The sequence below is a fragment of the Actinomadura luzonensis genome (assembly GCF_022664455.2).
Taxonomy (GTDB): Bacteria; Actinomycetota; Actinomycetes; order Streptosporangiales; family Streptosporangiaceae; genus Nonomuraea; species Nonomuraea luzonensis.
Window position 1 is genome coordinate 226,690 of sequence record NZ_JAKRKC020000001.1, and the last position, 56,516, is coordinate 283,205.

Sequence of the window (56,516 nt, forward strand, 5' to 3'; positions counted from 1 at the left end):
AAATGTGCACGCCTGGCCCGCCCCTGACCTTCCTCGGCTGCCTGGCCGAGGACCGCGGCTGAAGCTCTACGACACCGCCTCCGGCACCGTCCGGCGGACGCGGCAGGACCAGGTGGCCCGCATGTACGTGTGCGGGGTGACCCCCTACGACTCCACCCACCTGGGCCACGCGGCCACGTACCTGACGTTCGACCTGATCGCCAGAGTGCTTCAGGACGGCGGCCGCGAGGTGGACTACGTGCAGAACGTCACCGACGTGGACGACCCGCTCCTCGAACGCGCCGCGGCGACGAACGAGGACTGGCGCGCGCTGGCCGATCGGGAGATCGAGCGATTCCGGACCGACATGACGTGGTTACGGGCGATCCCGCCACGGCGCTTCGTCGGCGCGGTGGAGGCCATCGCCGAGATCGCGGCCGTCGTCGAGAAGCTACGCGATGACGGATGCGTGTACGAGCTCGGCGACGACCTGTACTACTCCGTCGACGCCGATCCGGAGTTCGGCCGGATCAGCGGCTACGACGAAGAGACGATGCTGGCCTGCGCCAGAGAGCGCGGGGGCGACCCCGATCGCCAGGGCAAGCGCAATCCGCTCGACCCGCTGCTCTGGCGGGCCGAGCGGCCGGGTGAGCCCGCGTGGGCGAGCCGCGTCGGGCGCGGACGCCCGGGCTGGCACATCGAGTGCACCACAATCGCATTGAACTCCCTAGGCCCCGACTTCGACATCCAGGGAGGCGGCAAGGACCTGGTCTTCCCGCATCACGAGTGCTCCGCCTCGCACGCCCGCCGGGTGAGCGGGCTGACGCGATTCGCCGAGCACTACGTGCATCCGGGCTCTATCGGGCTTGAGGGCGTCAAGATGAGCAAATCGCTGGGCAATCTTGTCTTCGTCCATCGGCTTCGCACCGAAGGAGCCGATGGCGCCGCGATCCGAGTCGCCCTGTTCGCCCACCATTATCGCGCGGACCGCGATTGGCGCCATGACAGCCTGGATCAGGCGCAGGCGACCGTGACCCGTTGGCGCCAGGCGCTCGGCCTGCGCGCGGGCCCGCCGGCCGCGCCGCTGCTTGCCGAGGTCCGCGATCGGTTGAGCGACGACCTGGACACCCCTGCCGTGTTGCGGGCCGTGAACCGCTGGACCGACGAGGCGTTGGACGAGGGCGGCGAAGATCGCGATGCTCCCCACCTCGTCAGGAAGACCCTGGACGCGCTGCTCGGCCTCGCCTGAGGCCGTCGCCCGACATCCCCGCAAGAGAAATCCTTCAAGAGGAGGACGCTTTGAAAGAGGAGCAGTCAGCCGCCGGCCGGAAGCTCGTCTCGTTGCCCACGGAGAACATCTTCCCCGTGCTTCGCGCGGTTCTCGACGACTACGTCGCCCGGCTGGCGGAGAAACCGGAGGTGGCCGGGGTCGTCATTCTGGGCGGCCTCGCCAGGACCGGCAGCCGCCGATTCGTCGACCGGACCTCCGATCTCGATGTCTCCTGCTTCCTGTCGTTACCGGTGCCCCCAGAACTGCTTCGCCTGCACATCCGGGACTTCCTCGTTCACGTGCAGCCGTACTTGCCCTCCTGGGTGCCCAATTTCAAATTTCTCGTCCCCGGCAGCTTCTCCGGGCTCGACTGGGACGTCCCGCTGAACAATCACCAGCACGTCCTGGAGTACGAGATCCAGGAGCACGTCCAATGGGACTGGCACGCGCTGGAGATGTACGCCAACGGGAGCGAGGTGGTGTACGACCCGACCGGTGACGTCGCCAAACTCATCGCCCAAAAGCTGGAGACCGGCCGGATCGAGCAGCGCGAGGCCGTCATCAGGCTGCTCGCCTTCGGCCGCGTGCTCGCGAAGGACACCGCCGGCCAGTGCGTGGCGCGCGGCCATCACGCCGTCGCCCATGACGTGCTCAACGAGGTGCTGCGGGAGGTGACCACCGCCTGGTACGCGCTCAGCGACCGGTTCGCGCCCTTCGTGAAATGGCGCATCGCCAACCTGCCCTCGCTCGACTGGGCGCCCCCGGACGCGGCCGACCGGTACGCGGAGGCGGTGCGGGTGTCCGCCAACGACGCCGCGGAGGTGCGCCGTCGCCAGGGGATCATCCTGGCCTTCATCGACGAGATCGAGACCCGGTGCCGGGCCACCGATCCTGACTGGCCGCAGGACATCTACTCCTACGCCGTGAACCGGGTCTTCTGGAACCGCCAGCTCCGGGCGCGCACCGTGGCCGACATGCTGCCCGAGGTCGTCGGCCTGCACCAGGACGACAAGATGCGGGTCGAGCGCTGGGACGAGTTCAACTGGCTGCTCCGGAGCGAGAAGGACCTCCGCTCATGACCGCCGGGACGCCACTGCGCATTCGCGTACTGGCGTCGTCCCCGGTGACCTGGCCGGGATCGCCCACGCCCGCCGAGCTCGCGGACCTGCTTTCGTGGCGACGCCCGCCTCCGCCGGCGATGGTCGGCCGCACGTGCTGGATTCCTTTGGCGGAGGGCGCGCTGAAGATCAAGGGAGTCGGGCTCACATCCCGCTCGTCCGCCGGTCTCCGCATCACCCCTCCCGATCCGGTCAACCAGTTCTTCCGGACGTTCGTGCACGTGGGCTTCGACGCGAACGGAGACTGGCGGCTGGTGGACAGCGGACCTGCGCCGATGGGCGGCTGCCGGGTCAGCCGGGCCATGAGCGAGTACGACGCGGCGGTGCGGCTGCGGCGGAAGGGCGTGCCCGCCGTCCTGCCGGTCGGGGCCTGGGAATATCCCGACCTCCACTTCGCCCCCACGGACGAGAACCTGGGCGTCGCCGTGACGCTCTCGCCCCACGCCAGCCCTTGGCGGTGCGACATCCTGCTCCGCCCTCCGGACGACGGTCCGCCGGGCCGGCGACGCGTCTATGACAAGCTCGTCAGGGAGGCCACCCCCAGCGAACGCCTGGCGAGTCTGGCGCTCGAGTTCGGCGCACGGTTGCGCGGTCTGCACGAGGTCGGTCTCCACCGGTACTCGGGCGGGCCGGCCAACTGGGGCTACGACCCGGAGCGCGACGACACCTACCTCGTCGATCTGGACTCCTGCCGTCCGCTGGAGCAGAGCGCGGAGCCGGCGCGGGCGCTGGAATGCCTGCGTGACCTGGCGAGTTGCGCCTTCAACATGGCCGCGCACGCGATGGGGAACCGCGCGACCTTCAGGTGGCGGCCCGAGGAGCTGGCGGCGGGCGAGCCGTTCCACAGCCTTTACCAGGGATATTTCCCGGAGTGCGCCCCGAACGAGATCGCCCGCGCCGTCCGGCCGTTCGCCGCGTACTACACGGACCTCTACCTGCGCCACGTCGAGACCGACGCGAGCATCTGGATGGACCGCCGCGTGGGCTACGTCGCCCTCATCATGGGCGCCCTCCCCCTGTACACGCGCGTCGCCGCGGGGAGCGGCGAGCTGCCGGCCCCGCTCCCCGTGGACATGGTCTGGCGGGCGGCCGAACCGTTCCTGGGCGCGGTGGGGCGGCGCAGGATCGAGGGTCTGCCCGGAATCGCCGAGACACACATCGCGTCATCCGCACTCACTATGAAGAGGTAAAGGTGCCTGTTCCCCCCAAAACCAGCAAGCCGGCCTTCGAGACGCGGCAGATCCATGTGGGCGCCGAACCCGACCCGGGAACCGGCGCCAGGCAGGTGCCGTTGTTCCAGGGCAACGCCTTCATGTTCGGCAGCTACGACCGGGCGGCGCGGCTCTTCGCGCTCGACGAACTCGGCCCGATCTACACGAGGATGGGCAATCCCACGGTCGACGTGTTCGAACGGCGGATCGCCGACCTGGAGGGTGGCGTCGCGGCCGTCGCGATGGCCAGCGGTCAGGCGGCCGAGACACTCGCGATCATGAACCTCGCGGTGGCCGGCGACCACGTCGTCTCCTCTCCCTGCCTGTACGGCGGAAGCTACAACAACCTGAACAGGACGCTGCGGGACTTCGGGATCAACGTGACGTTCGTCGAGGATCCCGATGACCTGGACCAGTGGAAGGCGGCCATCCGTCCCGAGACCAAGCTGTTGTTCGCGGAGTCGATCGGCAATCCCAAGAACAACATCCTCGACATCAGCGCCGTCGCCGAGATCGCGCACGCTCATGACGTTCCGCTCGTCGTGGACAACACCGCCGCCACACCCTACTTGATCCGGCCGTTGGAGCATGGGGCGGACATCGTGGTGCATTCCGCCTCGAAGTTCCTAGGCGGCCACGGCGTGGTCATCGGCGGCGTCGTGGTGGACGGCGGGACCTTCGACTTCGCGGCCGCCGGCGACCGTTTTCCTGGCCTCACCGAGATCGATCCGAGTTATCGGCTGAGCTATTGGCACAAGTTCGGACCCGGCGCCTACGCCGTACGCATGCGGGCGCATCTGCTACGCGATCTCGGGCCGTCCATGGCGCCGTTCACTGCGTGGCTCATTCTGCAGGGCATGGAGACGCTGAGCCTGCGCATGGAGCGGCACGTCCACAACGCGCAGCGTGTGGCCGAGTGGCTCGAGCGCCATCCGGGCGTGGAGCGCGTGAACTACCCTGGCCTGCCCTCCAGCCCATGGCACGAGGCGGCCAAGAGATACGCGCCGCTGGGCGCGGGCGCCGTGTTCTGCTTCGTGATCCACGGCGGTCTTGAGGCGGGACGGAGGTTAGTCGACGCGACGTCGATCTTCAGTCACGCCGCCAACATCGGTGACCTGCGCAGCCTCATCCTGCATCCCGCGACCACCACGCATTCGCAGCTCACCGAGGAGGAACGGCTCAGGGCCGACGTGCCACCCGGCCTGGTACGGCTGTCGATCGGGCTGGAGAACGCCGACGACCTCATCGCAGACCTGGACGAGGCGTTCGCCTCCCTGGAGCGATGACGACAGGGCGGCGCCGGATCGTTCCCGGCGCCGCCCCCAACTCCTGGACGAGGTCATTCGAAGGTGAAGGCGCATCCGTATCGCCTGATGCCCCAGTCGACGAGATCGATCCGCCTGGCGGGCTGCCCCATCACCCGGGTGCCGCCATAGCCACCGTCGTCGCAGAAGACCCCCAGGATCGCCTGCCAGTCCTCCATCGTCTTGGTATCGGGATCGACCATCTGGTGAGTCACCGGCACCACGCGTTCCTGAGCGACGTAGTCACCCGTGGCCGCCACTCGCAGGGCCTGCGCCCACTCCTTGTCGTCCATCGCGGCGCCGAGGAAGACGCCCTCGCCCCTTCGCCCTCCCGCGGGCTTCAACACCAGGTGTTCGCGGCGTTCGCGGCATTCCTCGATCGCCGCCCGCCGGTCCTGCTCCGAGACGACGGGGAAGTCGGACCCCAGCAGCCTGGTCCAGGGAACGACTCGCCGCACCAGGGATCGTTCGGCCTCGGTGAGACCCGCCCAGATCGGAGGGTGGTACATCAGGCCGAAGGTCGCCTTGCTCTCGTGCAGCGCGGAATCCATCGGGGTGAACAGCGCGGTACGCCCCTCCTGATGCGCCTGGGTGAGCATCGCCGCCTGCCACCGGTCGCGGGGGTCGGCCAGCAGGTGAGAGGGGAAGAAGTAACGCAGCACGACGTCCACCCGGGTCCGGCCGTGGATCACGATCTTGCCGTGGTCGCTGGTCAGATCGCTCAACTCGCCGATGACGACACGCAGCCCGCGATCCTCCAGCGTGCGCGTCATCACTTCGGCGGTGTATCCGGACCCCGTTTCCTCCACGACCGCGACGACCGGGTCCTCGACACCGACCACCTGCCGGGACACCTCGTGCAGACGATCGATCAGCACGTCGCGCATCTCCACGTAGCGCAGGCTGTGGTCAGTGGCGAAGGCCGCGAACTCCTCCTGCTCCAGGACCGCGCGATTGACCATTCCCGCGGAATAGCCGCCGAGCTCGCTGCCGACGTTCAGCTCGATGATGCGAAAGCCGTCGGAGCTCAGGATCGCGTCGGTCCGCCCGTAGTAATAGTGCTCGCCGACGAGATTCTCGCGGATCACGTCGATCACGGGCTGAGGCTTTCCTTGGGCGGCGAGATAGTCCGTTACATCGCCGCGGTAATGGCCATCGAGCATCGACTCACAGACCAGCAGCAGGGCCTTGGTGTCCGCGCTCACCCCGGCCACCAGCGCATGGGGATAGAACAGCGGCCTGCTCAGCACGATGTCATGCAGGCCAGGGGGGATGCGGGCCGACCTCATGCAGTTGAGCAGAGCTTCGTCCGTCTGGCTGAGCTCCAGGTAGCGCGCTACCAGCTCGATGGTGGAATCCACCCTTCCTCCGTTCGCGGTGTTCGATTCGGCTACTGGGCGATGGCCGCGGCGATGACCTCGGCCGCTTCCAGGCATCGCTCCATGGAGACGTCGCGGTGCGTGACGATGCGGATCAGATCGGGGGCCAGCCGGAAGACACCGACCCCCTGCCGCGCGCACGCACGGTGAACGGCCACCGAGTCACGTACGCGGACCAGCACGATGTTCGTCTCCACCGGCGCGTTGATCATCGGCTGCCGGCCGAGCCGCGTGGCGATGGCCGCCGCCTTGTCGTGATCCTCACGCAGTCTCGCGACGTTGTTCAGCACGGCGAACTCGGCCGCGGCGGCGAGCACACCAGCGCCTCGCCAGCCGCCGCCGAGTTGCTTGCGGACCTGGCGAGCGCGTTCCACTCGCTCGGCGTCGCCGAGCATCAGGGCCCCGACCGGGGCGCCGAGACCTTTGCTGACGGAGACGGTGAGCGTGTCGAACAACGCACCGTAAGCCTTCAGCGAGGTGCCGGTCGCCACGGCCGCGTGCCAGATCCGGGCACCGTCACAGTGCAGCCCGATCCCGTGCTCCCTGGCCAGGAGGGAGAGCTCGGCGAGCACGGGAAGGGGGACGACGGCGCCACCCGATCTGGCGTGCGTGTTCTCCACGATCAACGCGGAGGTGGGCAGCACTCCCCATCCCGCCGGGCGCAGAGCGGCCCGTACCGCGGCGGCGTCCAGCGCTCCGCGCACCGCGTGGATGGTCCTGCTCTGCAGGCCCGCCACCGTCGCGAGCCCGCCGAGGCCGCTGGCCAGGACGTAGCTCTCCTGATCGGCCAGGACCTCGCCACCACGGGGGCACAGGACGGAGACGGCCACCAAGTTGGCCATCGTCCCCGTGGGGAGGAACATCGCGCTGTCCATGCCGAAGAGCTCCGCCACGCGATCTTCCAGAGAGCGGACCGCCTCGTCCTCGCGGTAGGCGTCGTTGCCCACGGGGGCGGCGGCGAGGACCTCGCGCATCCGGTCCGTCGGGGACACGAGCGCGTCCGATCTCAAGTCGATCGCGTGCTGTTCCGCACTCGACACCTGACTCCTCTTCTCGGGGTCTCAACCTGTGGCGGAGCCACGATGGCCGCGCTCCTCCTACTCGTCTCTGCGCGAGGGAACGCCCAGGAAGACCGGGAGCGGCACCGAATCGGACTCGGTCGGCGCGGCCTCGACCTCGAGCGTGGGAAAGTGCGCCCGGTCGTACACTTCGTACGACTTCATCCCCACGCTTCGCGGGAACTCCAGCGTGACGCCGATGTCGTCAGGGTCGGCCTTGGAGCAGATGAACCTGAAGTCCGAGTTCGGCAGAACGGGGACCTCCCGGATGACCGTGCCCTCGTTGGGCCCGCCGAGGACCCTGGCCCTGACCATCCTGGGCACGCTCTCTTCGTTGCGCACCTCGACATGGACCGCCCGGACGTCACCGCGCCAGAAATGATCACGTCGCTCAAGGTCGGTCGCTGGGACTTCGGGGACCTCCAGCGGACTCTTCGACGATTCGGGGAGCATGACGAACGGCAGCTTGGCGCCACACCCCGTACAACACGCGTCGGCGGTCAGGCCGCTCGACTTCGCGATGAGCCCGTATCTGCTGACGACCATGTTCTTGCAGTTCGGGCAGTAGGAGTTGCTTGCCGGGTTGTCGTAGACGTTGCCGAGGTAGACGTACTTCATGCCCACTTCGAAAGCGACCTCGCGGGCTCGCTCCAGCCGCTCGATGGGCGTACGGCCGACGTGGGTGTACTTGTAGTCCGGGTGGAACCGCACGAAGTGCAGCGGCACCTCCGGTGACAGGTTGGTGGCCACCCATTCCGCGACCTTGCGCGCATCCTCCTCCTTGTCATTCGCCTCGGTGACCACGAGGTTGGAGATCTCGACGTGCCGGCCGCGCTGGTAGACGTACTGCGTGGCGTCGAGCACCGGCTGCAGGCGTCCCTTGGTGAATCTCTTGTAGAAGACCGGGTCCATGGACTTCAGCGAGATGCTGAAGATGTCCATCACGTCCACGAGTTCGGTCGCGCCCTCCAGTGAGATGTAGAAGGCGGACTTGTAGAGGTTGATCAGGCCGTGCTCGCGGGCCAGGGCCGCCGTGTCGAGGATGAACTCGTGCCAGACCACCGGGTCGTTGTACGTCCATGAGATGACTTTGATGCCACGCGCCAGAGCCGATTCGACGACCTGTTCCGGCGTGTACGTGTGCACCACGTCGTCCGTGACGAACCGGGCCTGTGAGGTGTTCCAGTTGTGGCAGTAGTCGCAGTTCATCATGCAACCGACGTTGCCCATGGAGAGGATCTTGGCCCCGGGGGCGTAGTGGTTGACCGCCTCGGTCTCGATGGTCTCCTCGGTCATCGCGACCGATTTTCCGTAGTTGAGGGTCTGCAGTTCGCCGCCGCGGTTGACGCGTACCCGGCAGAACCCCGCGCGGCCCTCTCGAATGACGCAGTTTCGTGGCGACAGGTGGCATTGGACGACCCCGTCGTCCCGCTTGGACCACAGCCGGGCTTCATGCCCGGTCTCTTGCCATGCGTGGGTGCGCTCGTCGAGTGGCAATGTGAACCCCTTCGTCTCTAGCGATCCGATGAGAAATCAGGGCCAGCCGTGTGTCGCGGTCGCCGTGACCGGGCCCTGGCCCTGGCCCTGGCCCGTCATGGCCGACCATCGCTCGATCGCCGGCGTGAGCACTTTGATGGGCGCGTTCGCGTCGCCGCAGCTGTCGCTGTGGATGATGGCCGCCACGGCCGGCAGCTTCTCCGAGACGACCTGGACGGGAGCGAGTAGATGGGTGACGGCCACCGTCACCCGCCCTCCGGCCTCGGCGAGGACGGCGCACAAGGGTCGCAGCGTGGATCCGGACGAGCACACGTCCTCGACGACGAGGCAGGTCCGCCTCCGCACGACAGCGGGCAGAGTTCGGTAGAAGGTACCCCGGCCGGCGTCCTTCGACTTGTCCAAGGCCACGACGGGCAGTTCCAAGAGACCGGCCACCCGGCTCGCCCGCGCGAGCCCGCCCGCGTCCGGCGCCACGACGATGTCCGGGACGATGTCGAACCCTCGGACGACGTCGGCGATGTCGGCGGCGATGTCCAGATTGACGATGCGCGGCAGGCCCGGGCCGACCGGCCGATCACTGTGCCTGTCGACGGTCATGAGCGCGTCCACGCCGAACGCGGCGAGCATGCGCGAGGGCAGCGCGGCGGACAGGGGCTCGCCGGCGCGCATGCGCCGGTCCTGTCGCTGGTAGCACAGATAGGGGACGAAGCAGGTGAGGCTGAGCGGGCCGGCGTGCGCGACGGCGTCCGCCAGCTGGCACAGGCTCACGAGCCGCTCGTCCTGCGGTTCGGCGGTCGTGTGCACGATCAGGACGTGCTGGCCATGGAGAAGTTCCGGCCTAGGCAGGGTGACGAGTTGCTCCCCGTCGGGGAAGCGCGTGCGGGTGGCGTACACGGTGGCGCACCACGAGGGGATGCCGACCGCCCGGTGAGCGTCGTCCGGGCCGAGCACCACGATGGGAGAGCTTGAGGCGTCCACCGGCTACAGCTCCGTCCTCGGCGGGATCCACAGTCCTCCGGCGGCGATCCGGCTCATCCCCGTCAGCTCGAACAACTCGTCGACCCCGGCGATGCGATCCTCCGCCTCACTGAGCGAATCGTTCTCCACCAGGCACTCCAGCATCTGCCGAGCCGCACTCACGGAGGCCCTGATGAGCTGGTTCGCATAGATCGCGGCCGACACCCCGATCTTCCGCAGGTCGGCGCCCTCAGCGCTGTGGAAGGTCGTCGGTACCGCGAAGACGGGTACAGAGCCATCCATTGTTCGCCATTCCCGACAGAACGCCTCGATCTCCCCCGCACACGACTTCTTGCTGTGGATCAGGATCGCGTCCGCGCCCGCCGCGACCGAGAGTTCGGCACGCCCCAGCGCCTGGTCCAGGCTCTCCCCCACGATGAAGGACTCGTGCCGGGCGATCACCATGAACTCCGCGTCGCGCTGAGCGGCCTTCGCCGCCGCGATCTTCTCGGCGAACGCCTCCGGCGACTCGAGTCTGTTGCCCGAGGAGAAGCTGTTGCGCTTCGGGAACTGCTTGTCCTCGATGCAGACCGCGTCGATGCCGTGCTGTTCGTAGAGCCGGACCATCCGCTGCACGACATTCACGTCGCCGAATCCCGAGTCCACGTCGGCCACCACGGGAAGGCTGCAGGACATGCGGATCTGCGTGGCGGCGGCCAGGAACTCCGTCATCGTCAGCAACCCGGCATCGGCCACTCCCTGCGCGGCCGAAACCGCGAGGCCGCTGACCCATATGCCCTCAAGGCCGCACTTCTCAACGAGTAACGCCGACAACCCGTCATGCACGCCGACGAGTCTGACCAGTCCGTCACCCGTCAATGCCGTACGCAGGCTCCCAGCAGTCATCACAGCCCTCCCTCATCGATTCGCGCCGTTGTGCCCGACACCGTTCACCGGCACGGTCGCGCGGCGAGGTGCGCCACGGCCTCGTTGATCAACCGCAGATCCGCGGCGGCCTCGGCGAGCCCTGGGAGCGGCGGCCCTTCCCGCGTCCGCAACGATTCGCCCCAATGGACAAGCTGCCGGTAGAAGCCCTGGTACCGATGGCCCGGCGCCCATGTGCGCCGCTCGCGCACCGTCGAGTCACCCGAGAACCTCGTCACGAGCAGCGTGCCCGCGGACGCCTGGTACGGAGAGGGCAACCGGAGCGTGATCCGGCTGCGATCGGTCACCATCTGAATCTCCTCGTGGTAGCTCAGGTGTTCGGACACGCGGACATAGGTCATGTGCACCGACAACGACGGCGAGGGCAGCCACGAGCAGCGCACGGCTCGTCCCTCCATCCATTCCGTGGCGTGTTCCAAGGTGCCGGCGAGGTGTACGCCGCCCGCCTCCAAGGCCATGCGCACGATGTTGATCTGGTGGACCAGTGAGCCGCCGAGCGGATGCATGAAGGCGGTGCGCACGCTGGGCGTGACGTGTGGCCCCAGAATGCTGTTCACGATCCTTTGCACCGCGTCGCCCGATGCGGTGCTCGACACGGCGAGGTCGGCCGGCACCAGATGCGCGAGCTGATGGGGTGCGTTCGGGTCGAGCACGGTGACCGTCAGAGACCGCAACGACGCCTGCTCGGCCCGTACCAGCTCCATGAACGCCCGCACCGCCGGATCGTGCCGCTTCATGTACCCGACCGCGACCTGGTGACCCGCCGCCTGCTCGCACTCCCGCATCCGGTCGATGTCGGCCGCGTCCAAGCTGACCGGCTTCTCGCACAGGACCGCCATGTCCTCCTTCAAGGCGGAGACGACGACCTCCGAGTGCGAGGGCCAGGGCGTCGCACAGATGATCGCCCGTGCTCCCGAACGCACGGCGCATTCCAGATCCGTGCCCACCGTGACGTCCGGATGGCGTTCGGCGGCAGCCGCGGCTCTGGCGGGGTCCGCCTCCACGATGGCGACCAGCCGGAAATCACGGGGCAGTTTGCAGGTGAGCGGGATGTGCGCCGCGTACGCCACACGCCCCGCTCCGACGACGGCCAAAGGAATGGGAGCGGAGGTCGAGGCCATGATGCTAGGTGACGGTCCTGAGCGATCGCTCGTACCGCGTGAAGCGCCGGATCTTGTGGTAATCCGTCTCCGACGGGCTGTCGAGCGCGTACTCGTCGGCGAAGAGCGGCAAATCCTCGCGTGGCGGACGGATGAATTCCTCACCATCCGTGTAGGGCCGCACGATGATCCGTTGTTCGCGGTTCAGGCCGTCCAGCCATTCCTTCGGATATTCATAGTATCCGTTGAGCCAGCTCGGCGCGTAGGTGATGAAGATGGTGATCCGGGTCCGGTCGCTCTCGTTGGGATCGATGCGGTGCCACACATTGGCGTGTGCGATCGACAACGTGCCCGCGCGGCCGCAGATGACGCGCTGCCGGTCGCTGACCCCGTTGCCGCTGTGCTCTTCCGCATAGTCCTCGCGATGGCTGCCCGGCACGTAGACGTAATTGCCCATCCGCGGCTCCGGCAGGTCGGTGAGCCAATATCCGAAGCGCAACTTCAGGGGCAGGTGCGGCGAGAATACGCGGTAGGGCACCGCTCTCGGACCGTCGATGTGCCAATGGTTGACGACTCCGCCGGGGGGGCGGATGAACAGGTCCGACTGCACGAGCTGCAACTGGTCTCCGTACAGGTCGTACGCGAACCCGACGTGCCGGGCGTGATCGACGAGTTCCCTGAACGCCTCGTGCTGAGGAATGATGTTCGCCATTCGGAAGGCGTGCTCAGGGTCGTAGTGGTCATAGGCGGAGGCCAGCTCTTCTGCGGCCTCCCGATACCGCTGGACGTCCGCCTGGCCGATGGCATCCGGAATGGTGACGAAGCCATCCTCGGCGAACTCCCGCCACAGGTCGGGAGTGAAGCCTGGAGGGGCCTTGCGGGTGACCGACCGGTCTGACATCTGTCCTCCTCTGAACGCGCCTGGCCACCACGTGGCCGACATGATTGAGCTAGATCGCGAGCGAACGACGACGGTCGAAATGGGCCACGAGTTCGTCCGAGGCGACGGCGCCGGCCCGATCCACGGCCGTCTGCCGCAGCCAGGTCAGGCAGGCGGCCAGATCGTCCTGGTCGTAGGTGCGGCTGCGACTTGTCAGAATCGATTCGATCAGCGCCCGGCCGGAGTGTTTCCCCAGGACGTAGCGCCGCTCTCCGCCGACCTCCTCCGGCGGGAACGGCTCGAAGGTCGACGAATCCTTGAGCATGGCGTTGACGTGTATTCCGGACTCGTGCGCGAACACGTTGGCGCCGACGATGGGCTGCCAGGGGACCGTCGGCTGTCTGCACGCGGCTGCCACGAGTCCGCTGAGGCTCGTCAGCCGCGTCGTGTCGATGCCGAGGTCGACGCCGTACAGTCGCTTGAGAGCGACCACCGCCTGCGCGAGATCGGTCATCCCCGCGCGCTCGCCCACACCGTTGACCGTGACGTGGAAGTATCGCGCGCCCGCCTTGAGACCCGCCAGCGTGTTCGCGAAGCCCAGCCCGAAGTCATTGTGCGCATGGCACTGCACGTCGATGTCGGCGTGCGTCACGACCTCATGCACCCGCCGCGCGTATTCCTCGGGCCCGAGAATGCCGATCGTGTCGGAGAGCCGCAACCGGTCCGCGCCCGCCGCGGCCACGGTCTGGGCGTACTCCACCAGGAAATCGAGCTCGGTTCGCGCGATGTCCTCCGCGCTGATGGAGACGAAGGCGCCGCGGTCCTTCGCGTACTCCACCAGTTCCTCGGCCGCGGTGAGAAGCCAGTCACGGCCCTTCCCCACGCTCTTGTCGAGGTGCAGGCTCGACGCCGGCAGACCGATGTGAACGGCGCGGTAGCCGAGATCGAGGGAGAATTCCACGTCGGCCCGGACGCCCCTGTTCCAGACGACCAGCGTGGCCTCGTCCTGCCGATGGACGGCGGCCTTGAGGAACTCGAGTTCCGCCCCTCCCATGGCCGGAATGCCCACCTCGACCCAACGCACGCCGGCCCCGATGAGCGCATCCAGAATATGTGACTTGGTTTCCTGGTCGAAGGCCACGCCGGGAGCCTGCTCCCCGTCGCGCAGCGTCGTGTCCTCGATAATGATGTCGTCGCGCATAATCCACTCTTCTAGAGTGCGGAAGGTAAACGGAAAACGCGGATCCGGTCGGCCGGGAACAGCCATTGGCATTCGACCGGCGGAGCTTGCGCAGAAAATGCCGATCTCGCCGACTCGAGGGAAGATTAGTTCCGGCGCTTACCACCGTCAAGGCACGTCGAGCACACCCGCCGAACGCCACGCGACACGATCGTTATTGCATTGCGCCGCGACTTGCTTGAACACTTTGGTATTCGACCGGCCCACGGAAAGGACATTCAGATGCGACCGGAGAACTCATCGCACGCCCCGCTGGATCTCAAGGGCTCGATAGTCGACGTGCTGGACCATCCAGCACCCGGAGTTATTTTTCGCGACATATCGCCGATGATCGGGGACGCCCAGCGCTTCGACCACGTCCTCACCCGGCTCGTCGAATGGGCGGCGCCGCTCGAACCCGACATCGTGGCCGCGGTGGACGCGCGGGGTTTCATCTTCGGCGGCGCACTGGCCGCCGCGCTGAAATGCGGCTTCGTGCCGCTGCGCAAGCAGGGCAAGCTGCCGCGGGCCCGGCTCTCGGTGGAATTCGATTCCGAGTACTCGACGGAGACGCTCGAGGTGCACACGGACGCGTTCGCGCCGGGCGCCCGGGTCCTTTTCCACGACGACGTGATAGCGGTGGGAAACTGTTCGAGCGGATCCATCGAGCTGCTCGAACGGTTGGGCGCCGAAGTCGTCGGAGCCTGCTTCCTGGTCGAGCTGAAGCGGCTCAACGGACGCCACAAACTGACCGGGCGCGAAGTTTTCTCCGTGGTGCAATATGACTAGCGGGCGCCCGCCCGGCCCGGGTCAGGTCGGCGTCAGCACGTCCTCGCTGATGTAGTCGATCGCGGCGAGTCCCGGGTAGGGCTGCATGAGGCCCCCGGCTCGAACGTCCCGATAGAGCCGGGCCAGCGGGTGGGCCGCGTTGTAGGCCGAGCCGCCGACCAGCGAGACGCAGGCGTCCACCACGGCCACCGCGGCCCTGTTGGTGACCACCCTCGCGCGCTGGAACACCCCCATCATGGCCTGCCCGGCCCCGGCTGGTTCGGCCAGGTACGCCGCGATCGCCGTCAGGGCCGCCGCGCCGACCGAGCGGAGCGCGTACAGGTCGGCCTCGACCTCCGCCACCACACTCCGGGCGGAAGGTGCCACGAGGTCGCGACGACGCAAGGCCGCGACGGCGACGTCTCGTGCCGCCACGGCGGCGCCAGCGTAGATCCCCATCATGCAGACGGTGCTCAGGGTTCTGCCGACCAGCGCGGCGTCGGAATCGCCCGCCTGGCGGACCTGGACGGCGTCGGCCGGAACACGGCAACCGTCGAAGCCCACGCTCACGCTGCCGGACGCGCGCATGCCGAGCCCGTCCCAGTCGTCGTTGACCACCAGCCCGTGACTGTCCCTAGGCACCACCGCGGCCGCCGCCACGGGGGGACGACCGGCCCTGTGCAACTGGGCGGAGACCACGAAATGCGTCGCGGCGGGCGCCAGGGTCACGAAGTGTTTGCGTCCCGACAGGCGTAGCGGGCCGTCGCCGTCCTCCGCCTGGAGAACGGTGGTGCTTCCCGGCGCCTCCGCCACCGCACCGGTGATGACGGCGTTCTTCGTGCCGATGAGCCGCAGCAGGCCGTCCATCAGCTGGGCGGTCGCGGCGGGCGCCTCGCGCAGATCGTGCGCTAGGGTCAGCCCCCGGCTGAACTGCATGTGAAGCGCGAGGGCGACCGATGGATCGGCCTTGGCGACGTGGAGAAGGGCAAGGGCCACATCATGCGGGTTGGTGACGCCCAACCCGCCGTACTCTTCGGGCACCGTGGCCTTGAGCACCCCGGCGGCCATCAGCGCGTCGAACGTCTCGGCGGGAAAGCGACCTTTCCTGTCGTTCTCCCCTGCGGCGTCCGCGATCGCGGGAAGGAGCGGGGACAGCAGGTTGAGGAGCAGCTCTCCCGTGTCCGTCATCGGCCGGCTCAACGGCTCGTGGAGAGGTACGGCTTCGGCTCTCATCAAGCTTCTCCCATTCCCGGTATCGACTTCCTGGCATTGAGGGACTAGGCGTCGCGACGCTCCGCGACCTCCCACCGTGTCCCTTCTGCCGTGTCCACCAAGACCACACCGAGCTGCCTGAGCTGGTCACGGATCTGGTCGGCGCGCGCCCAATCCTTGGCGCCGCGTGCCTCCTCGCGAGCCTGGATCATCTCCTCCACGTAGTCGGCGGGCACCGCGAGCTGGCGCGTCGACGTCGTGACCTCCTCCGGCGCCAGGTCGCCCAGGCCCAGGGCCAGGGTCTGCTCGGCGGCGGCGAGCAAGACGGCCTTGTCCTTGTCGTCGATCGCGTCATCGCGCAGCACCGCGTGCAGCTCGGCCAGGGCCCGCGGAGTGCTGAGATCGTCGCTGAGAGCGGCGTCGTAACGCTCGAGCGACTCCAGCGCCTGCTCCGAGGTGAGCTGCCGGCGCGCCTCGGCCAGCGTCTCCACGACTGGCAGTGGGCGGAACGGCACCGCCCTGAGCAGCAGCCGGCGCAACGCCGCCGCCGAGCCGCGAACGGCGTCGTCGGTCAGGTCGAGCTGGCTGCGGTAGTGGCCGGCGAGCAGGAAGTGCCGGAAGGCCAGCGGGTGCAGCCCTGCCGCCACCAGGTCGTCGAGCACCGGCATGCGTCCCGCCGACTTGGAGATCTTCTGGCCGCCCAGAATGAGGAACTCGTTGTGCAGCCAGACGTCCACCCATGGACGGCCATCGTCGAGATACGCCTCGCTCTGGGCGATCTCGTTGACGTGGTGGATCTGTCGATGGTCCACGCCGCCCGTGTGGATGTCGAAGTGCGAACCGAGAAGATGGATGCTCATCACCGAGCACTCCAGGTGCCATCCTGGCACCCCGGGGCCCCACGGCGAGTCCCAGCGCCACACCCGCCGCTCGCCCGGAGCGTCCGCTCTCCAGAGAGCGAAGTCGGCCGGCGCCCGCTTGCCGTCGATGTTGTCGATCCGCTCGCGGTAGTCCGACTCGGTGAGCAGGCCGAGGTTACCGTATCCGGGGGATTTCGCGGTGTCGAAGTAGAGGCCGGACGGCAGCCGGTAGGCGAAGCCGCGCTCTTCGAGCACGGTCGCAAATTCGATCATCTGTGGCACGTACTCCGAGGCCTTGGGGCGATGCTCCGGAGGCAGGATGCGCAGCTTCTTGTGATCTTCGAGGAAGATCTGGGTGTAGCGGTCGGTCACCTGCCGCACGGACAGGAGCTCGCGTCTGGCCGCGGCCTCCACCTTGTCCTCGCCGACGTCGCCGTCTCCGATGACGTGCCCCACATCGGTGATGTTGATGACGTGGCGGACCTGAAGGCCCTTCCATTCGAGCAACCGGCGCAGCGTGTCGCTGAACACGTAGGGACGCATGTTGCCCAGATGTTGGTGGGCGTAGACGGTGGGGCCGCAGGAGTAGATGCCGACACGGCCGGCTTCTCTCGGCTGGAATGGCACAACTCGGCGCCCCATCGAATTGAAGAGCTTAACAGGCGCCCCGATCACCATCGCATTCCCATCTCCTCTGCCAGCTTCCGGTAAGCGATTCTAGCGATATCCCCGTGTGCCATTGATCAAAGATGGAACATCCGGCTTCACCGGATCGCAGGCGATAAACCTATTTATCCCATTTTGGGCATGCTTGTGAGCTCTGGTCCCATGGCCCAACGGCCGACCGTTCAGGTGCGGAGCCTCCGCATGTGAACAACGAGGCGTCACGAAGGGAGCGCGGAAGTCGAGCGGCAGACCGTGTCCGTCAGCCTGCCCGCAGGGATTTTTCTCCGTCACCCGCCATCACCTCCACTCCGCGCGCAAGGGCGAGCCACGTGCCGGCCATCTGCTGCGCCACCTGGGCCACCGCCATCAGACAGTGCGGCGGGATCGCGCTGATGTCCGGCGCCTCAGCCGCGTCGACGACGTAGCGCGACAGCCAGCGGAGGAATCTGCGCCCCGCCTCCCGGTCACGCAGGGAAGGGTCCCGGCGCAGCTTCTCCACCAGTTCTAGCGGATCCGGCGAGTCGGCTCCGCGCCGGCGGGCGGACGGTTTCAGCAAGTCCTCGTCGGACCGGCCGGCCGGCCGGCGCGACGACTCGGCCGCCAGGTGCTTCCTGACCTTGCTGACGGTTCCAGGAGAGACACCCGCGGCGGCGGCGATGACCCGCAGAGACGCGTCCGGCCGCTCCGAGATCAGCTGGGCCACGCGCTCACGGCGTTCGGAGCTGTCGGTCGGGTAATGATGGCCGTCCCGTCCGACGCGGCCGTCCTGGGCCTCGGAGTTCACGTCGGCGCAGCGACTCCGGATCAGCGCCACCGTCTTGTCGGACAGGCCCGTCTTCGCTGCTATCGCTCGGTCCGACAGCTCGGGAAAGGCCGCGAGAATCCGGCCGGCCGCCGCCTTACGATCGGCGAGTGACAGGCAGAGACCATGTCTGACGTTGAGCTCGACCGCCTGGACGAACGCCTCCTCTTCGCTGCCTTCGAAGAAGCAGGCCGCGACGGTTTCCCGCCCGGCCCGCACGGCGGCGCACAGGCGGTGCATGCCGTCGACGACGCGCATCGTCTGGCGGTGCACGAGTATTGGCGGCAGCTCGACGAGGCGTTCGGCCAGCCGGAGAACGTGCTCCTCGTCGATCCCGGTCAGCCGGGGCGAATCGGCGAGAATCAGCGTGCCGACCGGGACATCGAATACCGCGCCATCTCGAACGAAGCCTTCGGCAGGCTCACTGCATTGTGCCGGGTCTTGCACAACCGTCCCCCTATCCTCCGCCCCCGCCCCACCGGTTCGATACGTACCGGCGAGCCCCTTCGGTAACAGCGGTCTTCTTGGCAGCGTCGAGCCCACGGCGCAGCGGCTCGCAGCGGAAGTGCCGACGGCGCGCATCTCAGGTCGCCTGGGTCCGCCGAAATCCAGCACGGCCGACGGCGTACAACACTGCTCCCCGATTTCATCGGCCAGAAGGCACCTTGAATTGGCGAATTCGGCATGTTTCACAGTCAATCGATTATGATGCCATACGTGGCAATGGCCGTCAAATGCGGCAACTCACCCAGATTTATGTAGACGAAATATAGGCGCGCGCCCTCGGTCGTACGACACACTTTAGCCCCGAACGGGCATTGATTCATTGAGAAGCCGCCGACGCAGCTTGCGGGCCTGAACGGCCGCCCAGGCGGAGGCTGATGTTCCTTTTCCCGGTTAATTACACGGGAGGTCGCACCGGCAAAATCACGGAGCGATTCCCGGGTTCTTGCAAAGTCGATGCCCCGGTCTGGAAATCGACTCGCAAGAACCCGGAGCCCGCCGACCCAGCAGGCGTTTCATTCGTCGAATCTGAGCCCGGTCAGCTCATTCGCTTCTCGACGGCGAGCACGAGCCGGGAGGCGAGGTCGGTCGCCGCGCGCACCCACTCTCCGGGTGACTCATATGCGCCGGCCATGCTGAGCAGTCGCCACGCGTCCGGCACCGTCACTTCCGCGGGGGTGTAGGCGCACAGCCGCCGGTAGAGCCATTTCGGCTGTTGCGAGAAATCGCCATAGGTGGCGAGAAGGGCGGTGAGGGAATGGATCAGTGTCTGGTGGGCGGCCAGCACCGCGGACTCGTAGTCCTCGGCCTTCAACATCCCGACGGCGTCTTCGAGCCGGTTCTCCACCGCGTTCTTGACCTCCTCCGCCAGCCACAGGCGATAGTCGGAGGTCAGGATGGCGTCGGCCCGCTCCTGCCACCACGGCTCACCGATCAGGGGCACGCCGGCGGTCAACCGGTAGAACAGCTCACGCTCGGCGAACCCGAAGGGGCCGTTGTAGCCGCGATACCGGCCGGGCGCGTCCGCGTCCCGCCCGAAGCGTTCGATCAGCTCTTCGACCTGGGCCTCGTGCCAGATCTCGATGTCGGCCCTGAAGGCGCCGAGCTCGCCCACCGCGATCCACGCGACCGGATCGGCGGTGGAGACCCTCTGCTCGATGAAGAGCAGGCTGCTCTCGGAGGTGGGGAAGGGCTCAGCGGTGATCACGAAGACGTCGATGTCGCTGCTCTCGTTCCCCCACCCCATGGTCACCGAGCCGCTCATGAACACGCAGGTGGCCCCGGCGAATTCCGGGTACGCGCCCAGCAGGTCGTCCAGCGTGGGCAGCGTCATGTCGGCTCGCGCCCGGCGGAGGTCGTTACGCGCCTGCTCGTCCGACTCGACCCCACTGCCGTGATGAAGCTCGAGAACCGGCTCTTCGAAGTTCATGGGAAGTCTCCTGCCTTGGTGATGATCTGATCGTCAGAGCGCGTCGAGAGAGGCGCCCCGGCGACTGGTCCACTCGAAGTACTTGAGCAAGGCCGCTGCCAGCGCGCCGTAGCCGAGCCCCACGGCCGTTTCCTGCGCTACGTACCCCAGGGCGACCATCAGGCCGGCGCCGTCGGAACTCGCGCGCACCGCCTCGGTGGCATGGGTGAGCGGCAGCACGGTCCCGATCCAGCCCAGCCAGGCGGGCAGGGTGTCGCGTGCCACGTTGGTGCCGGTGAGCAGAATGAGCATCGTGTACGCGATGTTCGCCACGACCATCGTGTTGCGGGCCCGCAGCCCGATCGAGCCGATGACCATGCCGAACGCGGTTCCCGACAGGCTCGCGGCCACCAGCGCGAGCAACAGCCCCGGCACGCCCGAGCTCGGCATGCGAAGCCCCACTGTGACGGAGGCGCAGACCAGGGTGAACACCATCACGAGCAGCGCGTTGCCGATGTAGGGCAGGGCCCGCCCGCCCCAGAGGGCCATCCTGCTGCGTGCGCTGAGCAGCACGGGCCCGAGGGTGCCGTAGCGGCGTTCGTTGGCGATCGCCATGGTCCCGCCGGTGACGCACGCGCCCGTGGCCGCCAGCAGGACGTTGCCCAGAACGTAGAAGTTGTCGTCGGCGACGCCGATCTCGCGCCCCAGGTACACGAAGAACAACAACTGGAACACCGGCGCGGCCAGGAGGGAGCCGATGAACAGCGAGGGGCTCGTCCAGTTGAACAACGCCCGATACGCCAGGATGCCGCCGACGCCTACCAGCCGGATTGTCCGCACCGCTCTTCAGCCTTTCGTTTGGTCAGGCGAGTGCCAGAGTCGCGCGCTCCCGGGCCAGCATCTCGACCCGGCGCAGCGCCAGCAGCGACAGGAGGACGTAGGCGAGCCCGATCACCAGCGTGCCCGCGATCTCCCCGCCCACGGCCGTTCCCCGCACCGAGCCGTGGACGGCGGCCGCGCCCCACGTGGTGGGCAACGCCCAGGTGACCGGCTGGAGCCAGGACGGCAGCGTGGTGATCGGCACGAGCATCCCTGACAGCAGCCAGATGGGGTGGTCCAGGGTGTTGGCCAGCGCGTTGGCGTTACGCATGAAGACGAACGTCGAGGCCAGCAGCAGGCCCATCATGCCCATGGACAGCACACAGACCGCGGTGGCGGCCAGGAACACCGGCAGTGAGGGGAACGCCAGGGGGATGGCGAAGAAGACGGCTCCCCAGAACACGGTCGCGACCATGGCGTACATGCCCACGACCGAGGTGGCCAGCGAGATCGACAGGAGCACGGCGGAGAACGGCGTGGGCGCGGTGATGATCGGCTCCAGCATGCCGCTCCAGCGCTTGTTCTGGATTGCGCCCCCGGCCCCGAACAGTACGGAGCTCCACACCCCCATGAGGCCCGCGCCCACACTTGCCTGAAGCAGTTTGTCCGGTTGGCCGGGACCGTAGAGGTACATCGCGATCGTGGCGTAGATGATCGGAGTGAGGACGTTGAAGATGATGAGGAGCGGCGCCCGTGACATTTGCAAGAACTGCGCCCACATGCCGACATAGAGCACGCGCACGAGGCGGAGCGGACTCGGTCTCATTCGCGCGTCACCTCGGCGCTCTCCCGCACGATGGTCACATAGGCGTCCTCAAGAGTCGTCTCCCGCCCGGTGATGCGGACGATGCGGAGATCGCTCAGCACCGACAGGACGTTCGCGTACACGTCCCCCCCGGGCTCAGACCGCACGGTGATCAGCGAGGTCTCCGCAGGTCCATGTTCGGCTTCGACCCACCGAACGCCCGGCAGCTCGCCCAGAGCCTCGTGGTGCTTGTCGCTCTGTCCTTCGACCTCCACCTCCACGACCGTCTCCGTGGCGACCGAGTCCTTCAGCGTCTCCGGCGTGCCGATCACCCTGATGACGCCGTCGGTGATCACGGCGATCCGGTCGCACAGCTCGTCGGCCTCGGCCATGTAGTGGGTCGTGAGCAGAATCGTCATCCCCTGCCGGGCCAGCGCCGCGACCGTCGCGCGGAGCTCCCGGGCGGCGACGGGGTCCACCCCGATGGAAGGCTCGTCGAGAAAGAGCACATCAGGCCGGTGCAGCAGCCCGCGCGCGATGTGCAGGCGCTGGCGCATGCCGCGCGAGTAGCCCTCGACCCGCTCACGTTCACGGCCGAGCAGTCCCACCAGCTCCAGCAGCTCGTGGATCCTGGCACGCTGTTCACGCGGCTCTACCTCGTACAGCTCGGCGAAGTAGCGCAGGTTGTCCAAGGCGGAAAGGCGGTCGTACAGGCCCTTGTCGCCGCCGAAGACATAGCCGATGCGGCGGCGTACGTCGCGCGGCTGGGTTGCCACGTCGTGCCCGAACACCCTGGCCGAGCCCTTCGTGGGCAGCAGCAGAGTGTTGAGCATCTTGATCGTCGTGGTCTTGCCGGCGCCGTTCGGGCCGAGCAGGCCGAACACCTCGCCGCGGTGGATGGCGAACGAGACGCCCTTGACCGCGTCGATGGTCTTCGTCCTGGACTTCAGCCATCCGGTCCTGGCTTCGTAGGAGCGCCAGAGGCCGTCCGCCTCGACCGCCACGCTCTCCGCGTTCATGCCTCGTTCTTGTCGGTCAGGCGGAGGAAGCCCTTGGCCCGCATGTCCCGCAGAAACCCGGTGACGGCCCCAAGTGCGCGCTCGCGGTCTATTTCGTAGCGCTCCATCAGACTCAGGACAATGTCATCCACCGTATGGCGGGCATCACAGCGAGCCACGATAAAGCCGCCGACCTCATTGGTTTGGTATCGGTCGAGGTACCGGAAGAGGATTGTCTTCCCGTCCACCCGATACGCACGGACCTCTTTCTCCCGAATCGGGAAATGCTGTAAATCCATCCGCGTTCCTCTGAACTAGAGCACCAAGCGGTGCGCGCGGAAAACAGGCGGAAGTTGACGATGGCTTGCACTGGCCGACATGCAATCACAGGCGCCAAGCAGCGTCAACAGGTTCGGCAAACGTTATCCAACCACTCGCCGGTAGGGATCTTGACATCCCCAGAACCCCGCTGTAATCTCGCGGCGGTACAGCGGCAATCGATTGCCAGAGCTACCCGTTGCCCCTTGTCCGCGGTGCTGGACCGGCGAGAGGGAGTTTCGATGAGGAAGCAGTTAAGGAAACCTGTCTCCGCCTTATTGATTGCGTTGGCGATAATTCCCGCAGGTTGTTCGCGGGACGACTTGAACCCCGCCGCGACCGCGTCCCGCAACACGTCGGACAGACCTCGCATCGGATTGGTGCAGATCAACCAGCAGGCGCTCTTCTTCACGCAGCTGAACGAGGGCGCGCAACAGGAAGCCGCCCGTATCGGCGCCGACCTGACCGTCTTCAACGCCAACGACGACGCCGCACAGCAGAGCCAGGCCGTCACCAATTTCATTCAACAGGGCTTCGACGCGGTCATCGTCGTCGCCATCGACGTCGAGGGCATCAAGCCCGCCATCAGGCAGGCGGCGGCCGCCGGGCTGAAGGTGGTCGCCGTGGACGCCGTCATCACCGACCCGGCCGTGAACTCCCAGGTCGGTGTGGACAACAAGGCGGCGAGCAAGCAGATCGGCGAGTTCGTCGGCTCCTACGCCACCCAGCACGCGCCCGAGCCGAAGATCGGCATCGTGGGCGCCCTGAACTCCTTCATCCAGAACATCCGCAAGGACTCCTTCGAGACCACCGTCAAGGCGGCCGGCGCGCGCGTTCTCCAGACGGTGGACGGCAAGAACACCCAGGAAGGCGCGGCCGCGGCGGCGGAGAATCTGCTGACCGCCCAGCCCAACCTGGACATCGTCTACGCCACCGGCGAGCCCGCCCTGCTCGGGACCGTCGCCGCCGTCGAGGCCCGAGCCGCCGCCGACCACGTCAAGGTGTTCGGCTGGGACCTCACCAAGCAGGCCATCAACGGTATCGACCGCGGATACGTGGCCGGCGTCGTCCAGCAGAATCCCCTGGCTGAAGGACAGGAGGCGGTGAAGGCGGCCGACGCGCTGATACGCGGGCTGCCCACCGAGAAGACCATCAACGTGCCGGTCACGATCGTCACCAAGGACAACGTCGACTCTTACCGGTCGGCCTTCGCATGACCCCCCACCACAGGGCAGAACTCGTCGGGGTTCACAAGCGGTATGGATCCGTCGACGCCCTGCGGGGCCTCACCCTCGGCGTACGGCCGGGCGAAGTGCTCGGGCTCGTGGGGGACAACGCGGCAGGCAAGTCCACGGCGATGAAGATCCTCGCCGGAGCCGTCCTCCCCGATTCCGGCACGACCCTGGTCGATGGCCGGCCTCGGTCCTTCACCAGCCCCCGGGCGGCCAAACAGGCCGGCATCGCGATGGTCTACCAGGATCTCGCGTTGTGCGACGACCTCGACGTCGCGGGCAATCTGTTCCTCGGCGCGGAGCCCCGCAGAGGCGGTCTATTCCTGCACAAGCGGCTGATGCACCAGCAGGCCAGGCACTGGCTCGACATGCTGCGCATCCGCATCCCCCGGACCACGGCACTTGCGCGCGGCCTGTCGGGGGGACAGAGGCAGGCGGTGGCCATAGCAAGGGCCCTGATCGTGGACCCCAAGGTGCTGATCCTCGACGAGCCGACGGCCGCCCTCGCGATCACCGAGGTCAACACCGTTCTGGAACTGATCCGCACGGTGTCCGCCCGCGGCGTGAGCGTCATCCTCATCACCCACCGCCTGCAGGACCTGTTCGTCGTCTGTGACCGGCTGGCGGTGATGGCCGAGGGCGTGGTCCGCGCGGAACTGGAGACCGCGAGCACCAGCGTCGAGGAACTGGTCTCCGAGATCGTCGGGGAGAGGGCGCGGCATGGCTGACGTCCTCGACCGGCCGGTGGCCGCTCCGGTCACCCGGCTGCACGCCTTCCTGAACGCTCACCTGCCCACCGTCTCGATCGCCGTCGTGCTCCTGGCCGTGGTCACGTTGTTCTCCTTCACCGCCGAGACCTTTCTGAGCTGGGACAACGCGCTGAATGTGCTGAGGCAGACCAGCCCGGCGCTCATCGTGGCGGTGGCCATGACGTTCGTCGTCGCCACAGCGGGGATCGACCTGTCCGTCGGCTCCGTCATGGCGTTGTCCGGGGTTCTGCTGGCCGTGCTGGTCTCTCATGGGGTCGAGCCCGGTCTCGCCCTGGTGACCGTCGTGGCGGCCGGCGCCGCCATCGGGATCGTCAACGGCTGGTGCTCCTGCTACCAGCGGATTCCCTCCTTCATCGTCACGCTGGCCACTCTGGGGATCATCCGCGGCATCGCACTGCGGGCCACGAACGGTTACTCGATCGCGCTCTCCGACGACGGATGGGTGGGATTCCTCGGCCACGGGCGCGTCGCGGGAATCCCCGTCCAGGCGCTCATCGCCGGGGTCGTCACGGTCGCAGGCTGGGTCGCCTTCCACATGACGCCCTTCGGCCGGTACGTGGTCGCCCTGGGCAGCCAGCGGGAATCCCTGCGCCGGGCCGGGGTGAACGTCCGCCTGGTCGGCGCTCTGGTCTTCGTCCTGGCGGGGTCCGCCGCCGCGCTCGCGGGCACGCTCGTGGCGCTGCGGCTGGACAGCGGGTCCGCCAACCAGGGAGTGGGATTCGAGCTCACCGTCATCACTGCCGTGGTCCTCGGCGGGACAAGTCTGTTCGGCGGGCGCGGCAGCGTCACTGGCACCGTTCTCGCCGTTCTCACGCTCGGGCTCATCGAGAACGGCCTCAGCCTGGCTCACGTCAACCCGTTCTACGTGCAGATCGTGCAAGGAGCGATACTTCTGGGAGCCGTCGTGATCAATGCCAAACTGTTCGGCCAGATCTTCCTTCAGCGGTCATGACCAGTGTGATGACGGTGACCGGCGCGATCGACGCCGGCGATCTCGGGGTCACGCTCATGCACGAGCATCTGATCAACGACTGCACGTCGTGCTGGAACCCTCCGGCTCCGGACGACCTGACCGGGCAGGAGATCGCCGCCGGTCCCGTACGCATGTCGTACCTGGGACGGTTGCGCAACGACCCCTTCCTGTCCCTCGACAACTGCCGGCTGGACGACGTCGGCCTGGTGAGTGCGGAGCTGGCTCGGTTCGCCGAGGCCGGCGGAGCCAGCGTCGTCGAGCAGACGTGCAGCGGCATCGGGCGCGACCCCGGCGCCTTGGCCCGCATAGCGCGGAACACAGGGCTCAACATCATCATGGGCTGCGGCTTCTATCTCGAGGCCAGTCATCCCGCCCAGGTCCGGGGAATGACCGCGGTGGACGTCGCCGACCATCTGGAACAGGAGATCAGCGAGGGAGTGAACGGCGTACGCCCCGGCATCATCGGCGAGATCGGGGTGTCGGCCGCCTTCACCCAAGAAGAGGAGAAGGTGCTACGGGGAGCCGCCATCGCCCAGCGGCGCACCGGCCTGCCGCTCTCGATCCACCTGCCGGGCTGGGAACGGCATGGCGGCCGCGTGCTGGACGTCGTCGCCGAGGAGGGCGCCTCGCTGGAGGCCACCGTGCTGTGCCATCTCAATCCCAGCATGCGGGACGTGGACTACCAGCACGACCTCGCGGACCGCGGCGCCTGGATCGAGTACGACATGGTCGGCCTCGAGTTCTACTTCGCCGACCAGGCCGCGCAGTCGCCGTCCGACGAGGACAACGCGCGTGCCATCGTGGAACTGGTCCGCGCCGGCTACGCCGGCAGATTACTGCTGTCCAGCGACGTCTTCCTCAAGACGATGCTGGTCCGCTACGGCGGCTACGGGTACGCGCACCTGCTCACCGCCTTCGCACAGCGGCTCACCCGGCACGGCCTCACCGCCGACGACCTCACCCGGCTTCTCATACGCAATCCCGCGGCGGTGTTCCAGGCCACGGTGAAGGAGACAACAGATGACCAGAATTCTCGTCGCTGGTGAGTCATGGGTGAGCCAGACGACCCATTACAAGGGGTTCGACTCGTTCACCTCGGTCACCTTTCACACCGGCATCGAGCCGTTCGCGAACGCGCTGACCTCTCGCGGCCTTGTCGTGGACCATCTGCCCGCCCACGAGGTCCCAGAACGATTTCCCCGCACCGCCGATGAGTTGTCGGCGTGGGACGTGGTCATCCTCTCCGACATCGGCGCCAACAGCCTGTTGCTCCACCCCGATACCTGGCAGGGCGGGCACAGGACGCCGAACCGCCTGTTCGCGCTGGCCGAGTGGGTTCGCGGGGGTGGCGGGCTGGCCATGGCGGGCGGGTACCTGAGCTTCCAGGGGTTCGAAGGCAAGGCGTTCTTCCACGGGACCCCGGTGGAGGACGTGCTGCCCTGCGTGATCTCGTCGTACGACGACCGTGTGGAGGTTCCCGACGGCGTCGAGTCGAAGACGGTCGACGACGCTCACGTCATCGTCTCGGGCGTGCGCGGGCCATGGCCCGCGCTGCTGGGATACAACCGCTTCGGGCTCAAGGACGACGCCGTCCTGCTCGCGGAGATCAACAGTGATCCCCTCCTGGCCGTGCGCCAGGTCGGCCGGGGCCGGACGCTCGCCTGGGCCTCGGACATCGCGCCGCATTGGTGCACCCAGGACTTCATGGACTGGGACGGATACCCCGTACTGTTCGCCAACGCCTGCCGCTGGCTCGCGGGGAGTGAGTGAGGAATACGAAGCATGTCAGCCATGGTCTCCATTGCCGACGTGATGAGCGATCGGCCGTGGCCGAACATCGTCGTCATCACCGTGGACTCCTGCCGGTTCGACTCAGCTGCGCTGGCCAGGACCCCCACGCTCGACTCGCTTGGTCCGCTCCGCCGGGCGGTGACGCCAGGCGTCTTCACACTGCCCGCACATATGGCGTTCTTCTCCGGTTACTTCCCGAACGTCATGGAACTGCCGCATCTCGACTATTACTCCCGGGAGATGCGGCAGCTCTGGCGGCTCAGCCGTGCCAAGCAGAAATCCCGCGACAGCTACCACCTCCAGCTTGAGGGCGACACCCTGTGGGAGGGCTTCCGCAAGGCGGGCTACCACCTCCTGGGCGCGGGAGGTGTGCGCTGGTTCCTCACCAAGACCCTCACCCAGGGCTTCGACGAATTCCTGTTCCGCGGCCCCAACGACTACTCCGACTGGTTCGCGCAGCGCGGTCCCGAGGACTTCGCGCTCGCCCACCCGGACGAACTCGTCGAACGCCTGCCGTCCGACCGGCCCTGGTTCCTGTTCGTGAACGCGCTCGAGACGCACGCGCCGTACAACAACGGGCTGACGCAGCAGTCCCCGGAGATCGCCGAGATCATCGCCAGAGGAGCTCCCATCTGGGCCGGCCGGACCCGGCGCGGCCTGCACGTCGAGCTCGGGCCTAGCGACTACAAAGCCCTACATCTGGCGCAGGTGGCGGCGGTGGAGGCCGTGGACCAACGGCTGGCCACGCTGTTCGACATGCTGCCCAAGCCCTTCATCGCCCTGGTCTGCGCTGACCACGGCGAGTCGTTCGGCGAGGGCGGGAACTGGGGCCATGGCTTCCCCGCCGAACCGGTCAACAACGTGCCCCTCTGGGTCGGAGCGGTGGGATGAGCACGCCTCTCATCCGGTCGGCCACGATGACCACCCGGTACGGCGACGTCGCCATCCACGCGATCGGCTGGCCGGGCGAGCAGCCGTACGTGGTCCTGCGTCATCCCGCCGCCGCGGACCACACCCTGCTCCGCCTCCAGGCCCAGTGCCTGACCAGCACCGCCTTCGCGGCGCTGATGTGCGACTGCGGCCCGCAGATCGAGGCCGGCGTCCGACTGGCCGCGACCCGGCCGGGCGGCACCCTCGTCTACCTGCCTCAGGAGGGCCGCGGGTACGGCCTGTTCAGCAAGGTCGAGATCCTGTCGCAGATGAACGGCGGACTTTCGCTGGCCGCCGCCCAGCAGGCCGTCGGCCGGGCGGAGAGCCGGCTCTCCTACCACCGGGTGCCACAGATCATCTCGGCTCTGGCGCTGCCGGAGCCGATCACGCTGCTCACCGAGTCCACCGCCAAGGTCAGGGCGGTCGAGGCCGCCGGTGTGCCGTTCGCCGGCGTCGGAGGTCTGAGCTGATGGCGACGGCGGACTACCTCTTCTCCTCCTTACGCGTCCGGCTGACCAGCGATCTGCCCGAGGTGATGGCCTGGGCGGAGGAGACACTCCAGCCCTACTTCCGGCGGTCGGACAGCACGAGCCCCCCGGACGACCACGTGGTGGCACGGTTCACCGGACCTCCAGAACCGGTCACGGGTCCCGGTGAGCCGCAGGCTCTCTTCCTGGGACGCCAGGGCACCCGGCACGGCAAGGGCGCCGGCACCAGGGTGCTCGACGTCGCCTCCGGCCATGTGTTCACCCTCTTCGACGACAGGGTGATCGCGCACTACACGGAGCGGAGCCCGTACGTGCTGCGCGATCCGGCGCGGCTGGTGCGCGAGTGCGCCGTCGATCGGATGTGCGCGCGCGGCGGTTCGCGCCTGCACGCCGCCGCGGTGGCCATCGGCGGGTCGGGCGTCCTCATCGTGGGCGCGCGGAACTCCGGAGGCACGGGCAAGTCGTCGACGCTGGCGCACCTGCTCGCCGAGGGCGCCGACTTCATCGCCAATGACCGGCTCCTGGCGGTCGAGAACGGTCATGGCGTCCGCCTGCTCGGCCTGCCCGTCGCCATTCGCTGGGGCGCCGACCAGCTGGACCTGTTTCAGCGGGCCCGCGCGTTCCGCGCGGACTACGGGGCCAGATCATCGCTGCGGATGACCGACGTGAAGGCGGGCCATGCCAAGTACGAGCTGACGCCGTGCGAGCTGTCGGCGCTGACCGGGCGGCCCATCCGCCCGCACGCGCCTCTGGCCGCGGTGGTCGTGGTGGACCGCACCGCCGGGGCCGCGTCCTCGCGCTGCGCGAGGACGCGGCCCAGTGGCTCGGTGTTGAGCGAGTCCCGTCTCGAACGTGACCCCGCCTTCCCCTCGTTCTTCCGGACGGCCCAAGACGAGCGGGCGCCGGGCTCCGACCGGTTCGACCGGCTCCTGGACGTGCCGTGGTACCGCATCACCGGCGGCCATCTGGACATCCGCGGCGCCGCGGAGCTCGTCGATCACATTCAGCGTCAGGGAACCTAGGAGGCCCCATGCATGTCGCGTTCGTCGCCACTCCAGACCTCAGCTATGTGAGCGGCAGCAGCCTCTCACTGCGCTACACCGTGGAAGCCCTGGGACGCCGAGGGGTCGTGTGCACGGTGCTGTGCCAGTACGCGCCGAAGGCGGCCCCGGCACCGAACGTCCGATACCTAGAACTGCCCATGCCGCTGGACTACCAGGTGATCACTGACAGCACGCCGTCCTCGTCGGATCTGTCGGCCTGCCTCACCATGCTGACCAACGAGCTGGCGGGCTTACCGGGCGTCGATGTGGTCCATGCCGTCTACGGCACGTTCACCGGGGTGGCCGCGGCCCTGGCGGGCGCCCTCGCCCGGGTCCCCGTCGCCATCACGACCTTCGGCCGTGACGTCATCCTGGGCGCCGAGGTCGACGACAGGTACCGAAGGCTCATGAAGATCGCCTACGGCTACGCCGACCTGGTGATCGCCTCGGACGACACCGTGTCAGAACTCGTCGCCCGGGACTATGCGCCGCGGGCGCGTCACCGGGTGCTGCCGCCCGGGGTGAACTTCGCCCTGCTCCGCGGGGTGGGACAGGCGGCCTCACCGCGTTCGCCGGGGAAACGCATCCTGACCGTGCACAGCTCGTTCAACCAGGCGAAGGGGCTGGGCGTCCTCGTGGATGCGTACGCCCTGCTGCGCGCGCAGATCCCGGAGGCGGAGCTGATCGTGGTCGGTCACGACGACACCCCGGAGAAGCACATCGAGGCGGCCATCCGCCGTCAGATCCGGGAGCGTGGGGTCGAGGACGGCGTGCGCTTCCTCGGCCACCTGACGCACGAGAAGGTCGCCGAGACCATGACCACCTGTGACGTGCTGGTCGATCCGCGCGTGATCAACAGCTTCAGCTCCTGCGTCTACGAGGCCATGACGCTCAACCTCCCGGTGGTCGCCTCGGACCGCGCCTGCAACAGGGACGCGCTGGCCGAAGGAGAACGCGGAGTGCTGACGCGCACCGGGGATCCCGAGGATCTGGCGCGCGGCATCGTCTCCGTGCTCCGCGACCCCGCCGAGGCCACCGAACTGCGTACGGCGGCGGCCAAGCACATCGAGAAGGCGGAGACCGAGTACGGTGCCGACGTGGTCGCGGAAGCGCTGCACGGCATGTACACGGAACTGACGGGGACGGTGTCACGATGAGTGTTGAGCGGGAGAACCTCGACGACCAGCTACGGCGCTGCCTCTGCATAGGCATCGACCTGGACATGACCCTCATCGACACCCGCGCGGCCACCGCCCACGCCCTCAGGAGGGTCAACGAACGCCACGGCTTCGGGATCGACGTGGAGGCCGTGGTCTCCAACCTCGGCCCGCCGCTCAAGCAGGAGCTGAGCCGCTGGGTCGCCGCCGAGAGCCTCGACGAGGCGGTCCGCTGCTTCCGCGAGTACTTCCTCACCGAGGGCCTGTCCCACCTCACCCCGCTGCCCGGAGCGCTCCTTCTGGCCTCGCTGCTGCGCGACGGCGATCGCCGGCTCGTGGTCATCACCTCCCGCATCCCGCCCATCGCCACGGCCTGTCTCAAGGCGTGCGGGCTGGAGGTGAGCGCCATCGCCGGCAACGTGGCCGGCCGCGAGAAGGGGCCGGCGATCAAGGCGCACAGCGCCGCCGTCTACGTCGGGGATCACACGCTCGACATGGCGGGAGCACAGGAGGCGAACGTGCCAGGAATCGGTGTGACGACCGGGTCGCACACGTCAGCGGACCTGCGAGCGGCGGGAGCGACCTGGGTTGTCGACAGTCTCGAACGGCTCGCCACCGCGTTCGCGTGAACCGTTGTGGGCAGCGGCCGCCGATCTCGTCGCCGCCGCGGCCATCAGCACGACGGGCGTGGTGTCGAAGGGCCTGCTCACCTCCTCCCTTCTGATCGCCGCGCACCGGAGCTGGCTGTGCTGGTTCGGCATCCTGGTGGTGAGCCGGGTCCTGCCACGGCCGGGCGGACCCTCCGCCCTGCGCCACGGTCTGGTGGGCGGCTCGCTGTTCGCGGTCAGCACGATCTGTTTCTTCGCCGCGATCCGGCTGGAGCCCGTGGTCGTCCCCGTCTTCATCGGGACCATGCTGCCGGTGCTGGCCGTGCCGATGGAGATGCTGCGGCGCCGTACGCTGCCACCGCTTCGTGACGCCCTCTGCGGCGTGGCGACGGTGCTCGGCGTGATGCTCCTGGTGTCCGGAGGACGCGTGGCGAGCGGTGTGCCGGGGCTGCTGCTCTCGGTGGGATCGCTCGTCGCGGGCACGCTGTACTGGCTGGTGTCCAAGCGGGCGAGGGACTCCGGGCTGACATCGCTGAACTACGTGAAGTGGACGATGGCGGTCTCGGCCGCGGTGCTGACCGTGGGCGCGTGGTCGGTTCGCGGACCGGACATCTGGCCCGTGGCCGACGAGGTGCCCGCCCTGGTCTGGCTCGCGGTGGCCTCCGGCGTGGGCCAGTCTCTGTTCGCCTGGGGACACGCGCACCTGCCGGTGAGCGTCTCGGCTGTGTTACAACTGGCCGTGCCCGTCTTCGCGGCTCCGCTGTCGTGGATCTTCCTGGGCGAGACACTGACCGCCGTCCAGATGGCCGGCGCGGCACTGGCCACGGGGGCCATCGCCGTACTCGTGAGCAAGGGGGCCTGAGTGCTGCGGGCTGGAGACGTGCGCATGATGTTCACCGACCGCCACGACGTGGTCAGCATCCCGCCGGAGGAGGTCGCACGGCTCGGCCCGAAGGCGCGGGAGGCGGTCGTGAACGGCAGGGCCGCGGTCGCCGAACGGCTGCGTCTGTCGCCTGACCGCGTCGTCTACCTGCGCCAGGTTCACGGCGCCGACGTCGGATACGTCACCGGACCGTTCGGCCAGGATCCTCCGCCGCTGGACGGGGCCTGCACGGATCAGGCAGGGCTCGGGCTCGCGGTGCTGGTGGCCGACTGCGTCCCGCTGCTGGCGGCCGACCCGGAGGCAGGCGTCATCGGTGTCGCGCACGCCGGGCGCATGGGGACCACGGCCGGCATCGTCGGATCGCTGATCACGGCGATGACAGCCCGGGGCGCGGCCGCCTCACGCACGGTCGTGCTCATAGGCCCTTCCATCTGCGGCTCGTGTTACGAGGTCTCGCCGGAGGTCCGCGCCCGGACGGCGGCCGTGGCGCCGGAGGCGATGTGCACGACGCGCTGGGGCACGCCCGGCGTGGACCTGCGTGCCGCGATCACCGGTCAGCTCCACGGCCTGGGTGTCCGGGACATACGCCATGACCGGCGTTGCACGATGGAGACCGCCTCGCTCTACTCCTATCGGAGGGAAGGACCGACCGGCGACTTCGCCGGTTACGTCTGGCGCCCTGACCGCAGCTCTCTCACCAGGTCGAGAAACGCCGTGTAGTTCGCGACCATGTCCAGCTGCCCGAGCGGCGCGAGCCTGCACGCCTCCTCCAGCGAGGAGACGATCTTGAACTCCACGTCAGCGATGTCGAGTCTGACGGCCAGGTCGTGCCGCCGCTCACCACTGATGTAGACGGCCTGGCCTCGGAGCTCGCGGAAGTCGACGTCCCAGATCCACGAGGTGTCCCTGCCATCCAGGACCCTGGCGTTGAGCACGATCAGGACGGCCGCGGATGTGCTGATCGTCTCGAACGTCTCCCCCCAGCTCGCGGGATTCTTGGCCAGGAGAAGTCGGACGCGCCGGCCCAGGAATCGCACCACCTCGTAGCGCCCGGCGATCGAGCGCACTCGCTCCAGCCTGCGGGCCATGAGCTCCGGCGCGTGGCCGAGCGAGGTGGCCGCGGCCAGGGCCATCGCGGCGTTGGCCAGGTTGGCCCGTCCCGGGAGCGCCACCTTGAGGGCGAAGGTCGTCTTCTCCGGCGTGAACGTCACGGAACGCGTCCCGAGCCGCCAATGGGGCCGGGGTCGCGCGAGGGTACAGCCTTGGCAAGACCAGTGTCCCAGGTCCGCGACCCGGCTCAGCGATGCACCGCAGGACGGGCAGCACCACGAGTCGTGCGGCCACGCCGTCCCGGCGGCTACCCAGGTCACGGCCGGAAAGGACGAGGCCGCCCAATAGATCTGCGGGTCGTCGCAATTGGCCACCACCGTCGTGCGGACCTCGTGTGACATCTCGCGCCAACTCCGTGCCACCTGGGCGGTCTCCGGGTTCCGGTCGAGTTGGTCTCGGCTGAGATTGAGCAGCACGACCACCTTGGGAGCGGTCTGGCGGCAGACGGTGCGCAGATATCGCTCGTCGACCTCCAGCACCGCGTAGTCGAAACGCCGCTCGGAGATCATCGCCGTGACCAGGCCGGCGGGCATGTTCGCGCCGGTGTCGTTGCTCGCCACGCGGCCGACCTCGGTCAGCATCTCGGCGATCAACCGAGTCGTGGTCGTCTTCCCGTTGGTGCCGCTCACGAGCACGACGTCCTTGCCCGCGGTGAGCCGTCTCAACGCGCCGGGGGCCAGGGCCAGCACAACCCGGCCCGACACGGTGCCACTCCCCAGACGGCCCCTGCGGCGCCCCCACCAGGCGCAGACCCTTCCTGCCAGGATGGCGAGTCGCAACCTGACCAGGCTGACAGACTCTCCAATGTGCACTGGTCTCCTCTGAAGAGGGAGGTTCACACGAAGGTGTCGGCAATCGTTTGCCGATCAACGTCTCCCCAAATTAGATCGGCTGTTTTCACGCGTCAAGTGCACATGGACGGTGTAGTCTGGACATCGTTTTCCAGGGGAGAGCATGACGACCATCCGTGATGTGGCGAAGCTGGCCGGAGTGTCCACCTCGACGGTCTCCCGTGTCCTGGCCCACTCTCGCGGGGTCCGCGCGGACTCCAAGCGAAAAGTGGAAGCAGCGGCAGCACAGCTCGGCTACCACCACAACGCCGTGGCGCGGGCCCTGCGCACGCGCCGTTCCAACACCATCGGCATGCTCGTCCCGCAGATCTCCAACCCGTTTTTCCCCGCCCTGGTCGAAGCCATCGAACGACGACTCCAGCGGGAGAACCTGGAACTGCTGCTGTGCGGCTCGCAGGGCGACACGGAGATCGAGGCGCGCCGACTGAACACGCTCGTCGAACGTCAGGTCGACGGGATCATCATCAGCCCGTGCGACTACCGGGCGAGCGAACCCGCCGTACGGAACGCCCTGGATCGGATCCGGCTCATCCAGGTCGACCGCCGCGTCGAGGGCGTGGTGACCGACTGGGTGGGCGTCTCCGACGAGGCCGGCTTCGCGCAGGTCGTCGATCACCTGGTGAAGCTGGGCCGCCGGAAACTGGTGTTCGTCAGCTCCGAGCTCACGAACTACTCCGCGCACACCCGCCTCGACGCCTTCACCGCCGCACTCCACAAGCACGGCCTGTCGTCGGCGCTGCCGCCCATGCTGGGCAGTTTCGAGGTCGAATGGGGCAAGGCGGCGGCGGAGCTCCTGCTCCCGCATCTCTCCGACGTGGACGGCATCGTCTGCGGCAACGACGCCATCGCGCTGGGGATGTTGCGCGGGCTCCGGGCGGCGAGCGTGCGGGTGCCGGGCGACGTCGCGGTCACCGGATTCGACGGCATCAGCTTCGCCGAGATCTCCGACCCGCCGCTCACCACCGTGCATCAGCGCTGGGAAACCATGGCGGACGAGTGCGTGCGCGTGCTGCTCGACCCGGCCGACCACGGGCCCAGGAACATCGCCATCATGCCGATCCTGCAAGTACGCGAATCCACCGTGGGGTCCTGACGCTGACCCTGCGCCTGCCGACAATTCCAGCCATGCAGGTCAAGCCGCTTGTGAGTACTCATGGAGGACGCCGCCGAGCCGGTCTCGTCGGCGGATTTTCAGGTCGATGATTCGCTCTGGGGCCGTGATCGGATCGGGGGACGGCGCGCAGCGGGGCTGCTTGGTTCAGGGCTTGATGGGCTCGGTGCTGGTTGTAGAAGTGTTCATACTCGCGCAGGGCGTGCCGCAGGTGGTGTTCGTTCCTGTGGGGCTCAATAACTCGAACCACTACCAGCGCAGAGCCCCTCGTCCGGTGGGACGGAAGGGTGAGGGCGTCGAGCAGCCGGCCCAGGTCGCCTGGGATCATGTTTCGTGATCTTGTCCACGGTGTACACCGTCGCCCGGCGCCTGCTGTCCTTGCCCGCACTTCTGCTACGCCGCGATGTCTCCAAGGAAGCGGAACTGCTGGTGCTTCGGCATCAGAACGCGGTCCTACGCCGCCAGGTCCCACGGGTGCGGTACCACCCAGCCGATCGCCTGTGGTTCGCGGCGCTCTCGCACTTGATACCCCGTCAGCGCTGGGGGAAGATCTTCCCGATAACCCCGGCCACGCTGCTGGCCTGGCACCGCAAACTCGTGACGAAGAAGTGGGACTACAGCAAACGTCGCCATCGCGGACGGCCACCCACCGCGACCGCGGTCAAGGCACTCAGCCTGCGCATGGCCGCGGAGAACCCAAGGTGGGGACACCGGCGCATCCATGGCGAACTAACCCGCCTCGGCCACCAGATCGCCGCCTCCACCGTCTGGAACATCCTCAACCGGGCCGGGATCGACCCCGCCCCGCGCCGCAACGGGCCAACGTGGAAGCAGTTCCTGACCACCCAAGCCGAGCACATCGTCGCCGTTGACTTCATGCATGTGGACACCGTCAGCCTCAATCGCCTGTATGCCCTGATCATGCTCGAACACGGCAGCCGCCGCGTCCACCTGCTCGGCGTCACCGCTAACCCCACCGGCCCATGGACCGCCCAGGCCGCCCGCAACTTCCTGATGAACACCGACACCGACATGACGAAGCTGAAGTTCCTGATCCGCGACCGTGGCGGCCAATTCACCGATGCCTTCGACGCGGTGTTGGCCGATGCCAGCCTGCGGGTCATCAAGAGCCCACCGCAGGCCCCGAAAGCGAACGCACACTGCGAAAGGATCATCGGCACCCTACGCCGCGAACTCCTGGACAGGATGCTCATCCTCAACGAGCACCATCTACGCCGAACCCTCACCCGCTACCTGCAGCACTACAACACGGCCCGACCTCACCGCAGCATCGGGCAGCTGTCCCCATCACAAGCCGAAACAAGCCCGCCAACCCCCATCGACCTGGCCGACCACCGCGTCCACCGCAGAGCTGGAGTTGGCCCGGTTTGGTGGACACCTGATCTCTGGGGAACCCTGGTTCCCGGAAGAAGGAGTCTGCTGTGCCGAACAACTATCCGCCGGAGTTTCGCCGGCAGATGGTGGAGCTGGTGCGCGCGGGACGGACACCGGAAGAGCTGGCCAAGGAGTTCCAGCCCTCCGCGCAGTCGATCCGTACCTGGGTGCGCCAGGCCGATCTGGATGACGGCCGCCGCCAAGACGGCCTGACCAGCGTCGAGAAGGACGAGCTGGCCCGGCTGCGCCGGGAGAACAAGATCCTCCGCGAGGAGAAGGAGATCTTGCGCAAGGCCGCGGCTTTCTTCGCGCGGGAGACGGATCTGCCGAGATGAAGTTCCGGCTGATCCATGCGGAGAAGGACCACCACGAGGTCTCCCTGCTGGCCCGGGTGCTGGGTGTGTCGCGCCAGGGCTACTACGCCTGGGCCGCCCGGCAGCAGCGCGGCCCGTCCGCACGAGCCCGCCGCGACGCCGAGCTGACCGAACAGATCCGCCGGCACCACCGGGCATCCGATGAGATCTACGGGGCGCCGCGCATCCACGCCGACCTGCGCGAGCTCGACGGGATCCGGGTCGGTCGCAAGCCAGTGGCCCGGCTGATGCGCACCGCCGGGCTGGCCGGGGTGAGCCGGCGCAGGGGCTGTCGCACCACCATCGCCGACCGGCAAGCGATCGCCGCGTCCGACCTGGTGAAGCGGAAGTTCACCACGGCCGAGCCGAACCGGGTCTGGACGGCCGACATCACGTACGTGCCGACCTGGCAGGGCTTCGTCTATCTGGCGGTGGTGCTGGACGTGTTCTCCCGCCGGATCGTCGGCTGGGCGATGGCCGAACACATGCGCACCGAGCTGGTGACCGACGCGCTGGCGATGGCCCTGCACCAGCGCCGCCCTGCGGCCGGGGTGATTCACCACAGCGACAAGGGCAGCCAGTACACCTCGATCGCCTTCGGCCGGCGCTGTGAGCAGGCCGGCGTCCGCCCATCGACAGGCCGCACCGGAACCTGCTTCGACAATGCGATCACCGAGAGCTTCTTCGCCTCGCTGGAGTGCGAACTGATCGACCGGCGTACCTTCCACACCAGGTCACAAGCCCAACGAGCCCTGTTCAGCTACATCGAGGGCTTCTATAACCCGCGCCGCCGCCACTCCGCCAACGGCCAGCTCAGCCCCGCCGAATACGAACGCCGACACACGCTCAATAACGCCAAAGACCTCGACTATGCTGCCGCGTAGTCGCAAGCCCTGATGTGTCTATCGAACCGGGGCAACTCCAGAGCCATCCTCGGCGGCCTCATCAACGAGTACCAGATCGCCAGCTGATCAAATAGCCGGCTGACGCCACCCGAGAACCGGCAGGTCAGACACCGCATCCTATTTTTGAGCCCCACAGGGATCGCCAGTTCGAGCAGGGCTATCGCCGCTGACAGCAGCGCTCCTGCCAGCGGGAAGCGGACACGCAGCGTCAAGGGCAGGGCTGCGGCGAGGCTGGCACCCGCCAGGAGGGGCAGCTCAGGCCACGGCGGCTCGCCGTCGAGTATGGCGAATGCGGTGAGCGCGGCCGTGGTCGCGAGCACGAAGAGTCCCTCTCTGGCGTACACAGCGGCAACGCTACTTCGCCGGTCCGCAGGAGGTGCCGCGCGGTGGCATCTGGCCCGTGGTCAGGTAGCGGTGCACGTGCTCACGTACGCACGGGTGGCCGGAGAGGTAGAGCGCATGCCCGCCGATGGCCGGCAGGAAGCGGGCCTTGGGAAGCTGGGCGGCCAGCCGGCGGCCGTCCGCAGTCGGGGTGTTGTCGTCGTGCTCGCCGCCCGCGATGAGCACGGGGGGTAGGCCAGGCGCCTTGATGGGATGAGGCGCGTACGTCCTGGTTGGCGGGAGGCCGGCGCAGTGATTGGCCATCGGCCACACGGCCCGCCACCCAATGTGGGGCGTTTCGCGACGCAGGAAGCCCTCCAGCTTCTTGACCTCCGCGTAGCCGGGGTAGGGCAGATCCGCGCAGAGAATGACGCGCGGCAGGTCGGGGTCCGGAGCCCCTTGCCCCTTGGCGAAGAACGAGGCGTCTCCGGCCTGTGCCCGCGCGAGCCCGGCGGCCAGCCTCTCCCAAGTGGCCTCGAAGGTGAAGTTGGCGCGGGAGGCGATCTGGGTGTCGCTGATGCGTACGCCGGGACCGGCTTCAGGGGCGGGGATGGGCTCGCGGCGGGCCTTGGCCATCACCTCGTCCCAGACGGCCACCGGATCCTTGTCGTGCAACGCGCAGGTGGCGGTGCTCTGGCACCAGGCGGCGAAGCGCTTGAAGTTGGCCTCCAGGGCCTTGGCGCGCGGCTGGAGCCAGGTGCGCAGGTCGGGGGTGGTGTGATCGAAGACGCTGTCGAGGTACATCCGGCCGACCTTGTCCGGGAACAACTCGGCGTAGGCCTGCCCGAGCACGGTGCCGTGCGAGTTGCCCAGGTAGGTCAGCTTGGCCTGTCCCAGGCCCTTTCTGATCGCGGGGGCTCGCCCCGAAGTGTGGACACGGGTGTTATGCGGCGAGTAGCACCCTATCGATGGTCTGCTGCTCGTAGTCGATCGGGCTCAGGTAGCCGAGGGTGGAATGTCGCCTGCGGGTGTTGTAGCGGGTGATCCACTTGAAGACGGCCAGGCGGGCCTCGCGTGCCGAGGACCACCGCTTGGCGCCCTGCAGCGTCTCGCGTTTCAACGTAGCGTTGAATGCCTCCGCGGCGGCGTTGTCGGCGCTGGACCCGACGGCTCCCATGGACTGGCGCACGCCGAGCTCTTCGCAGACGGCGGCGAACTCGGCCGAGGTGTACTGGGCCCCGTGGTCGGCGTGGAAGATCCTGCCGTGCAGACTGCCCCGGGTCGCGGCGGCGGCCCGCAGCGCGTCGCTCACCAGCTCGGTGCGCATGTGATCGGCGATCGACCAGCCCGCCAGCCGGCGTGAGGCCAGGTCCAGCACGGTCGCCAGATACAGAAACCGGCCCTCGCCGACGGGCAGATACGTGATGTCGCCGACATAGCGCCGGTTCGGCGCCGGCGCGGTGAAGTCCCGCCGGATCAGGTCCGGCACCTTCTGCTGCGAAGGTTCCGGCACCGTGGTACGCACTTTCTTGCGCAGGTGCAGCCCCACGATGCCGGAACTGCGCATCACCCGCGCGACCCGCTTGTGGTTGACCGTGTGGCCCCGGGCGCGCAGTTCGGCGGTGACACGTGGACTACCGTAGGTGCCGTCGAACTCGCCATGGATCTGCCTGATCTCTTCGGCGAGTGCCGCTTCGGCCGCCGCCCGTTCCGCTCGGGCCGGCGCTGCCTTGAGCCACCGGTAGAACCCCGAGCGGGACACCTTCAGCACCCGGCACAGCCGCTTCACGCCGAAGGCGCGGCGATGGTCGTCGACGAACTCGAAGCGGCTCAGGAGCCGTAAGACAATTACTGCTAGTTTCAGTGCGACTGCGATGAGTGGTGTGCTAAACGGCCTTCATGGGGATATCTGAGGCGGATCTGGCGGCCCTGGATGTGAAGTTCGCAGCCGTGCTGCCGCATCTGGACGAGCGGCAGCGCCGCTTATATCTGGCGGCTGAGGCCGATGCACTCGGGCATGGCGGGATCGTGGCGGTGGCCAGACTGGCAGAGGTATCGGAGTCGACCATCACGCGCGGACGTCTCGAGCTCGCGAGTAGTGCACCGGTTCTGGGCCGCGTGCGCCGTCCCGGTGGCGGACGAAAACCGGCTGCTGAGCGTGACCCGGGCCTGGTGCCGGCGCTTGAGGCGTTGATCGAGCCACGAGAGATCGGTGATCCGGTTTCTCCGCTGCGCTGGACCACGGCCTCGTTGCGCGACCTGGCCCGGGAGTTAACCGCGGCAGGGCACCCGATCAGTGCCCCGACAGTGGGCGATCTCCTGCGGGCGGCCGGGTTCAGCCTCCAGGGCATGGCCAAGCGGCGCGCCGGCAGCCAGGTCCCCGACCGCGAAGCCCAGTTCCAGCACATCAACACCACGGTCGAACAATTCCTCGCCGACGGTTCGCCGGTGGTCAGCGTGGACGCCAAGAAGAAGGAACCGATCGGTGACTTCGCCCGAGCCGGCCGCACCTACCGGCCCAAGAAGAAACCGATCACGGCCCCCGATCACGACTTCACCTTCGCTGATACCCCGGTCGCGATCCCGTATGGGGTCTATGACCTGGGACAAGACGTCGGCTGGGTGAACGTGGGCACCGACCGCAACACCGCGGCGTTCGCGGTGGAGTCCATCCGCCGCTGGTGGAACCAGCAAGGCCGAGGCCACTACCCCGGCGCGACCCGGCTGCTGATCACCGCCGATTCAGGAGGAGCGAACTCCGCCGACTCCCACCTGTTCAAGAACGACCTGGCCGCCTTCGCCGACGAGAGCGGGCTGACCGTCACCGTGCTGCACTTCCCACCGGGGACATCGAAGTGGAACAAGGTCGAGCACCGCTTGTTCTCCCGCATCACCCACAGCCTGCGCGGACGGCCCCTGACCAGCTACGAGGTGCTGCTGCAGAGCATCTCGGCCACCCGCACCAGCACCGGGCTGACCGTCAGCGCCGTCCTGGACGACAACAACTACCCCACCGGGCGCACTCTCACCAAGGAGCAGCGCCAGATGCTCCTGCAGCGCGTCCAGCGTGACGACTTCCACGGCGAATGGAACTACACCATCGGCCCCTACGACCCCAGCACAGCACCACCGGCCGAACCTGAACAAGCCAAGGCGCCCCCGATCCCGACCGAGGCTACCTACCTGCTCACCCACCCCGCCCTGACCGGCATGACCCGCGACCAGTTCGACCGGCTCGTGACCGAACTCGAGCCCTGGCGCAGGACCCTGGCCGAGGCCGAACGCGAAAAGCGCAAGGGCATCAACCGGCGCGGATACAACCCCGGCTTCGGATTCCTCGACCACCGGCATCGCGTCCTGGCCGCCGTCCTGAGCCACCGCAACACCGTCACGCTCACCCTGGCAGCCCGGCTACTCGGCCGAGACCGCAACACCCTCAGCTACCACGCCCACCGGACCAGACCTCTGCTGGGCTTCGCGGCCCCTGACCTCGCCGCAATCCTCGCCCAGCCCCGCCGCCGGACCCACCCGCCCCGCTCGATCGAGGCACTCCAGAACGAGATCACCGCCTACGAAAGCAACATCAAATCGGGCAGTAGTTAGTTGACGGCTCCTCACCAGTTCGTCTCTCCCGCGAAATATTTGGCCGCCCGGCGCAGGATGTCACGCTCCAGCTCCAGCTCCCGGATCCGGGCCTTGAGCTGCTTGTTCTCCTCTTCCAGCACGTCGTCGGACGATAGCGGGCCCCGCGCCGGCTTCCTCGCCGGGCCCCGCGCCTTGGCGCCCGCGGTGCCGTCGGCCTGCGCCTGACGCACCCAGTTACGCAGCGTCTCCCGGCTAATCCCCAGATCGTCGGCCACCGAGGCCAGCGTGCGTCCCGGATCGGACAGGTACAACGCGACGGCGTCCGCCTTGAACTCCGGCGGATACGACTTCATCGCCACGTGGAACTCCTTGTCTCCGGATCTCCATCATCCGGTACTCAAGGTGTCCACACCTCGGGGGCAGGGCCCCTGGGCCTCTTGGGGTTCCCGCCCCTGCAATCCCAGGGGACATTGGTATGGGGTCAGCAGTTCCAGCGCGCCAGGCTCGGTCTCGGCTGACCCGGGTGATGATTCAGCAACGCCGATCGGGTCGAGCAGGTTCTCAACGTTCTTGCGTACGGCGTTTCGCTGATCTTGCCGAGCCAAGATCACGCTGATGTAGGAGCCGGCCGCCGCGCTCATCCCCGCGACTAAGAGGTCCTAACAATGGACTCATCGGACGAGGCGTCGCCAGCAGATGATCGCGGCGGCGAGGGTCATGAAGGCCTCATGGATGTCGTCGCGGATCTCCCAGCGGATACGCAGACGGCGGAACCAGTGCAGCAGGGCGATCGTGCGCTCGATGACCCAGCGGTGAATGCCCAGGCCGGAGCCGTGTGGGGTGCCACGGCGGGCGATGTGCGGCCGGATGCCGACGTGCCAGACCTGTCGGCGGTAGAGGTCGTGATCGTAGCCGCGGTCGGCGTATAAGCAGGCAGGACGCTTACGGGGCCGGCCGCGTCGGCCGCGGACCGGCGGTATCGCCTTGATCAACGCCATCAGCTGGGTGCCGTCGTTGCGGTTGCCTCCGGTCAGCGACACCGCGAGCGGGATGCCGTGCCCTTCGGCGATGACGTGGTGTTTCGAGCCCGGCTTGGCACGGTCGACCGGGCTCGGCCCGGTTTTGGGCCGCCCTTGAGCGCCCGCACGTGCGAGCTGTCGATCACCGCCTTGGACCAGTCCAGCCGGCCGGCGGCGTGCAGCTCGGCGAGCAGGAGCTGGTGCAGCCGGTTCCACACTCCGGCCTGGTGCCAGTCCCGCAGCCGCCGCCAGCACGTCATGCCGGAGCCGAAGCCCAGCTCCTGAGGCAGGAACTCCCACGGGATCGCGGTGTAGAGCACGAACAAGATCCCGCACAACGCTTTCCGGTCATCCAGCCGCTTACGTCCCGGATGACGGGTGCGACGCTGCACCTTCGGCAACAACGGCTCGATTCGCTCCCACAAGCTGTCCGAGACGATCCACGGAAGCGGCTCACCCTTCCTCATACCTGCCCAACGACGATCATCACGATGAGGATGCGGGCAATCTCATTCTGTTATGACCTCTAAGACGCTCACCACCGCTCGCCATGCCGATGGCCAGGATCCAGTCACCGGCAGGGGCAAGACGCCGACGAGAATGCAGCTTGCTCCAGCCAGCACCCAAGGATTCCGCGATACACGTCGCATGATCGTCATCTGCTCGTAATCCTCGTCGAGTCAAGTCTTCCGCTTCAGGCATATGTGCGCCGCGGTGATTCGGCCAGTGTCTTGCCGGTCAATGCCAGACGAAGGAGTCCGGCGGACTCGCGTGCCAGGAGCCAGACCACTCCAATCGCGACGACGCCGCGCCAGGCGTCGTCCTTCTGGTGGCCGCCTCGCACGGGCACAGTACGTCCGCCAAGATGATCCTCGGCCCGGTCAGCTAGGCGCTCATGCGATACGGCCGAAGGCTGCGGCGGTGCCCGGCAAGAAGACCGCGTCGAGACCGGCCGCCCTCAGCAACCGTCGAACGGCCGGTGTCACCCCTGCCAGACGAAGACTGCCGTCGCGGGCGGTCGCCAGGTTGTTCGCGGCCACGAGCACGGCCAGTCCGCGTGCGTCCATGAAGGTCACTTCGCTGAGGTCGAGCGTGAGGCGAGTGCCTCATTCGGCAAAAGGCAGCGGTGACCTGGGCACGGAACTCCGGTTCCGCTGCCAGGTCCACCTCTCCGCATGCTTTGATCACCGCCTCAGCGCCCATACGGCGCCGCACGTGAAAGCTCATGTCCGTCTCCTCGCCTCCTCGGGCCGGGGACAACTGGACGTTCATCGGTGAAAGCGGGAGCAAGAAACCTCTGACAGGCCGCAAAGCTACGACGGTTGCGATCGTGAAGGAAGGGGCTAAAGTCCTCATCCGGGAACGTCGCATTTCCTGGGGCTCTGGGGCTGGCGAAGCGTCTGGTGGGCGCTGGGCGAGCAACAGCGTCAGCGGTTGCCGGAGGCTGTCCCGGCCTGAGGCGGGGAGTGGAGGAAAACACATCAGCCGAGCCGAACGGCTGACCTGGTCAGCCCTTAGCCGGTGCCGGGACCCCGCTGCGACATGCTCGTCGTGATCACAGAGCATCCCCGCAGGTGAGGTTGGGGCGCCCTGCAAGGTATGTCGGAGGTGTTGGCGTACGTTCAGGTACCGGCGCAGCTCACTTCCGCTCTGGTTCTGGGACGGGTGAGCCAAAGCCGGTGTGTGGCGCGAGGACATGGGGCGAGACGGGCGGCTCAGGATCTGAACGAGGGGCGGCCCCAGCCACGGATGCGAGGAGTCGAGCGTGCTCGTCCGCTGTCGGACCCCGACGATCGCCGCGCCGCGGCCGTTGTCGGCCGGGGTCAGATAGAGCTCGACCTTGGAGTTGCCCCATCCGTAGGTCCGGTGCCACGACTGCACGAAGAACTCGTAGCGCTCACCCTCGCGGACACCCAAGGCGTTCCTCTGGATGAACGCCTTGGAGGAGTCGAGCGAGCTGAGGGATTGGAATGCTCCCATAAGCCGGTAACCGGCCATGCCGTCCACCTCTTTTCACAGCGCTCTCGCACGCGGCGCGGGCGGATCAAAGGCTTGTCTGCTCCCACGATCCTTCGGCGGGATTCCCTTGACCAGGACTTAGGTCCTGGTATCGGACAGTGCGGTCGATCCCCCGACGGACCGCGCGGGCCGTCTCTCCGAAGACAGGACGAAAGGGGCGCGTCTCAGGGCTTTTTCCGCGAATGCGCGCCGTGGACGCTCCGCACACTGGAAACGGAGAAGGAGGGGGACATGGCGAATCCGATCGTGCACTGGGAGATCGCGGGTCCGGACCACGAGGGGCTGCGGACCTTCTACGAGGAACTGTTCGGCTGGAAGAGCGAGGCCGTGGACGAGAACTACGCCCTGGTCCAGCCGGAGGAGGGCCCCGGCGGCGGCATCATGCGCACCAGCGGAGGCATGCCGCCGTACATCACCGTCTACGTCCAGGTCGACGATCTGAAGCGGGCCCTGGAGCGGGTCCGTGAGCTCGGCGGGGAGCCGCGCGTGCCGCCCACGAAGATCGGGGACAGCATGGAGTTCGCGCTGTTCGCCGACCCGGCGGGCAACATGGTCGGCCTCCTGGCCGGAACACGGACGTGATGAGGGGAGGGACGAGGATGGACAGCAGCGTGCCGTCGTCGGCACAGCGCGACTGGGCCAGACGTCAGCTGGAGAAGAAGCGCAGGCTGCGCACCGACTTCACCGGATATGTCGTGATCAACGTGTTCCTGGTCGCGATCTGGGCCATCAGCGGGTTCGGCTACTTCTGGCCGGGCTGGGTCCTCGGCGGGTGGGGTGTGCTGCTGGCGCTGGGCGCCTGGAACACCTACACCACGCACCCCATCACCGAGTCGGACATCGACCGTGAGCTACAACGGCACGGTTGATCTGGCGCACCACGAAAGGTGATGGCGGTGAGATTGCTCATTCCGGTGTTCTCCCCGCAGACCGGCACATGGGGAGGGCTGACCCGCTCCCTGGGCGTCGCCGAGGCCGCCATCGCGCGCGGTGACAAGGTGGCCTTCTGCGGCTCAGGCTACGTGGAGGAGTCCCTGCGCGGGCTGGGGCACCGCGTCTACCCGATGCCCGCCGCGACGATGCTGGGGTTGCCGCGGCCCCTGTCGCGGCGGATCAAGGACCGGGCGCAGCAGCACGCGCTGCCCATCGGGCCGGGCCGGTCGGTCGGCAGCATCTGGACGGTGCTGGCGGCCACCGGCATGGCCCGTGCGCGTTATCTGCGGCGGCTGGTGGACGCGCAGTTGCACGCCGCCGCCGACTTCCGCGCCGAGGCGCTGTTCGCCGACCTCGATCCGGGCGCGTACGTGACGGCGGCCATCGCCCGGATCCCGATCGCCTCGGCCTACAGCCAGGTCATGACCGGCGGCACAGGCGGCCTGCCGTGGGCGCTGATGCGGCGCGCGATGGCCGCGGTGCTGGAGGATCACGGCCTGCCGCCGCGGCGGCCGGAGGAGTTGTTCTTCGGCCCGCACGTGCTCAAGATCGTCCCGTCGGTGCCCGAGCTGGACGACGCCGACCCGGCCCGCCCCGACGTGCTGTACGCGGGCAGCCTGCTCGGCCGTCTTTGCCCGCAGAGCCTCGCCGGCAGCGGCTTCGACCCCGTCGGCCGCCACGTCTTCGTCTACGTCGGCACGGGATCGGTCCGGCTGGAGACCCTGCGGCGCGTGCTTCCCGCGCTGTTCCCGGCAGGCGGCGAGGTCACCTGTGTGGTCGCCGCGCAGAGCGTGACGACCCCGTTCCGGCTGGCGGGCGTGCGATTCAGCCCGTATGTCGACGCCGAGGCACTGCTGCCGCGCTGCGACTGGATGATCTGCCACGCCGGGCAGAACTCGATCGTCCGGTCGCTGCGGCACGGCGTACCGCTGATCATGTTCCCCGGCGCGGTCTTCGAACGCCGCTACAACGCCCAGCACGTCGCGGCGGCCGGGGCCGGGGTGATGGGGGAGTCGGACCAGTTCACCCCCGCCTGGCTGAGCGGCGTCCTGCGGCGGCGCGAGGACTACCGGGAGCGGGCCGAGGAACTGGGCGAACGCATGAACGCCTGCGGCGGCGCCCCCGCCGCGGTCGAGGCCATCGCCGCGCACGCCCTCGTACCGGGCCGGACATGAACAGAGTCGTGCGCTCGTGCGCCGGGCTGTTCATCCGGCCGCGGGCCGCCTTGACGTCCGTGCTCGGCGAGCCGCACCGGATCGGGTTCGGCCTCCTGGGCCCGGTCGCCCTGGCGGTGGTGTACTTCGCCGGGATCTCCGCCGCGCTCGCGATGGGCGTCATGCACGCGCCGCAATCGCCCGCGCTGCGCATCTCCGACGCCGACTATTACGCCTACGAACGCTTCTACATCCTGCCCGTCGGCATCGCCGGGACCGTCATGGCCGCGGGCGTCACCCGGCTCCTGGCCGGGCTCTGGCACGGGCGGGGCCGGTTCGAGGACCTGTTCGCGCTGCTCGGGTTCGCTCTCGTCGCGGTCGCCGTCGCGATGGGCCTGCCGGACCTGGTGCTCGCCGTCCTGGCCGGGCTCGGCGTACCGGGCCTGCTGGGCTGGATGCTGTCCGGGCCGCACATCTGGCTCGGCACGCTGTGGTACGCCGTCCTGACCGTTCTCGCGGTCAAAGAGGTCGAGCGCCTTTCCTGGGGAAAGACGATCGCGCTCGCCGCGGCGGGCCTGGTGGCCAACGGCCTCGTCCAGTTCGTCTTCATCCGCTGAACAGGGGACTTTCAGCCCTACCTCCGCACCCGCATCCCGCCCACATGGACACGGCCTGATCGCCCAGAGGAGGCGAGATGACGCACGACGACGAGACACAAGGCTGCCGGGTGCGGTATGCCGACGGCCGGGTGGCGCTGGAGGCGTGGGCTCCGGGCAAGGCGGAGTGCGTGGCGCAGGCGGTGCGCGGGCTGGTGCGCGACGCGGTGTGGCCCGCCGCCGCGGTGTTGTGCGTGGAGGATGTCGAGCGTATCGAGCCGCGCTCCGACCAGGACCTGCTCGCCCGCGCCTTGAAGCGCGCCATCGTCCCGCTGGCCCAGCGCGGTCTGGCCCCCGCCGACGTGCAGGTGGTGGAGGAGAGCGACGGTACGGTCACTCTGGCGCTGGTCCTGGTCCGCAACGCGCTGCTACGCCGGATGCCCGCGACCGTCGACCCCGATGACGTGGTGCTGGAGCGGGCGGGCGGCGGCTGGCACTGCCACGCGGTCATCACGGCCCGGCCGCTGGCCCCGCCGGACGAGGGCTTCACCGAACGAGGTCACCGGCGCGGCGGGTCGGGCATCGGAACAGGCGGCTGACGGGACGCGGTTCGTCCGCCTCAGACGCTTGGCACGTCCGCACGGTGGGTCAGCAGGCCGGGCAGGGTCCGGGGATAGTCGCGCCGCAGCAACAGCGCGGCCCACACCAGCAGCGGCACGTTCCCCAGCTCGTACACGCTCATGAACGGGGCCAGCCCGACCATGAACACCATCGCCGCCACCAGAGCGATCCGCACCGCCGCTCCGCGCCACAGCACCAGCGCCGTCACCGCGATCTCGAACCCGATGAGCAGCAGCGTGAACGGCACGGCGACCGGCGTCACCACGTGCAGCACCAGCCAGTCGAACCCCGGCCAGGAGATCCGGGCGATGCTCGGGTAGAACTCCTGCGCGCCGGGCAGCGTCACCGCCAGGTTGACCACCACCATCGCCAGGTAGAACACGCCGAACCCGGCCCGCGCGACCTCATACGGGACGCTCGCGGAAGGATGGATCTTTCGCATCACGAGCCACCTCCTTCTCCACCCCATGCTCCGGACCACCCATGGGCGACGGCAGGGCCGAACGGCTCTGCCCAACGGCGCCGAAGGGCTCGCCATCGCCGTCATCAGCACACGCCGGCCGCCCCCAAGCTGCGCCGTGCCGACGGTGGGTGGAGCTACCGGCACGGTATTTGGAACTACCAGATCGAACTGCCGCCCGGAGTCGACGGTAAGCGGCGCGGGCCGCTGCGCCGGGGCGGCTTCGCCACTCAGGACGCCGCCAAGGACGAGCTCGGTCAGGTGCGTGACCTGCCCGCGCTGGCCGATCCACGCGAGCCCGCCACCCGCATCCAGATCGCTGACCTGATCAAGCGGACGCTGGCCGAGACCGACACGCTGCCGGATGTGGAGACGGTCCGTCGCAAGGTCAAGACCGGGCAGCATCTGACCCGGGAGATCACCGTCGAGCAATGGCTGGCAGAGTTCCTCAACCGCAAGCGGAAGATCGAGGAGACCACCCGCCGCTCCTACGAGGGCCACATCCGCCTCTACCTCACCCCCTACCTGGGGCGGCTCTGGCTGGATCAGCTCAAGGTCAGCGACATCGCGTTGATGTTCGAGCAGATCGAGGAGTTCAACGACACCATCGCCGAACGCCGCATCGACCCCGACCCGCAGGTACGAGCGAGCGTCAAGTACCGGCGGCCGATCAGCATCGCCACCATGCACCGCATCCGCGCGACCCTGCGGCATGCGCTGAACATGGCCATGCGGCAAGACCGGCTCCTCGACTTCAACCCCGCCGCCGTGCTGGAGATGGCCGCCTACACCCGGCCCAAGCCGTTGGTGTGGACCGAGGACCGGGTCCGCGCCTGGCAGGAAGACTTTCGCAGCTACCGGGAAGCGGAAAAGCAGCGCCGGGATGGGAGGCGGGTCGATCCGATCGACGCCTACACCAGCGTGCCGCGACCGTCCTCGGTAATGGTGTGGACGCCCGAGCACACCCGCCTGTTCCTCGAAGAAGCCCAGCGTCACCGCCTGTTCGCCCTCTACCAGCTGATCGCGCTGCGCGGGCTGCGCCGCGGCGAGGCGTGTGGGCTGCGCTGGAAGGAGGTCGACCTCAACAGCAACACCCTGACCGTGAACTGGCAACTCGTGCAACTGGCCTGGGACGTTCACGAGGGCACCCCGAAGACCGACGCCTCCGTGCGTACCATCGCCCTGGACAGCGACACCGCCCGAGTGCTGCGCGCCCACCGGCAGCAGCAACTACAGGAACGGCTGGCCATGGGCGAGGCATGGACCGACACCGGATTCGTGTTCACCCAGCCCGACGGCAGCCGCCTGCATCCCCAACACGTCTCTGACCAGTTTCTCTGGCTGGCCTATCTGGCCGGCCTGCCGCCCATCCGGCTCCACGACCTCCGCCATGGCGCTGCCTCGCTGATGCTGGCGGCCGGGGTGGAGATGAAGGTCGTGCAGGAGACGCTGGGACACACCTCCAGCGCCTTCACCGCCGACACCTACACCTCCGTCTACCCGCAGGTGGCCATGGCAGCGGCCGAGAAGACGGCCGCCTTGCTGTTTGGAGAGGAAAGCCAGGTAGAGCCTGGGAAAGTCATCTCGCTGAAGGGCTGACAGTCGGATTAAGCATCCGGCCCCGCATTCGCCGCCTGCTCGCGGCGAGGCGGGGCCGCTGCTCTTGTGCGGAGCAGGAGGGCGGTGAATGGATCATGGTGTGTGCGGGGTTCGTGCGGGCGAGCACGTATGGAGCACGCGCCCGCTAGACGAATATTCTAGAACGAGTACGATCCCGCGAAGCCGCAGGTCAGAACATGATCAAAGCGCGCCCTGCAGGATTCGAACCTGCGACCGTCGGATTAGAAGTCCGGTGCTCTATCCAGCTGAGCTAAGGGCGCTCCCGCCTTATTGTGCATGATCCGGCGACTTGTCACGCACATGTTTTCGTCGTGTCAGGGACATGGGCGATTCGGGGGTGGTGGGAGGGGTGAGCGGGATGTCCGATCACGGGGTGGAAAAGGCCAGGCGGGGCGGGGTGGGAAGGTCTAAGCTGTCGTGGCATGGTCGCGACGGTCCTGCATGAGATTCCGCTGCAGGGCGGGGACGTGACTGACGGCGTGGTGCGGGTCGGTGACACCGTGCGGAGACCGGTCAGTGCGTCTACGCCCGCCGTGCATGCCCTGCTCAGGCACCTGGAGGCGGTGGGGTTCGCGGGGGCGCCGCGGGTGGTCGGCAGCGGGGTGGACGGGCTCGGGCGGCAGGTGCTCGAGTATCTGCCGGGCAGCACCGGGGTGCGGCTGGAGAGCGTCCGGGACGACGTGCTCGGGCGGCTGGGCGGGCTGCTGCGCGAGTACCACGACGCGACCCGCGGGTTCCCGCTCCGGAGGGAGGGGTGGGAAGGGGGGTCCAACGACGACCGGGCGCCGGAGGTCGTGGGGCACTGTGATCTGACGCCGGGCAACGTGGTGTTCCGGGCGGGCGTGCCGTACGGGATGATCGACTTTGATCTGGCGCGGCCCACGACGCGGCTGTTCGACGTGGTGACCACGTTACGGCACTGGGCGCCGCTGGCCGACCCGGTGGATCGGCATCCGTTGTTGCGCAATGTCGCCGTGGGGCGGCGGGTCCGGGTGTTCTGCGACGCGTACGGGGTGCCGGCGCGCGAGCGGCGGCGGCTGGTGGAGGTGGCGCGGGTGCGCTTCCAGCGGTCGTACGCGGTGATGCGGAGCCGGGCGGCCGCGGGCGGGAACTGGGCGCAGATGTGGGCCGGTGGCGCGGGTGAGCGCATCAGGCGTGCGGTGGCATGGCTGGATGTGCACGAAGATGAGATTCATGCCCATTTGGTCCCATGATGATGATCAGCTTTCTGCCGATGGTTCCGCGCGGGGTGGGCCCTTCTGGGCGGGGCTCGCGGCTGGAGTGGTGCTCGATCGGGTGATCGGGGATCCGCGGAGCGCGGCGCATCCGGTCGCGGTGTTCGGGCGGATGGCGGGGTGGCTGGAGCAACGGATGTACCGGGACTCCAGGGCGGCGGGGGCCGCGTACGTGGCGATCTGCGTCGGCGGGGCTTACGCGCTCGGACGGGTGGCCGCGCGGGGGCGGGGACGGGGGGTCGCGGCGGCGGCGGCCACGTGGGCGGTGCTGGGCGGGACGACGCTGGCGCGCGAAGGTGTCGCCATGGCCGAGGCCCTGGAGGACGGGGACCTGGAACGGGCCCGGCGGCGGCTGCCCCACCTGTGCGGGCGGGACCCCGAGGGGCTGAGCGCCGAGGAGCTGGCGCGGGCGACCGTGGAGTCGCTGGCGGAGAACACCTCCGACGCCGTCGTGGCGCCGCTGTTCTGGGGGGCGGTGGCGGGGGTGCCGGGGCTGCTGGCCTACCGGGCGGTCAACACGCTGGACGCGATGGTGGGGCACAGGTCGGAGCGGTACCTGCGGTTCGGATGGGCGGCGGCGCGGCTGGACGACGTCGCCAACTACGTCCCGGCGCGGGTGACCGGGCTGCTGACGGTGCTGGCGGGGCCGGACCGGCGCGGGGCGTGGCGGATGTTCCGGCGGGACGGGCACCGGCACCCGAGCCCGAACGCCGGCCGCTGCGAGGCGGCGTTCGCCGGGGCGCTGGGGGTGACGCTGGGCGGGACCAACGTGTACGGGAGCAGGGTGGAGCATCGGCCGACCATGGGGGACGGCCCGGGGGCCGGGGTCGAGGACGTCCGGCGGGCGGTGCGGGTGACGCGGGTGGTGAGTGTGGCCGCGGCGGTGACGGCGGTGCTGGCGGCGTACGCCAGGAGGAGGGCGGCCGGGTCCGTGAGGTGACGCGGGTCGAGGGGAAGAAGGTGGGGTGAGCGGGGGCAGGCGGTGCGGGGCGCACGCCCCCTCGGCGGGAGGGCGGCGCGAATGCAGCGGACGCTCACATCACCCGGTTCAGGTTGAACACCAGCCAGATGACGAAGGCCGAGAGCAAGGTGATTCCGATCATCGCCTTCGCCGCCTGGTGCGCGGTGACCTTCCTGGCGGTGACCTGCTTGGCGCTCTGCTTCCACACCTGCCGCATGGTCAGCATGTTCTGATAACGCCGGCCGAGCGCGAACAGGGCCACGCCCAGAAGGATGAAGAGAATGACGCGGCCGTCTGATGTCTCCACGGAACCCCCTGTGGACCTCGACGAACGTAGAGCCCCCGAACCAGGTGAAAACACAGGATACTCGGACGGCCGCGATTTGTAATCACGTTATCGGGTCGAGGTCCACGACGATCGGCGCGTGATCGGAAGGGCCTTTACCCTTGCGCGCCTCACGGTCCACATAAGCCGACCGGACGTGCCCGCTCACCTCGTCACTGGCGTACACGAGGTCGATGCGCATCCCCTTGTTCTGGTGGAACATGCCCGCCCGGTAATCCCAATAAGTGAACGGGTGCGGGCCTTTCATCGGCGTGGGCACCACGTCGTGCAGGCCCAGGGCGCGCAGGGCGGCGAGGGCGTCGCGTTCGGCGGGCGTGACGTGCGTCGAGCCGGCGAACAGGGACGCGTCCCAGACGTCCGCGTCGGTGGGGGCCACGTTGTAGTCGCCGCAGGCCACCAGCGGGCCGGCGGGCAGTTCGTCGGCCAGCGCGTCGCGCAGGGCGGCGAACCACTCCAGCTTGTACTGGTAGTGGGGCGAGTCGAGGGCGCGGCCGTTCGGGGCGTACAGGGACCAGACGCGCAGGCCGCCGCAGGTGGCGCCGATCGCGCGGGCCTCGGGGCGGGCCGCGCCGACGCCGTCCAGCTCGCCGAAGCCCGGCTCGCCGGGGAAGCTCGGCGTCACCTCGGACAGGCCGATCCGGGACAGCACGGCCACGCCGTTCCAGCGGCCGTCGCCGTGGGCGGCGGCCGCGTAGCCCAGCTCGGCGACCTCGGCGACGGGGAACGCCTCCGCCGGGCATTTGGTCTCCTGCAGGCAGACGACGTCGGGCTCGGTGGCGGCCAGCCAGTCGAGCAGGCGGGGCAGCCGGGCCTTGACCGAGTTCACGTTCCAGGTTGCGAGGCGCATCCTCCTAGCCTGCCACCGCGGCAGGACGGTCAGACGGCTTTCATCAGCGTGGCGGACGGCTCGCGCAGCAGCCCGCCGACGCCCTGGTCGAGGGCGGCCTTGGCGTAACGGACGGCGTCCAGGGCGTTGCCCGCGGCGCTCGGGGAGTCCTCGACGACCAGGCGCAGCTCCACCTCCAGCGGCGAGCCGCCGAACCCCTCGCCGTCGAGCCGGATGTAGGCGACCTTGCGGTCCTCCAGGAACGGCACGTACTGCGCCCCGACGTGCGTGGCCGCGCCCGCGCCCGCCGACTTGGTGGCCCGCTTGCTCGCCAGGCGGTCACCGTCGGTGAGGTTGACGAAGTCCATGTTGCCGCCGCCGAGGAGCTGGTGCCCGCCGGACAGGCGCACGCCGCTGCCGGCGAGGGCGTCCACCAGCGCCCGGTGCAGCAGCGTGGCGCCGAACGTGCTCTTCAGGTCGTCGCCGATCAGCGGCAGCCCGGCCGCGGCGAAGCGGGAGCGCCACTCGGGCGAGCGGGCGATGAGGGCCGGCATGCAGTTCACGAACGCGCACCCGGCCTCCAGCGCGGCCTCCGCGTACAGTTCGGCGGCGCGCTGCGCGCCCGTGGGCAGGAAGTTGAGTACGACGTGCGTGCCGGTCGCGGCCAGGTGGGCGGCGATCGCGGCGGGGGTGGCCGCGCCGCGCGGGTCCACCGGGCCGGCCGAGCCGGGGCCCACGCCGTCGGCCAGGACGCCGTCCGCGACCGGCACCCCGAGGTGCGGCACGCCGGCGAACCTGCGGGCGTTGTTGGGCGGCGTCCAGATGGCCTCGGACAGGTCGCGGCCGAGCTTGGCGGCGTTGACGTCGAAGGCGGCGGTGAAGCGCACCTGGGAGACGGCGTAGCCGGCGCACACCGGATGGGACAGGCCGGGGGCGTCGCCGTCGCGGTAGTACTCCACGCCCTGCACCAGGGACGACGCGCAATTGCCCACCCCGACGAGCCCCACGTTGACGGTCGTCACGCGCGCTCCACCCCGATGGTGATCTCGCCGCCGAGGTGGCGGCCGGTCAGCAGCTCCAGGTCGTCGCCGCTCCAGAAGCGTCCGGGGTCGTACCAGTTGGGGCGGCGGCCGGCGGGCAGCAGGCCCATCTCCTCGTAGGTGACCGCCACGACCTCCGCGCAGTACGCGCTCTCCAGCGTCGCCCCCTCGCGCGCCCGCGCGCGCCCCGAGCGGGGCACCCGCCCCCGGAACCAGCGCCCCGCCAGCCGGGCCGTGGACGGGAACGGCGTGCCGTCCAGCCGGGCGACCGTGCGCAGGGCGGCGTCCTCCATCTCGGGCGTGGCCTCGGGTTCGAGCTGGCGCAGCCAGGCCCGCTGGCCGTACCTGTTGGCCCACACGGTGACGGCCGCCCGCAGGTCGTGGAGCTGCACGCCGCGCTGGTGGGTGCCGGCCCACAGGTCGGGCAGCGACCGGCCGAGCTCGGCGTGCCACATCATGGGCGGCAGGTCCTCGACCACGATGGCCATGCCCACGTGGTTGACGGGGCTGTTGGTCATGGTCTGGATGGCGCGGTCGGGCACCGAGCGGCCGCGGAAGACCCACAGGTCGCCGGTGCGCGTCACCTTGACGGCCTCGTCGAGTGTCAGCACATGGCTAGCCTAGGCACATGCGCAAGCGGTGGTGGAAAGTGCTCGGGCTGGCCGGGGTGATGGGCGTGGCGGCGACCGGCGTGGTGATGGCGCGCGCCGAGCGGCGGCGGCGCGCGTACACGCCGGAGGAGATCAGGGCCAAGCTCAAGGAGAAGGTGGAGGGTCAGGCCGAGGGACGCAGGTCGTAGACGAAGACGACGTCGGAGTAGGCCGGGTTGTCCACGTATCCGCCGATGCTGCCCAGGTAGGCGCGCTGGTAGTTGGTCACCCACGGCAGCGCCACGGCCGCCCGCTGGTCCAGCACCCGCCGGGTGGCCTGCTCGTAGGCGCGCTGGGCGGCCGGCCTGTCGGTCACGGTCAGCTCGGGGATCGTGTCGAGCAGCGCGTCGAGCTCCTGGTCCTTGAGGTAGGCGAGGTTGAACACGGGCGGCTCGCCGCTGTGGAAGACGTTGCCGAAGTAGGAGTAGCCGTCGGCGTAGTCGGGCCACCAGT

At 68.4% G+C, this 56,516-nt stretch carries 57 protein-coding genes, 1 tRNA gene and 2 pseudogenes (1 of these 60 running past the window's edge); 30 read left to right on the plus strand and 30 right to left on the minus strand.

Annotated features, from left to right (window positions below; translation table 11 throughout):
• The first annotated feature begins 4 nt into the window (after window positions 1-4).
• The 4 genes from mshC to MF672_RS01060 all read left to right on the plus strand — a co-directional run bounded on the left by mshC (window position 5) and on the right by MF672_RS01060 (window position 4,864).
• Complete coding sequence (gene mshC / locus MF672_RS01045; protein ID WP_242377106.1) at window positions 5-1,228, plus strand: cysteine--1-D-myo-inosityl 2-amino-2-deoxy-alpha-D-glucopyranoside ligase; 1,224 nt, start codon at window positions 5-7, stop codon at window positions 1,226-1,228.
• A gap of 116 nt (window positions 1,229-1,344) precedes the next feature.
• A complete protein-coding gene (locus MF672_RS01050) occupies window positions 1,345-2,328 on the plus strand; it encodes a hypothetical protein (protein WP_242377104.1) in 984 nt (327 codons plus the stop codon).
• Complete coding sequence (locus MF672_RS01055; protein ID WP_242377102.1) at window positions 2,325-3,557, plus strand: hypothetical protein; 1,233 nt, start codon at window positions 2,325-2,327, stop codon at window positions 3,555-3,557. Before MF672_RS01050 ends, MF672_RS01055 begins: the two co-directional genes overlap by 4 nt.
• A 2-nt stretch (window positions 3,558-3,559) precedes the next feature.
• Window positions 3,560-4,864, plus strand: coding sequence for an O-acetylhomoserine aminocarboxypropyltransferase/cysteine synthase family protein (locus MF672_RS01060; RefSeq protein WP_242377100.1), 1,305 nt, complete (start codon window positions 3,560-3,562; stop codon window positions 4,862-4,864).
• A 53-nt stretch (window positions 4,865-4,917) separates the two neighbouring features.
• On the opposite strand, the gene MF672_RS01065 is transcribed toward MF672_RS01060, so the two are convergent.
• The 8 genes from MF672_RS01065 to MF672_RS01100 are packed head-to-tail and all read right to left on the minus strand — an operon-like array spanning window position 4,918 to window position 13,899.
• The gene (locus tag MF672_RS01065; RefSeq protein ID WP_242377097.1) at window positions 4,918-6,243 is read right to left on the minus strand and encodes a circularly permuted type 2 ATP-grasp protein; all 1,326 of its coding nucleotides are present in this window, start codon (window positions 6,241-6,243) and stop codon (window positions 4,918-4,920) included.
• 29 nt (window positions 6,244-6,272) lie between these two features.
• Window positions 6,273-7,301, minus strand: coding sequence for a threonine aldolase family protein (locus MF672_RS01070; RefSeq protein ID WP_302893138.1), 1,029 nt, complete (start codon window positions 7,299-7,301; stop codon window positions 6,273-6,275).
• Between the two features lie 57 nt (window positions 7,302-7,358).
• A complete protein-coding gene (gene amrS / locus MF672_RS01075) occupies window positions 7,359-8,816 on the minus strand; it encodes an AmmeMemoRadiSam system radical SAM enzyme (protein WP_242377092.1) in 1,458 nt (485 codons plus the stop codon).
• Window positions 8,817-8,852: 36 nt separating this feature from the next.
• Window positions 8,853-9,794: a ribose-phosphate diphosphokinase gene (gene prs, locus MF672_RS01080; protein WP_242377090.1), complete on the minus strand. Its 942-nt coding sequence runs from the start codon at window positions 9,792-9,794 to the stop codon at window positions 8,853-8,855.
• 3 nt (window positions 9,795-9,797) lie between these two features.
• Window positions 9,798-10,679 (minus strand): isocitrate lyase/phosphoenolpyruvate mutase family protein, encoded by an 882-nt coding sequence (locus MF672_RS01085; RefSeq protein WP_242377088.1) that lies wholly within the window; start codon window positions 10,677-10,679, stop codon window positions 9,798-9,800.
• Between the two features lie 44 nt (window positions 10,680-10,723).
• Entirely contained in the window at window positions 10,724-11,839 is a 1,116-nt protein-coding gene (locus MF672_RS01090; RefSeq protein WP_242377085.1) for a Gfo/Idh/MocA family protein, read from the minus strand.
• Window positions 11,840-11,843: 4 nt separating this feature from the next.
• Window positions 11,844-12,719 (minus strand): phytanoyl-CoA dioxygenase family protein, encoded by an 876-nt coding sequence (locus tag MF672_RS01095; RefSeq protein WP_242377083.1) that lies wholly within the window; start codon window positions 12,717-12,719, stop codon window positions 11,844-11,846.
• Between the two features lie 49 nt (window positions 12,720-12,768).
• Window positions 12,769-13,899 (minus strand): hydroxymethylglutaryl-CoA lyase-like TIM-barrel protein, encoded by a 1,131-nt coding sequence (locus MF672_RS01100; protein ID WP_242377081.1) that lies wholly within the window; start codon window positions 13,897-13,899, stop codon window positions 12,769-12,771.
• A 261-nt stretch (window positions 13,900-14,160) separates the two neighbouring features.
• Here MF672_RS01100 and MF672_RS01105 point away from each other — a divergent pair, with 261 nt between their 5' ends.
• Complete coding sequence (locus tag MF672_RS01105; protein ID WP_242377079.1) at window positions 14,161-14,706, plus strand: adenine phosphoribosyltransferase; 546 nt, start codon at window positions 14,161-14,163, stop codon at window positions 14,704-14,706.
• 21 nt (window positions 14,707-14,727) lie between these two features.
• Here MF672_RS01105 and MF672_RS01110 read toward each other — a convergent pair whose 3' ends face one another.
• From MF672_RS01110 to MF672_RS01145, 8 genes are all read right to left on the minus strand, one after another.
• Window positions 14,728-15,873 carry an acyl-CoA dehydrogenase family protein gene (locus MF672_RS01110; protein WP_242377077.1) on the minus strand — a complete coding sequence of 382 codons (1,146 nt, stop codon included), beginning with the start codon at window positions 15,871-15,873 and terminating at the stop codon, window positions 14,728-14,730.
• Window positions 15,874-15,962: 89 nt separating this feature from the next.
• A complete protein-coding gene (gene cysS / locus MF672_RS01115) occupies window positions 15,963-17,435 on the minus strand; it encodes a cysteine--tRNA ligase (RefSeq protein ID WP_242377075.1) in 1,473 nt (490 codons plus the stop codon).
• A gap of 247 nt (window positions 17,436-17,682) precedes the next feature.
• Complete coding sequence (locus MF672_RS01120; RefSeq protein ID WP_242377073.1) at window positions 17,683-18,672, minus strand: ParB/RepB/Spo0J family partition protein; 990 nt, start codon at window positions 18,670-18,672, stop codon at window positions 17,683-17,685.
• A 595-nt stretch (window positions 18,673-19,267) separates the two neighbouring features.
• On the minus strand, window positions 19,268-20,158 hold the full coding sequence (locus tag MF672_RS01125) for a hypothetical protein (protein ID WP_242377070.1): 891 nt from the start codon (window positions 20,156-20,158) through the stop codon (window positions 19,268-19,270).
• Between the two features lie 33 nt (window positions 20,159-20,191).
• Window positions 20,192-20,977 carry an ABC transporter permease gene (locus MF672_RS01130; protein WP_242377068.1) on the minus strand — a complete coding sequence of 262 codons (786 nt, stop codon included), beginning with the start codon at window positions 20,975-20,977 and terminating at the stop codon, window positions 20,192-20,194.
• A gap of 22 nt (window positions 20,978-20,999) precedes the next feature.
• Window positions 21,000-21,758 (minus strand): ABC transporter permease, encoded by a 759-nt coding sequence (locus MF672_RS01135; protein ID WP_242377066.1) that lies wholly within the window; start codon window positions 21,756-21,758, stop codon window positions 21,000-21,002.
• A 20-nt stretch (window positions 21,759-21,778) separates the two neighbouring features.
• On the minus strand, window positions 21,779-22,780 hold the full coding sequence (locus MF672_RS01140; RefSeq protein ID WP_242377064.1) for an ABC transporter ATP-binding protein: 1,002 nt from the start codon (window positions 22,778-22,780) through the stop codon (window positions 21,779-21,781).
• The gene (locus tag MF672_RS01145) at window positions 22,777-23,058 is read right to left on the minus strand and encodes a PqqD family protein (RefSeq protein ID WP_242377062.1); all 282 of its coding nucleotides are present in this window, start codon (window positions 23,056-23,058) and stop codon (window positions 22,777-22,779) included. Before MF672_RS01145 ends, MF672_RS01140 begins: the two co-directional genes overlap by 4 nt.
• 261 nt (window positions 23,059-23,319) lie before the next feature.
• On the opposite strand from MF672_RS01145, the gene MF672_RS01150 reads away from it, so the two are divergent.
• From MF672_RS01150 to pgeF, 12 genes are read left to right on the plus strand one after another with little or no spacing between them, the layout of a single operon-like run.
• The gene (locus tag MF672_RS01150; RefSeq protein ID WP_242377060.1) at window positions 23,320-24,294 is read left to right on the plus strand and encodes a substrate-binding domain-containing protein; all 975 of its coding nucleotides are present in this window, start codon (window positions 23,320-23,322) and stop codon (window positions 24,292-24,294) included.
• A complete protein-coding gene (locus MF672_RS01155; protein ID WP_302893139.1) occupies window positions 24,291-25,037 on the plus strand; it encodes an ATP-binding cassette domain-containing protein in 747 nt (248 codons plus the stop codon). The genes MF672_RS01150 and MF672_RS01155 overlap by 4 nt, the downstream gene beginning before the upstream one ends.
• On the plus strand, window positions 25,030-26,031 hold the full coding sequence (locus MF672_RS01160) for an ABC transporter permease (RefSeq protein WP_242377056.1): 1,002 nt from the start codon (window positions 25,030-25,032) through the stop codon (window positions 26,029-26,031). Before MF672_RS01155 ends, MF672_RS01160 begins: the two co-directional genes overlap by 8 nt.
• Before the next feature lie 8 nt (window positions 26,032-26,039).
• Complete coding sequence (locus tag MF672_RS01165; RefSeq protein WP_242377054.1) at window positions 26,040-27,098, plus strand: phosphotriesterase family protein; 1,059 nt, start codon at window positions 26,040-26,042, stop codon at window positions 27,096-27,098.
• On the plus strand, window positions 27,073-27,822 hold the full coding sequence (locus MF672_RS01170) for a glutamine amidotransferase (protein WP_242377051.1): 750 nt from the start codon (window positions 27,073-27,075) through the stop codon (window positions 27,820-27,822). Before MF672_RS01165 ends, MF672_RS01170 begins: the two co-directional genes overlap by 26 nt.
• Before the next feature lie 12 nt (window positions 27,823-27,834).
• Window positions 27,835-28,734: a sulfatase-like hydrolase/transferase gene (locus MF672_RS01175; RefSeq protein WP_242377049.1), complete on the plus strand. Its 900-nt coding sequence runs from the start codon at window positions 27,835-27,837 to the stop codon at window positions 28,732-28,734.
• Window positions 28,731-29,243 carry a GTP cyclohydrolase II gene (locus MF672_RS01180; RefSeq protein ID WP_242377046.1) on the plus strand — a complete coding sequence of 171 codons (513 nt, stop codon included), beginning with the start codon at window positions 28,731-28,733 and terminating at the stop codon, window positions 29,241-29,243. The genes MF672_RS01175 and MF672_RS01180 overlap by 4 nt, the downstream gene beginning before the upstream one ends.
• On the plus strand, window positions 29,243-30,283 hold the full coding sequence (locus tag MF672_RS01185) for a phosphoenolpyruvate carboxykinase (ATP) (protein ID WP_242377044.1): 1,041 nt from the start codon (window positions 29,243-29,245) through the stop codon (window positions 30,281-30,283). The genes MF672_RS01180 and MF672_RS01185 overlap by 1 nt, the downstream gene beginning before the upstream one ends.
• A gap of 8 nt (window positions 30,284-30,291) precedes the next feature.
• Entirely contained in the window at window positions 30,292-31,461 is a 1,170-nt protein-coding gene (locus MF672_RS01190; protein WP_242377041.1) for a glycosyltransferase family 4 protein, read from the plus strand.
• The gene (locus MF672_RS01195) at window positions 31,458-32,090 is read left to right on the plus strand and encodes an HAD family hydrolase (protein WP_242377039.1); all 633 of its coding nucleotides are present in this window, start codon (window positions 31,458-31,460) and stop codon (window positions 32,088-32,090) included. Before MF672_RS01190 ends, MF672_RS01195 begins: the two co-directional genes overlap by 4 nt.
• The gene (locus MF672_RS01200) at window positions 32,050-32,931 is read left to right on the plus strand and encodes a DMT family transporter (RefSeq protein ID WP_247815121.1); all 882 of its coding nucleotides are present in this window, start codon (window positions 32,050-32,052) and stop codon (window positions 32,929-32,931) included. The genes MF672_RS01195 and MF672_RS01200 overlap by 41 nt, the downstream gene beginning before the upstream one ends.
• A complete protein-coding gene (gene pgeF, locus MF672_RS01205) occupies window positions 32,932-33,672 on the plus strand; it encodes a peptidoglycan editing factor PgeF (protein WP_242377035.1) in 741 nt (246 codons plus the stop codon).
• Here pgeF and MF672_RS01210 read toward each other — a convergent pair.
• Window positions 33,618-34,766, minus strand: a complete 1,149-nt coding sequence (locus MF672_RS01210; RefSeq protein ID WP_242377033.1) for a MurT ligase domain-containing protein — start codon at window positions 34,764-34,766, stop codon at window positions 33,618-33,620. The two genes, pgeF and MF672_RS01210, sit on opposite strands and share 55 nt — an antisense overlap.
• Window positions 34,767-35,034: 268 nt before the next feature.
• Here MF672_RS01210 and MF672_RS01215 point away from each other — a divergent pair, with 268 nt between their 5' ends.
• The 3 genes from MF672_RS01215 (at window position 35,035) to MF672_RS01225 (ending at window position 38,656) form a co-directional block, all read left to right on the plus strand.
• On the plus strand, window positions 35,035-36,006 hold the full coding sequence (locus MF672_RS01215) for a LacI family DNA-binding transcriptional regulator (protein ID WP_242377031.1): 972 nt from the start codon (window positions 35,035-35,037) through the stop codon (window positions 36,004-36,006).
• A 366-nt stretch (window positions 36,007-36,372) separates the two neighbouring features.
• Window positions 36,373-37,632: an integrase core domain-containing protein gene (locus tag MF672_RS01220; RefSeq protein WP_247815122.1), complete on the plus strand. Its 1,260-nt coding sequence runs from the start codon at window positions 36,373-36,375 to the stop codon at window positions 37,630-37,632.
• Window positions 37,515-38,656, plus strand: a protein-coding gene (locus MF672_RS01225; protein WP_247815483.1) for an IS3 family transposase whose coding sequence is annotated in 2 segments (ribosomal slippage) — window positions 37,515-37,716 and window positions 37,716-38,656 — 1,143 coding nt in all. Because the reading frame shifts where the segments join, the coding sequence is not laid out codon by codon here. Before MF672_RS01220 ends, MF672_RS01225 begins: the two co-directional genes overlap by 118 nt.
• Here MF672_RS01225 and MF672_RS01230 read toward each other — a convergent pair.
• From MF672_RS01230 to MF672_RS01240, 3 genes are read right to left on the minus strand one after another with little or no spacing between them, the layout of a single operon-like run.
• On the minus strand, window positions 38,641-39,021 hold the full coding sequence (locus tag MF672_RS01230) for a hypothetical protein (protein ID WP_247815123.1): 381 nt from the start codon (window positions 39,019-39,021) through the stop codon (window positions 38,641-38,643). The two genes, MF672_RS01225 and MF672_RS01230, sit on opposite strands and share 16 nt — an antisense overlap.
• Before the next feature lie 10 nt (window positions 39,022-39,031).
• Complete coding sequence (locus MF672_RS01235; protein ID WP_247815484.1) at window positions 39,032-39,964, minus strand: alpha/beta hydrolase; 933 nt, start codon at window positions 39,962-39,964, stop codon at window positions 39,032-39,034.
• Window positions 39,942-40,874 (minus strand): IS3 family transposase, encoded by a 933-nt coding sequence (locus tag MF672_RS01240; RefSeq protein ID WP_302893281.1) that lies wholly within the window; start codon window positions 40,872-40,874, stop codon window positions 39,942-39,944. The genes MF672_RS01235 and MF672_RS01240 overlap by 23 nt, the downstream gene beginning before the upstream one ends.
• 23 nt (window positions 40,875-40,897) lie before the next feature.
• Here MF672_RS01240 and MF672_RS01245 point away from each other — a divergent pair, with 23 nt between their 5' ends.
• Complete coding sequence (locus MF672_RS01245; protein ID WP_242384090.1) at window positions 40,898-42,601, plus strand: ISAzo13 family transposase; 1,704 nt, start codon at window positions 40,898-40,900, stop codon at window positions 42,599-42,601.
• Here MF672_RS01245 and MF672_RS01250 read toward each other — a convergent pair.
• From MF672_RS01250 to MF672_RS01260, 3 genes and pseudogenes are all read right to left on the minus strand, one after another.
• A pseudogene (locus MF672_RS01250) lies at window positions 42,581-42,942 on the minus strand (transposase); the annotation flags it as partial. The gene MF672_RS01245 and the pseudogene MF672_RS01250 overlap by 21 nt on opposite strands.
• A gap of 312 nt (window positions 42,943-43,254) precedes the next feature.
• A protein-coding gene (locus MF672_RS01255; protein ID WP_247815124.1) for an IS5 family transposase occupies window positions 43,255-44,069 on the minus strand; the annotation gives its coding sequence in 2 pieces (ribosomal slippage) (window positions 43,255-43,709 and window positions 43,709-44,069; 816 coding nt in all).
• Window positions 44,070-44,495: 426 nt separating this feature from the next.
• A pseudogene (locus MF672_RS01260) lies at window positions 44,496-44,690 on the minus strand (STAS domain-containing protein); the annotation flags it as partial.
• Window positions 44,691-45,852: 1,162 nt separating this feature from the next.
• On the opposite strand from MF672_RS01260, the gene MF672_RS01265 reads away from it, so the two are divergent.
• The 5 genes from MF672_RS01265 (at window position 45,853) to MF672_RS01285 (ending at window position 48,903) form a co-directional block, all read left to right on the plus strand.
• A complete protein-coding gene (locus MF672_RS01265) occupies window positions 45,853-46,203 on the plus strand; it encodes a VOC family protein (RefSeq protein ID WP_242381078.1) in 351 nt (116 codons plus the stop codon).
• Between the two features lie 17 nt (window positions 46,204-46,220).
• Window positions 46,221-46,490: a 2TM domain-containing protein gene (locus tag MF672_RS01270; protein ID WP_242381077.1), complete on the plus strand. Its 270-nt coding sequence runs from the start codon at window positions 46,221-46,223 to the stop codon at window positions 46,488-46,490.
• Between the two features lie 27 nt (window positions 46,491-46,517).
• Window positions 46,518-47,729: a glycosyltransferase gene (locus MF672_RS01275; protein WP_242381076.1), complete on the plus strand. Its 1,212-nt coding sequence runs from the start codon at window positions 46,518-46,520 to the stop codon at window positions 47,727-47,729.
• Window positions 47,726-48,325, plus strand: a complete 600-nt coding sequence (locus MF672_RS01280; protein WP_242381075.1) for a Yip1 family protein — start codon at window positions 47,726-47,728, stop codon at window positions 48,323-48,325. The genes MF672_RS01275 and MF672_RS01280 overlap by 4 nt, the downstream gene beginning before the upstream one ends.
• 77 nt (window positions 48,326-48,402) lie before the next feature.
• Window positions 48,403-48,903 carry a hypothetical protein gene (locus MF672_RS01285; RefSeq protein WP_242381074.1) on the plus strand — a complete coding sequence of 167 codons (501 nt, stop codon included), beginning with the start codon at window positions 48,403-48,405 and terminating at the stop codon, window positions 48,901-48,903.
• A gap of 20 nt (window positions 48,904-48,923) precedes the next feature.
• On the opposite strand, the gene MF672_RS01290 is transcribed toward MF672_RS01285, so the two are convergent.
• A complete protein-coding gene (locus MF672_RS01290; protein WP_242381073.1) occupies window positions 48,924-49,370 on the minus strand; it encodes a hypothetical protein in 447 nt (148 codons plus the stop codon).
• Here MF672_RS01290 and MF672_RS01295 point away from each other — a divergent pair.
• Window positions 49,353-50,984 (plus strand): tyrosine-type recombinase/integrase, encoded by a 1,632-nt coding sequence (locus MF672_RS01295; RefSeq protein WP_242381072.1) that lies wholly within the window; start codon window positions 49,353-49,355, stop codon window positions 50,982-50,984. The genes MF672_RS01290 and MF672_RS01295 overlap by 18 nt on opposite strands.
• A 207-nt stretch (window positions 50,985-51,191) precedes the next feature.
• On the opposite strand, the gene MF672_RS01300 is transcribed toward MF672_RS01295, so the two are convergent.
• Window positions 51,192-51,265 (minus strand) — tRNA-Arg (locus MF672_RS01300).
• 162 nt (window positions 51,266-51,427) lie between these two features.
• On the opposite strand from MF672_RS01300, the gene MF672_RS01305 reads away from it, so the two are divergent.
• Both MF672_RS01305 and MF672_RS01310 read left to right on the plus strand, forming a co-directional pair.
• The gene (locus tag MF672_RS01305; protein WP_242381071.1) at window positions 51,428-52,219 is read left to right on the plus strand and encodes a phosphotransferase; all 792 of its coding nucleotides are present in this window, start codon (window positions 51,428-51,430) and stop codon (window positions 52,217-52,219) included.
• On the plus strand, window positions 52,200-53,180 hold the full coding sequence (locus tag MF672_RS01310) for a cobalamin biosynthesis protein (RefSeq protein WP_407654693.1): 981 nt from the start codon (window positions 52,200-52,202) through the stop codon (window positions 53,178-53,180). The genes MF672_RS01305 and MF672_RS01310 overlap by 20 nt, the downstream gene beginning before the upstream one ends.
• 94 nt (window positions 53,181-53,274) lie before the next feature.
• Here the strand turns inward: MF672_RS01310 and MF672_RS01315 are convergent, their stop codons facing one another.
• From MF672_RS01315 to MF672_RS01330, 4 genes are all read right to left on the minus strand, one after another.
• Window positions 53,275-53,463 (minus strand): hypothetical protein, encoded by a 189-nt coding sequence (locus MF672_RS01315; protein ID WP_247815126.1) that lies wholly within the window; start codon window positions 53,461-53,463, stop codon window positions 53,275-53,277.
• 127 nt (window positions 53,464-53,590) lie between these two features.
• Complete coding sequence (locus MF672_RS01320) at window positions 53,591-54,394, minus strand: exodeoxyribonuclease III (protein WP_242381068.1); 804 nt, start codon at window positions 54,392-54,394, stop codon at window positions 53,591-53,593.
• A gap of 29 nt (window positions 54,395-54,423) precedes the next feature.
• Window positions 54,424-55,395: an inositol-3-phosphate synthase gene (locus tag MF672_RS01325; protein WP_242381067.1), complete on the minus strand. Its 972-nt coding sequence runs from the start codon at window positions 55,393-55,395 to the stop codon at window positions 54,424-54,426.
• Window positions 55,392-56,021, minus strand: coding sequence for a hypothetical protein (locus MF672_RS01330; protein ID WP_242381079.1), 630 nt, complete (start codon window positions 56,019-56,021; stop codon window positions 55,392-55,394). The genes MF672_RS01325 and MF672_RS01330 overlap by 4 nt, the downstream gene beginning before the upstream one ends.
• Before the next feature lie 20 nt (window positions 56,022-56,041).
• Here MF672_RS01330 and MF672_RS01335 point away from each other — a divergent pair, with 20 nt between their 5' ends.
• Window positions 56,042-56,212 carry a hypothetical protein gene (locus MF672_RS01335; RefSeq protein WP_242381081.1) on the plus strand — a complete coding sequence of 57 codons (171 nt, stop codon included), beginning with the start codon at window positions 56,042-56,044 and terminating at the stop codon, window positions 56,210-56,212.
• Here the strand turns inward: MF672_RS01335 and MF672_RS01340 are convergent.
• Window positions 56,188-56,516 carry the final stretch of an ABC transporter substrate-binding protein gene (locus MF672_RS01340; protein ID WP_242381066.1) on the minus strand. 1,231 nt of this gene lie beyond the right edge of the window, so 329 of the gene's 1,560 nt are visible here — the last part of the coding sequence; its start codon lies off the right edge, out of view — the gene reads right to left on this strand; it ends in the stop codon at window positions 56,188-56,190. The genes MF672_RS01335 and MF672_RS01340 overlap by 25 nt on opposite strands.

Bases quoted from the DNA above. Each gene is read 5' to 3' on its own strand.
- MF672_RS01090 (WP_242377085.1), bottom strand. From the start codon at position 11,839: ATGGCCTCGACCTCCGCTCCCATTCCTTTGGCCGTCGTCGGAGCGGGG.
- MF672_RS01100 (WP_242377081.1), bottom strand. From the start codon at position 13,899: ATGCGCGACGACATCATTATCGAGGACACGACGCTGCGCGACGGGGAG.
- MF672_RS01145 (WP_242377062.1), bottom strand. From the start codon at position 23,058: ATGGATTTACAGCATTTCCCGATTCGGGAGAAAGAGGTCCGTGCGTAT.
- MF672_RS01185 (WP_242377044.1), top strand. From the start codon at position 29,243: ATGGCGACGGCGGACTACCTCTTCTCCTCCTTACGCGTCCGGCTGACC.
- MF672_RS01170 (WP_242377051.1), top strand. From the start codon at position 27,073: ATGACCAGAATTCTCGTCGCTGGTGAGTCATGGGTGAGCCAGACGACC.
- MF672_RS01085 (WP_242377088.1), bottom strand. From the start codon at position 10,679: ATGACTGCTGGGAGCCTGCGTACGGCATTGACGGGTGACGGACTGGTC.
- cysS (WP_242377075.1), bottom strand. From the start codon at position 17,435: ATGGTGATCGGGGCGCCTGTTAAGCTCTTCAATTCGATGGGGCGCCGA.
- MF672_RS01270 (WP_242381077.1), top strand. From the start codon at position 46,221: ATGGACAGCAGCGTGCCGTCGTCGGCACAGCGCGACTGGGCCAGACGT.
- MF672_RS01110 (WP_242377077.1), bottom strand. From the start codon at position 15,873: ATGACGGACACGGGAGAGCTGCTCCTCAACCTGCTGTCCCCGCTCCTT.
- MF672_RS01265 (WP_242381078.1), top strand. From the start codon at position 45,853: ATGGCGAATCCGATCGTGCACTGGGAGATCGCGGGTCCGGACCACGAG.
- MF672_RS01150 (WP_242377060.1), top strand. From the start codon at position 23,320: ATGAGGAAGCAGTTAAGGAAACCTGTCTCCGCCTTATTGATTGCGTTG.
- MF672_RS01105 (WP_242377079.1), top strand. From the start codon at position 14,161: ATGCGACCGGAGAACTCATCGCACGCCCCGCTGGATCTCAAGGGCTCG.
- MF672_RS01245 (WP_242384090.1), top strand. From the start codon at position 40,898: ATGGGGATATCTGAGGCGGATCTGGCGGCCCTGGATGTGAAGTTCGCA.
- MF672_RS01310 (WP_407654693.1), top strand. From the start codon at position 52,200: ATGCCCATTTGGTCCCATGATGATGATCAGCTTTCTGCCGATGGTTCC.
- MF672_RS01175 (WP_242377049.1), top strand. From the start codon at position 27,835: ATGTCAGCCATGGTCTCCATTGCCGACGTGATGAGCGATCGGCCGTGG.
- MF672_RS01335 (WP_242381081.1), top strand. From the start codon at position 56,042: ATGCGCAAGCGGTGGTGGAAAGTGCTCGGGCTGGCCGGGGTGATGGGC.
- MF672_RS01190 (WP_242377041.1), top strand. From the start codon at position 30,292: ATGCATGTCGCGTTCGTCGCCACTCCAGACCTCAGCTATGTGAGCGGC.
- MF672_RS01195 (WP_242377039.1), top strand. From the start codon at position 31,458: ATGAGTGTTGAGCGGGAGAACCTCGACGACCAGCTACGGCGCTGCCTC.
- MF672_RS01055 (WP_242377102.1), top strand. From the start codon at position 2,325: ATGACCGCCGGGACGCCACTGCGCATTCGCGTACTGGCGTCGTCCCCG.
- MF672_RS01125 (WP_242377070.1), bottom strand. From the start codon at position 20,158: ATGAACTTCGAAGAGCCGGTTCTCGAGCTTCATCACGGCAGTGGGGTC.
- MF672_RS01295 (WP_242381072.1), top strand. From the start codon at position 49,353: ATGGATCTTTCGCATCACGAGCCACCTCCTTCTCCACCCCATGCTCCG.
- MF672_RS01160 (WP_242377056.1), top strand. From the start codon at position 25,030: ATGGCTGACGTCCTCGACCGGCCGGTGGCCGCTCCGGTCACCCGGCTG.
- MF672_RS01280 (WP_242381075.1), top strand. From the start codon at position 47,726: ATGAACAGAGTCGTGCGCTCGTGCGCCGGGCTGTTCATCCGGCCGCGG.
- MF672_RS01155 (WP_302893139.1), top strand. From the start codon at position 24,291: ATGACCCCCCACCACAGGGCAGAACTCGTCGGGGTTCACAAGCGGTAT.
- MF672_RS01180 (WP_242377046.1), top strand. From the start codon at position 28,731: ATGAGCACGCCTCTCATCCGGTCGGCCACGATGACCACCCGGTACGGC.
- MF672_RS01095 (WP_242377083.1), bottom strand. From the start codon at position 12,719: ATGTCAGACCGGTCGGTCACCCGCAAGGCCCCTCCAGGCTTCACTCCC.
- MF672_RS01305 (WP_242381071.1), top strand. From the start codon at position 51,428: ATGGTCGCGACGGTCCTGCATGAGATTCCGCTGCAGGGCGGGGACGTG.
- MF672_RS01140 (WP_242377064.1), bottom strand. From the start codon at position 22,780: ATGAACGCGGAGAGCGTGGCGGTCGAGGCGGACGGCCTCTGGCGCTCC.
- MF672_RS01285 (WP_242381074.1), top strand. From the start codon at position 48,403: ATGACGCACGACGACGAGACACAAGGCTGCCGGGTGCGGTATGCCGAC.
- MF672_RS01165 (WP_242377054.1), top strand. From the start codon at position 26,040: ATGACGGTGACCGGCGCGATCGACGCCGGCGATCTCGGGGTCACGCTC.
- MF672_RS01320 (WP_242381068.1), bottom strand. From the start codon at position 54,394: ATGCGCCTCGCAACCTGGAACGTGAACTCGGTCAAGGCCCGGCTGCCC.